Origin of the sequence: Pseudomonas sp. MWU13-2100, from assembly GCF_023242365.1 — a bacterium.
Lineage (GTDB): Bacteria > Pseudomonadota > Gammaproteobacteria > Pseudomonadales > Pseudomonadaceae > Aquipseudomonas.
Genome location: NZ_JALLIX010000024.1, coordinates 56,465 through 100,381, shown reverse-complemented (window position 1 = coordinate 100,381; position 43,917 = coordinate 56,465). Strand labels below are relative to the sequence as shown.

The window sequence follows — 43,917 nt, the reverse complement described above, 5'->3', positions numbered from 1 at the left end:
CGGCCTCAAGGGCCGCTTCGCGGTGCTCCCACAGTACAGAACAATGCCGGGCTCTCGAAAGGAAGGTTACAGACGCAACAAGGTTTTCCAGGCGCGGCTCTGGAACACCGTCAGCGCCTGTTGCACCCGTGCTTCCAGCACCTCATCGCTGATGTCGGTCTCGGCCAGTTGCGCCAGCTTGTTCATTTCACCGAACAGGCGATCCAGCTCCGGCAACTCCAGCACGCCACGGGCCAGATGCAGCCAGGCCTGGATGCGCTCGATACGCGGCAGTTGTTCGGCCAGGTCTTCCGGTTGCTGCTGGTAGCGTCCCAGTTGCAACGAGGTGGCTTCCTCGGCCAGCAGCCGTGGCAACCAGTTCTGCAACTGCGCCGCACCCTGGCGATTGCCGCGCGTCGTGCGCCCGACCGTCCAGCTACGGGCCAGTAACCAGCGCGAGGTGTTCAGCGAGAACAGGCCCCAGCGCACATCTTGCAGTTCTTCAAGGAACTGCTCCGGTGCCGCTTTACGCACGTCCTCATCTTCCAGGCCGGCGCTGACCAGCGGACGCCAGTCTTCCAGCAACGCATCCAGGGCACTGCGCAGTTCGCTGGTGGATTGCCGTGGCGCGGCCTGGCCGAGGCTGCCGAGCAGGGCGCGCAACTCGATCAACTGCGCCACCCAGTCCTGCAACAAGCGCCAGTGGCCGTTGAAACGGTATTGCTCGGCCAGCCGTTGGCTGCTGGCGAGCAAATGCCAGCCCAAGGCGGCGAACGCATCGTCCAGCGGCATCTCGGCGCTCAATTGCGGGGCCGGCAGGCTCAGCGAATAGCTGTTGGCATCGAACAGGCGATAACCACGCTCGGCCTTGCTGATATCGCAAGGCATCAGCGCCAGCTTCTCGGCTAGTTCGGCGGCCAGTTCCAGCAGTGCCGCCGGTTCACCCTCGCGCAACTCGAGCTCCAGCTCGCAGATTTCTTCCTTTTGCTTACCGGCGATGACAAAACCCAGGTCCAGCGCGGCTTCGATCACCACCTTGGCCTTGCCACGACCCCAGGCGATTTCGGCGCGTTCGCGGACGAAATCGGTGGTGAAGATCGGCTTCAGGGTTTTCTTGTCCAGATCGGCCAGCGCTTCGGGCCAGCATTCGCCGTCGAGTTTCTTCACGTCGAGCTTGGCCTTGGCCAGGTGCCAGTCGTACTCGTTCCGTTCCGACAGGCCGGCCACGCTCTGACCGCGGGTCTTGAGGGTCTGGATCACCTCTTCGCCGTCACGGCGCAGGCGCAGGGCGACCTTGGCCTTGGCCAGGTCGCGCTCGGGGGTGTCGAAATACTGATTGGTCAGCTCGCGACGTTCCCAGCCACTTTTGTTGCGTTTTTTCAGCAGCGGGTGCTCGCGCAGGGCGGCGAGGGTTTCGCGGCTGACGCGGAGTTTGATTTCGGTTTCTTTCTGCATGGCCGGAAAATCCAGGATCGGGAGCGCAGCCGGGGAGAAGGGGGCTGCCTAGGCCGTGCAGTGTACAGGACAAGCGGGCGGCACGCGTCGCGGCGGTTTATTCCAGTTGCCGGATGGCTCTATGATGGGCTTCGTCCGGATGCCGATCAATTTCAAGATCCACGCGATCCGTGTAGGCGCCGGCTTGCCGGCGATAGCGGTTTTTCAGGCGACAACGATGTCGGCTATCAGATCGCATCGCCAGCAAGCCGGCTCCTACAGGGGTGTGTGAACCTGGAACGTGCATCAGGGACCGCCCTGTGAGTAAGGAGCAAGCGTCATGCCGTTGCCGTCGATGAAAGATCAATTCGCTGCGCTGATTGCCGCGCCGTCGGTCAGCTGTACCCAACCGAGCCTGGATCAGTCCAACCGGCCGGTGATCGACCTGCTGGCGACCTGGCTCGGCGACCTGGGCTTCAGTTGCGATATCCAGCAGGTCAGCCCCGGCAAATTCAACCTGCTCGCCAGCTTCGGCAGCGGCCCCGGCGGCCTGGTGCTGGCCGGGCACAGTGACACCGTGCCGTTCGATGGCGCGCTGTGGCAGACCGATCCGCTGAAACTGACCGAAGTCGACGGCCGCTGGGTCGGCCTGGGCAGTTGTGACATGAAGGGCTTTTTTGCCCTGGCGATCGAAGCCGTGCTGCCCTTGCTCGATCAGCCGTTCAAGCAGCCGTTGCTGATCCTCGCCACCTGCGACGAAGAAAGCTCCATGTCCGGCGCCCGGGCCCTGGCCGCCGCCGGCCGGCCGCTGGGGCGTGCCGCGATCATCGGCGAACCCACGGGGCTGAAGCCGATCCGTCTGCACAAGGGCGTGATGATGGAACGCATCGAGATTCTCGGCCGCAGTGGCCACTCCTCGGACCCGAGCCTGGGGCGTAGCGCCCTGGAGGCCATGCACGATGCCATCGGCGAGCTCAAGGGCCTGCGCTGGCAATGGCAGCGCGAATACAACAACCCGCAATTCAGCGTACCGCAGCCGACCCTGAACTTTGGCTGCATCCACGGTGGCGACAATCCCAACCGGATCTGCGGCCAGTGCTCCCTGGAGTTCGACCTGCGGCCCTTGCCGGGCATGGACCCGAGCACGCTGCGCGCGGCGATCCGCGCCAAGCTCGAACCCCTGGCGCAGCGGCACCAGGTCAAGATCGACTATGCACCGCTGTTTCCCGAAGTGCCGCCGTTCGAACAGGCCGCTGACGCGGAGCTGGTACAAGTCGCCGAAAAAATCACCGGCCAGCGCGCCGAGGCAGTGGCATTTGGCACCGAAGCGCCTTATCTTCAGCGCCTTGGCTGCGAAACCCTGGTCCTGGGCCCCGGTGACATCGCTTGTGCACATCAGCCGGGGGAATACCTCGAAATGTCACGTTTGCAGCCTACCGTGCATCTACTGCGTGAATTGATTCAACATTACTGCTTGAGCCCGGCCGCAACCTTGCGTTAAATGCGCGGCTGACTGACTTTTTACGAGATACCAAGGAGAGCACGCGTGTCGCCAAGCCTGTTCCGACGATAACCAACAGCCCGTTGTGCGTTTTGACGTTGCACCTATTTTTTATTGGCTGTTTTTTATACAGGTTCAGGTTTATGCCCGATTACGTGAATTGGCTTCGCCATGCGTCTCCCTATATCAATGCCCACCGCGACTGCACCTTCGTGGTCATGCTCCCCGGCGACGGTGTCGAGCACCCCAACTTCGGCAATATCGTCCACGACCTGGTGCTGCTCCACAGCCTGGGTGTGCGGCTGGTGCTGGTGCACGGCTCGCGTCCGCAGATCGAAAGCCGCCTGGCGGCCCGTGGCCTGACCCCGCATTACCACCACGGCATGCGGATTACCGATGCCGCCACCCTGGAATGCGTGATCGATGCCGTGGGCCAACTGCGGATTGCCATCGAAGCGCGTTTGTCCATGGACCTGGCGGCCTCGCCGATGCAGGGCTCGCGGCTGCGGGTCGCCAGCGGCAACTTGGTGACGGCACGGCCGATCGGCGTACTGGAAGGTGTTGATTATCACCACACCGGCGAAGTCCGCCGGGTCGACCGCAAGGGCATCAACCGTCTGCTGGACGAGCGCTCCATCGTCTTGCTGTCACCGCTGGGCTATTCGCCCACCGGGGAAATCTTCAACCTGGCCTGCGAAGATGTGGCGACCCGTGCCGCCATCGACCTGGAAGCGGAGAAACTCCTGCTGTTCGGCGCCGATCACGGCTTGATCGATGAAAATGGCAAGCTGGTCCGCGAGCTGCGTCCACAGCAGGTGCCGGCGCATCTGTTGCGTCTGGGTAACGATTACCAGGGTGAATTGCTGGATGCGGCGGCGCAGGCCTGTCGCGGCGGCGTGGCGCGCAGCCATATCGTCAGTTATGCCGAGGACGGCGCGCTGTTGACCGAGCTGTTTACCCGTGACGGCGGCGGTACGCTGGTGGCCCAGGAGCAGTTCGAACTGGTGCGCGAGGCGGCGATTGAAGATGTCGGTGGTCTGCTCGACCTGATCAGCCCGTTGGAAGAGCAGGGCATCCTGGTGCGGCGTTCACGGGAAGTGCTGGAACGTGAGATCGAGCAGTTCAGCGTGGTGGAGCGCGAAGGCATGATCATCGCCTGTGCGGCGCTGTATCGGATCGCCGATTCAGAGGCGGGAGAGTTGGCGTGCCTGGCGGTGAACCCGGAGTATCGCCATGGTGGTCGCGGCGATGAACTGTTGGAACGGATCGAGGCGCGGGCGCGGGCGCAGGGTTTGAAAACCTTGTTCGTGTTGACGACCCGTACCGCGCACTGGTTCCGCGAGCGTGGCTTTGAGCCGAGCAGCGTGGAGCGGCTGCCGAGCGCGCGGGCTTCGCTGTACAACTACCAGCGTAATTCGAAGATCTTCGAAAAAGCCCTTTAACCTTTGAGAGCGGATCTTGCCTGAGAGGCTTTTGTTAGCCTTGAGGGCCTCTTCGCGGGCAAGCTCCGCTCCCACAAGGCCTGCGTCGTACGCGTCTTCTGCGCACGACACCGATCTTGTGGGAGCGGAGCTTGCCCGCGAAAGCGTCAGTGGCAGCTCCGCATCAGTTACTGATCGCCAGAATACTCGCCTGGTACGACCCGACAAACACGTCGAAATCCCCCACCTCGTTCTGTTCCAGCTCAGCCTGTTGCACCAGGGACTTGCGGGCTGCTTCCTCGAAGCCGGCCTGCTCTTCCTTGCTCAACGGCTGACCACGGAAGAACTCGGCATGGGCCAGGCTCTGGCGCATCGAGAACTGCGCAAAGCTTTCCTTGTGCAGAGTCATGCTCGCCAATACTTGGGCCGATGGCGTCAGGGACGGGTCCTTGATCTTGGCGAACTGCTCGTCCAGAGCCTTGCTGTGGCTGTCGCTACCGTGGCTGCGGTCCAGCAACGCCGCCAGCGGCGCGATCTTTTCCAGCAACTCGGCGGCCCATTCCTTCATGTCCACCGCCTGGCCGCGCCGCTGCAGTTGCAGGCCCGGACGCCGACCTTCCTTGACCACGGTGAGGAAGTTCGCGGTGGCATTGCCGCACTCGTTGTTTTCGAACAACGGGCTGTCGCTCAGCGCGCAGTACAGCAGGAACGCATCAAGAAAGCGCGCCTCGGTCAAATCGATGCCGGTCGGCAGGAACGGGTTGATGTCCAGGCAACGCGCTTCGACATACTGCACGCCACGGGCCATCAGCGCCTGGATCGGCCGCTCGCCGGTGTAGGTCACGCGCTTGGGGCGAATGGTGGAGTAATACTCGTTTTCGATTTGCAGGATGTTGGTGTTGAGTTGCACCCACTCGCCATCCTTGTGCGTGCCAATCTCCACATAAGGCGCATAAGGCGTGGCCACCGCCTTGCGCAGGCTGTCGGTGTAGCTGTTCAGATCGTTGTAGCACGGTGTCAGGCCGGCCTGGGCGCTGCTCTGGTAGCCCAGGTCGCTCATGCGCAGGCTGGTGGCGTAGGGCAGGTACAGCGTATCGGCGTCGAACTGCTCCAACTGATGGGAGCGACCGCGCAGGAAGCCGGCGTCCAGGGCCGGCGAGGCCCCGAACAGGTACATCAGCAGCCAACTGTAGCGGCGGAAATTACGGATCAGCGCGATATAGGCCAGCGACTGGTAGTCGCGGTCCGTGCCGACGAAGCCTTCGGCCTGCTTGAGCACCGGCCAGAGTTTTTCCGGCAGTGAGAAGTTGTAGTGGATCCCGGCGATGCATTGCATGGTCTTGCCGTAGCGCAAGGCCAGGCCTTGACGGTACACATACTTGAGCTTGCCGATATTCGAGGTGCCGTAATAGGCGATCGGAATATCTTCTTCGGCCGGCAGCGGGCAGGGCATCGACGGGCTCCACAAGTACTCGTTGCCGAGCTTGCTGTAGGCGAAGCGATGGATCTTGTCCAGGCTGGCGAGGGTGTCCGCCGGGTCGGCCAGGGCCGGAGTGATGAACTCCAGCAGCGACTCGGAATAGTCGGTGGTGATTTGTTCGTTGGTCAGTGCGGAGCCCAGCTCTTCGGGGTGCGGTGTCTGCGCCAGGCGAGCTTCGCCCGTGACGCGCAGGCATTCACGCTCGATGCCGTGCAGGCACTGTTCGAGCAGAGAGAGGTGGTCGCGCTCGCCGAGCAGAGCCAGGCGGCGGTTGAGAAGTTCGCTCAAGTTGGATTCCTTCACGCGTCGGTCGCCCCAATATGGGGGTGGGCAAGACGGTCTACAAGGGTGAAGTTGAGAACTGGCGTGGTCGCCTGGTAAATATCAGAAAACGCCGACACTTCTTCCCTGGGTCGGAGGCGCTGGCAGGGAAAACCCCGACACCGCTTTCACAGTGTCGAAATTAACCCAAATCGAGCGGGGGCGGCTAGAGAACAGCGAACGTGCCTTGTGCTTTCGCGACAAGTTTGTCGCCTTGGCGCACTTCGGCTTCGACCACCAGGGTGCGGCGGCCGGGGTGGATGACCGTGGCGACGCACAGCACTTCGCCCTCGGCCACCGCCCGCATGTAGTTGATCTTGCACTCGATGGTCACGCTGCGCTGGTCAAAGCCATGGGAGCTGGAACAGGCCAGTCCCATGGTGATGTCCACCAGGCTGAAGATCGCCCCGCCGTGCATCACGTTGCCGCGATTGCGCAGGTGCGGCTCCAGCGTCAGGGCCACTTCGGCAACACCGTTTTCCAGGCGTTGCGGGCGGCAGCCGAGCATCTCGCTGAAAGCGCTCTGGGTGAGGCCCTCAGGCATGTCCATCAGCGTTTCTTCAACTGTTTGGCGTTGGCGAACAGCGAGGCCATGGCGTTGTTGCTCGGCGCGGCCGGGGTGCTCTCCTTGCGCGGCGCGCTGTTCTGCGACGGCCGTGGTGCCGAGCCCGGGCGCGAGCCACGGGCACCGTCGACCTTCTCGCCGGGGGTGTCGCTCATGCGCATCGACAGGCCGACGCGTTTGCGCGGGATGTCGACTTCCATGACCTTGACCTTCACCACATCGCCGGCTTTCACCGCCTCACGCGGGTCCTTGATGAACTTCTCGGACAGCGCCGAGATATGCACCAGGCCGTCCTGGTGCACGCCGATATCGACGAAGGCACCGAAGTTGGTGACGTTGGTCACCACGCCTTCGAGGATCATCCCGGGCTCCAGGTCCTTGAGGTCTTCGACGCCGTCCTGGAACGAGGCGGTCTTGAACTCGGGACGCGGGTCGCGGCCGGGCTTCTCCAGTTCCTGGAGAATGTCGGTGACGGTGGGCAGGCCGAAGGTTTCATCGGTGAACTTCTTCGGGTCCAGGCGCTTGAGGAAGCTGGCGTCGCCGATCAGCGAGCGGATGTCGCGGTCGGTTTCGGCGGCGATGCGCTGCACCAGCGGATAGGCTTCCGGGTGTACGGCGGAGGAGTCCAGCGGATTGTCGCCGTTCATCACCCGCAGAAAACCGGCGGCCTGCTCGAAGGTCTTCTCGCCGAGGCGGGCGACTTTCTTCAGCGCGGCGCGGGTCTTGAACGCGCCGTTTTCATCGCGATGGTTGACGATATTCTGCGCCAGGGTCGGGTTGAGTCCGGAAATCCGTGCCAGCAACGCCACCGAGGCGGTGTTCACATCGACGCCGACGGCGTTCACGCAGTCCTCCACCACCGCATCCAGGCCGCGGGCCAGCTTGAGCTGGGACACGTCGTGCTGGTACTGGCCGACGCCGATGGATTTCGGGTCGATCTTCACCAGCTCGGCCAGCGGGTCCTGCAGGCGACGGGCAATGGACACGGCGCCGCGGATCGACACATCCAGGTCCGGGAACTCCTTGGAGGCCAGTTCCGAGGCCGAATACACCGAGGCGCCGGCTTCGGAAACCATGACCTTGGTCATTTTCATGGCCGGGTATTTCTTGATCAGTTCGGCGGCCAGCTTGTCGGTTTCACGACTGGCGGTGCCGTTGCCGATGGCGATCAGGTCCACCGAGTGCTTGGCGCACAGGGCGGCGAGCACGGCGAGGGTCTGGTCCCACTTGTTGTGCGGCACGTGCGGGTAGACGGTGGCGTGGTCGAGCAGCTTGCCGGTGGCATCCACCACCGCGACCTTGCAGCCGGTACGCAGGCCCGGGTCCAGGCCCAGGGTGGCGCGCGGGCCGGCCGGAGCGGCCAGCAGCAGGTCGTGCAGGTTGTGGGCAAACACGTTGATCGCCTCGGTTTCCGCACCGTCGCGCAGTTCGCCCAGCAGGTCGGTTTCCAGGTGGGTGTAGAGCTTGACCTTCCAGGTCCAGCGCACCACTTCACCCAGCCATTTGTCGGCGGGACGGTTCTGGTTCTGGATGCCGAACTGTTGGCCGATCATACCTTCGCACGGGTGCATGCTGCCCGGCTGCTCGTCGCCGACTTTCAGCGCGGAGCTGAGGATACCCTCGTTGCGGCCACGGAAAATCGCCAGGGCGCGGTGCGACGGCATGCTTTTCAGTGGCTCGTCGTGTTCGAAGTAATCGCGGAACTTGGCGCCTTCCTCTTCCTTGCCAGCGATCACCCGGGCACTCAGGGTGGCTTCCTGCTTGAGGTAGTTGCGCAGCTTGTCGAGCAGGCCGGCGTCTTCGGCGAAGCGCTCCATCAGGATGTACTTGGCGCCTTCCAGGGCGGCCTTCACGTCTGCCACACCTTTTTCGGCGTTGACGAAGCGTGCGGCTTCGCTTTCCGGGTTCAGCGACGGGTCGTTGAACAGACCGTCCGCCAACTCGCCGAGGCCGGCTTCCAGGGCGATCTGGCCCTTGGTGCGGCGCTTCTGCTTGTACGGCAGGTAAAGGTCTTCGAGACGGGTCTTGGTGTCAGCCAGCTTGATATCGCGGGCCAGCTCCGGGGTCAGCTTGCCTTGCTCCTCGATGCTGGCGAGGATGCTGATGCGCCGTTCGTCGAGTTCTCGCAGGTAGCGCAGACGCTCTTCCAGGTGACGCAGCTGGATGTCATCCAGGCTGCCGGTCACTTCCTTGCGGTAGCGCGCGATGAAGGGCACGGTGGAGCCCTCATCCAGTAGAGCGACGGCCGCTTCGACCTGTTGTGGGCGGACGCCGAGTTCTTCGGCGATGCGGCTGTTGATGCTGTCCATAAAACCACCTGACAAAGTGTGAAAGCAGATGCGTCGAGGCTCTCAAGCCATCGGGACGAATCTGGTTTGGGATCAAAAGGCAGCCTTGAGACCCATGAAATCAGCACATTGCTGTGTGCCTTGGAAAATAAAGAGCGGCACGACACAGCAATGATCAGACGTTGCCTGAGACAAGAGGCGGCGCATTATAACCAGCGTTCCGGGCTTGCGGGGATTGTGCACCGGCGCTGAGCCTTTAGAGCGTTTACTGGTAGTTGAGGAAAAATCTGCTAACAATGCACCGGATACGGATAAGGGCCGCTGGGCCCATAATGCGTGCCGAGATCAAAGGAGCATCCAATGAGCAGCACTGCAAACCCTGCTGAAGGCGAAAAAATTCTCATCGTTGATGACGATCCCGGGCTGAGCAGCCTGCTGGAACGTTTTTTCACCAGCAAGGGCTATCGCGCCCGCGCAGTGGCGAACACCGAACAGATGGACCGTCTGCTGTCGCGTGAAGTCTTCAACCTGGTGGTCCTCGACCTGATGCTGCCCGGCGAAGACGGCCTGACCGCGTGCCGTCGCCTGCGCGCGGCGAACAACCAGGTGCCGATCATCATGCTCACCGCCAAGGGCGACGAACTGAGCCGGATCAAGGGCCTGGAACTGGGCGCCGACGACTACCTGGCCAAGCCCTTCAACCCCGATGAGCTGATGGCCCGGGTCAAGGCCGTGTTGCGTCGCCAGTCGGCACCGGTGCCGGGCGCACCGGGCAGCGAAGACGAAAGCGTGACCTTCGGTGACTACGAACTGTCCCTCGCCACCCGCGAACTCAAGCGCGGCGAAGAGGTGCACATGCTCACCACCGGTGAATTCGCCGTGCTCAAGGCACTGGTCATGCATGCCCGCGAGCCGCTGACCCGCGACAAACTGATGAACTTGGCCCGTGGTCGTGAATGGGATGCCCTGGAGCGTTCCATCGATGTGCAGATTTCCCGCCTGCGCCGCATGATCGAACCCGACCCGTCCAAGCCGCGCTATATCCAGACGGTCTGGGGCGTGGGTTACGTGTTCGTGCCGGACGGCGCCGCGACCAAGTGACGATGCCCGGTGCCTGTTGACGGGCGCCTGTTGATCGGTAGGAACGATTCGCCCGGGTGCGCGCAAGCCCCCGGGCGAGTCGCAATCCGCAATATGCGAGCCCGCCCGCTCGCCTCTGCAAAGTGTCCAGCGGCTGCCCATGAAAACCCCTCTCTGGTTCCCCCAAAGTTTCTTCGCCCGTACCCTCTGGCTGGTGCTGATCGTCGTGCTGTTCTCCAAGGCGTTGACCCTGGTCTACCTGCTGATGAACGAAGACGTGCTGGTGGACCGTCAGTACAGTCATGGCGTGGCCCTGACCCTGCGTGCCTATTGGGCGGCGGACGAGAACGATCGCGACAAGATCGCCGATGCAGCCGGCTTGATCCGGGTGGTCAGTGGCGGGGTGCCGGAAGGTGAACAGCACTGGCCCTACAGCGAGATCTATCAGCGCCAGATGCAGGCCGAACTGGGGGCCGACACCGAGGTGCGGTTGCGCATGCACTCGCCGCCGGCCCTCTGGGTGCGGGCGCCGAGCCTGGGCGCCGGCTGGCTGAAAGTGCCGCTGTACCCGCATCCGCTGCGCGGGCAGAAAATCTGGAGCGTGCTGGGCTGGTTCCTGGCCATCGGGTTGCTCTCCACCGCGTCGGCCTGGATCTTCGTCAGCCAGCTCAACCAGCCGTTGAAGCGCCTGGTGGATGCGGCGCGGCAACTCGGTCAGGGGCGCAGCGTACGGCTGCCGATCAGTGATACCCCCAGCGAAATGACCGAGGTGTACCGGGCCTTCAACCAGATGGCCGAGGACGTCGAACAGGCGGGGCGAGAACGGGAGTTGATGCTGGCCGGGGTGTCCCATGACTTGCGCACGCCGTTGACGCGGCTGCGCCTGTCATTGGAGCTGATGGGCAGCCACGACGACCTCAGCGACGAAATGGTCCGCGATATCGAGGACATGGACGCCATCCTCGACCAGTTCCTCGCCTTTATCCGCGACGGGCGTGACGAGTCGGTGGAGGAGGTCGACCTGAGCGAACTGGTGCGCGAAGTGGTGGCGCCCTACAACCAGAACGAAGAGCGGGTGCGCACGCGACTGCAACCGATCCAGCCGTTCCCGTTGCGCCGGGTGTCGATGAAACGATTGTTGAACAACTTGATTGGCAACGCCCTGCACCATGCCGGCGAAGGTGTGGAAGTGGCGGCCTATGTCTCGGGCGACAGCAGTGCGCCTTATGTGGTGCTGAGTGTCATGGACCGGGGCGCGGGGATCGATCCGGCGGAACTGGAAGGCATCTTCAATCCCTTCACCCGCGGCGACAAGGCCCGGGGCGGCAAGGGCACGGGCCTGGGACTGGCGATCGTCAGGCGGATCGCCTCGATGCATGGCGGCAACGTCGAACTGCGCAACCGTACTGGTGGCGGCCTGGAAGCGCGGGTTCGGTTGCCGCTGGGGCTGATGCTGCCCCGCGACGCGGTCTAGGGCTTAACCCTTGCCCTTGGTCCGGGTCATGTTCGGTCCACCATTTTTCTCGATATGCTCGATGATGATCCCCGCCACATCCTTGCCGGTGGTCACCTCGATGCCCTCAAGGCCAGGCGAGGAGTTCACCTCCATCACCAGCGGGCCGTGATTGGAGCGCAGGATATCCACCCCGGCGACACTCAGGCCCATGACCTTGGCCGCGCGAATCGCGGTCATGCGTTCTTCCGGGGTGATCTTGATCAGGCTGGCGCTGCCGCCGCGATGCAGGTTGGAGCGGAACTCCCCAGGCTTGGCCTGGCGCTTCATCGACGCAATCACCTTGTCACCCACCACGAAGCAGCGGATATCGGCGCCACCGGCTTCCTTGATGTACTCCTGGACCATGATGTCCTGCTTCAGGCCCATGAACGCCTCGATCACCGATTCCGCCGCCGTCGCCGTTTCGCACAGCACTACGCCGATGCCCTGGGTGCCTTCGAGCACCTTGATCACCAGCGGTGCGCCGTTGACCATGGCGATCAGGTCGGGAATATCGTCCGGCGAGTGGGCAAAGCCGGTCACCGGCAAGCCGATGCCGCGCCGCGAGAGCAACTGCAGCGAGCGCAGCTTGTCGCGTGAACGGGCGATGGCCACCGATTCGTTGAGGGGAAACACCCCCATCATTTCGAACTGGCGCAGCACCGCGCAGCCATAAAAAGTGACTGAGGCGCCGATCCGCGGGATCACCGCATCGAAACCTTCCAGGGGCTTGCCGCGATAGTGGATCTGCGGCTTGTGGCTGGCGATGTTCATATAGGCGCGCAACGTGTCGACCACCACCATCTCATGGCCGCGGGCAACGCCGGCCTCTACCAGGCGACGAGTGGAATACAGACGCGGGTTACGCGACAGCACAGCGATCTTCATGCAACACCTGTGGCAGAGGTAGTAGTGACCGGGAAAACCGGCTTGTCTTGAACGTATTTGTGCCCCGGGTTGACCACCAGTTGGCCATCGATCAGGGCTTTGGAACCGAGCAACAGGCGATAACGCATGGCCTTGCGGCAGGCGAGGGTGAACTGCACCTGCCAGACCCGGTCGCCCAGGGCCAGGGTGGTGGCGATCACGTAACGCACCTGGGCGTGGCCGTTGGAGCTCTTGATGGTCTTCATCGTCAGCAGCGGCGCTTCGCAGCGGCGGTGACGCAGTTGCACCACGCTGCCCAGATGGGCGGTGAAACGCACCCACTTCTCGCCGTCGCGCTCGAAGGGCTCGATTTCGGTGGCGTGCAGGCTCGAGGTGCTGGCGCCGGTGTCGATTTTCGCCCGCAGGCCGGCGACTCCCAGATCCGGAAGCGCCACCCACTCGCGCAGACCCACAACAGTCAAATGGTCAAATGTCTTCAAAATGCTCAACCGGTGGAGAAAGGCGCTCTGGCTGCCCGGCAGCCGTAATCGCGGTATTCACGCAGAATATCGGGTAAATGGCGATAGTTATCTCTGCGACCTGTTTCAGCTCGTGAAATTACCCCCTGGATCACCTGGCATTCTAGACTGGCCAGGACCATTCAGCTTCGACAGCAACGGTAGTACAGTTCGACAATATTTCAGTTTGAGGACGAACAGTGGCGCAGAAAGCGGAAGAGGACGACAAGGTTCGCTTGGACAAGTGGTTGTGGGCGGCGCGCTTCTATAAAACCCGTGCCCTGGCCAAGGCGGCGATTGAAAGTGGCAAGGTGCATTGTCGTGGCGAGCGCTGCAAGCCGGGCAAGGAGCCGCGGGTGGGCGACGAGATCCAGATTCGCAACGGTTTCGACGAGCGGACCGTGGTGGTGCAGGCGTTGTCGCTGGTCCGCCGGGGCGCTCCCGAAGCGCAAACGCTCTATGCTGAAACCGAACAGAGCCTGGCCAAACGCGAAGCCGCCGCGGCACAACGCAAGGCCGGGGCACTGGGCTTGACCACCGATGGCAAGCCGAGCAAGAAGCAGCGACGTGATCTGTTCAAGTTCCGGGGTAGCGGCGCCGACTAGGGCGCAACGCGAGGTGTGGCGAATGCGGTCCTGTAGGAGCCGGCTTGCTGGCGATGGCGATGCCGGATTCACCGTCACCCCCACTGGCCTGGCACGGTTTAAAGGACCTCATATCCTTGACTGCCCGCCATTCGCCCCCATGTTGCTTGGTACAAATCCCGTTTGTTCATAAAATGCTCACTTCCCTGGGCAGAACACCCTTATTCCCACTTCCAGAATCGATACCTATGTCAGATCTACCGGACACCGACTACACCCAGCGCTTCATCTTCGATGACAGCGACACTCGCGGCGAACTGGTGTCGCTGGAGCGCAGCTACGCCGAAGTGCTGGCCAAGCACCCCTACCCGGAGCCAATCGCGCAACTGCTGGGCGAGCTGATGGCCGCCGCGTCGTTGCTGGTCGGTACCCTGAAGTTCGACGGCCTGCTGATTCTCCAGGCGCGTTCCGACGGCCCGGTGCCGCTGCTGATGATCGAATGCTCCAGCGAGCGCGAGATCCGTGGCCTGGCCCGCTACGACGCGGAGCTGATCCCGGCTGACGCGACTCTGGCCGACCTGATGCCCAACGGCGTGCTCGCCCTGACCGTCGATCCGACCCAGGGCCAGCGTTACCAGGGCATCGTCGACCTGGACGGCGAAACCCTGTCGGAGTGTTTCACCAACTACTTCATCATGTCCCAGCAGGTCGGCACGCGCTTCTGGCTCCACGCCGACGGCCGTCGTGCCCGTGGCATGCTCCTGCAACAACTGCCCGCCGACCGCCTGCGCGAGCAGGACGAGCGCGACGCCAGTTGGCAGCACCTGACCGCCATGGCCAGCACCCTGACCGCCGATGAACTGCTGAGCCTGGACAACGAAACCGTCCTGCACCGCCTCTACCACGAAGAGGCCGTGCGCCTGTTCGACCTCCAGCCGCTGCGCTTCCATTGCAGTTGTTCGCGGGAGCGTTCGGGCAATGCACTGGTCAGCCTGGGACTGGAAGATGCCCAGCAACTGGTGGTCGAACATGGGGGGCGGATCGAGGTCGATTGCCAGTTCTGCAACCAGCGTTACCTGTTCGACGCCGCCGATGTTTTGCAACTGTTCGCCGGTGCCGGCGTCGACACCCCGTCAGATACTCGTCACTAAAACGTTTCAGTGCAGGTAAATCTCCTGTCAAACGACAGAAAATGGGCGTTCTGACAGGAGGACCCTACTTTTTTTGGGCTTTTCTGGCATAATCCGGCCCACTTTTTTCGCGGTAGTAGTGCGCGACTTTCTACTACAAAACGTTTGGAGCACTCGGCCAGTGGCCGACGGGGAATCTCATGACGCAAGCAAACAATGCCGTGTACACCGATCTGAGTGTTGACGATCTGGTAAAAGAAGCCCTGGCTCGTGGTGAGGGCGAACTCGCCGACACCGGCGCGCTGGTGGTGCGCACCGGTCACCGTACCGGTCGTTCGCCGGTCGACCGTTTTATCGTCGAAGAGCCGTCGACCCAGGCCGAGATTGCCTGGGGCCCGATCAACCGCAAGTTCCCGGCCGACAAGTTCGACGCCCTGTGGAACCGTGTCGAAGCCTTTATCGGCGAGCGCGATCGTTTTGTTTCCCATGTGCATGTCGGTTCCGACCCGGCGCACTACCTGCCGGTCAAGATGACCACCGGTACCGCCTGGCACAACCTGTTCGGCCGTTGCCTGTTCATCAACCCGGAAGCCGGCCAGTACAACGCCGGTGGCAAGGACGAATGGCAGATCCTCAACGTGCCGGAGTTCGAGTGCGTGCCAGAGCGTGACGGCACCAACTCCGACGGCACCGTGATCCTCAACTTCGCGGCCAAGAAAGTCCTGATCGCCGGCATGCGTTACGCTGGTGAAATGAAAAAAGCCCTGTTCTCGGTGCAGAACTTCCTGCTGCCGGCCGTCGACGTGCTGCCGATGCACTGCGCGGCGAACATGGGCGAAGAGGGCGATGTGACCCTGTTCTTCGGTCTGTCGGGCACCGGCAAGACCACCCTGTCGGCTGACGAAAGCCGTTACCTGATCGGTGACGACGAACACGGCTGGGGCGTGGGCGTGGTGTTCAACATCGAAGGCGGTTGCTATGCCAAGTGCATCGACCTGTCCGAGAAGAACGAGCCGGTGATCTGGAAAGCCATCCAGCACGGCGCCGTGCTGGAAAACGTCGTGTTGGACCCGGTGACCAAGAAGGCTGACTACGCCGACGACAGCCTGACCCAGAACAGCCGTGCGGCCTATCCGCGTGAACTGATCGAAAAGCGCGCACCGAAAAACCTCGGTGGCGAGCCGAACGCGGTGATCTTCCTGACTTGCGACCTGACCGGCGTACTGCCACCGGTGTCGATCCTCAGCGAAGAACAGGCCGCTTACCACTTCCTGTCCGGCTACACCGCACTGGTGGGCTCGACCGAAATGGGTTCGGGTGCCGGCATCAAGTCGACCTTCTCCACCTGCTTCGGCGCACCGTTCTTCCCGCGTCCGGCTGGCGAATACGCTGAACTGCTGATCAAGCGCATCCGTGGTTTCGGTTCGAAGGTCTACCTGGTCAACACCGGCTGGACCGGCGGTGGCTATGGCGTTGGCAAGCGTTTCAACATCCCGACCACTCGTGGCGTGATTGCGGCGATCCAGAGCGGTGCGTTGATTGGCGCGAAAACCGAGCACCTGGACACCATCAACCTGGACGTGCCATTGGCCGTGCCGGGCGTCGAGACCGGCCTGTTGAACCCACGTAACACCTGGGCCGACAAGGCTGCCTACGATGCAGCGGCGAAAGCGCTGGCGGGTCTGTTCATCGAGAACTTCAAGAAGTTCGACGTGAGCGACGCGATCAAGGCGGCTGGGCCGAAGCTGTAATCGAGTCTGGTTATCCGCCTCAAGAAAACCGCCCTTCGGGGCGGTTTTTTAGTAAGCGAACACCAAACACACCTTGTGAAACTGACCGGCGCCTCTCCTGATACAAACTCCCCCGCAACACTACCCCCCGTTCCATCGGCAGTCTTCAGTCAACACGAAGATCTCCGCGACCACGGCCCAGAAATTTCGAGCATCGTGGTCAATAGATTGGGGAGCAACTGAGGCGATCAATCAGCCATTGTCCAGCTGGCCCCGGCAGTGAGTCTGTCGCGTGAACTGCGCAGATATCTATTTTAACTCCCTCCTGCGGCGAACCTTCCACATCGAGCGTAGCCAGAGCGCCAGTAGCTAAGTCCTGTTCGACCAGGTGCCAAGGCATACTGCCCCATCCAACACCATCCTTGAGGAACGCGTACTTCGTCGATAGATCAGCCAGACGCCAGGTCGAAGGCGACAGCACTCCAAAGTCCTTCCCCGCCAGCAGTTCTGATCGATCCGTCAGCACCAGTTGAACGTGCTTGGCCAATTCCCGCCGAGAAATTTTCCCCCTCAGTCTGGATAGCGGATGATCAACTGATGCCACCACCACCAAAGAGAATTCGCCAATTCGTTCGATTGATAGGGTGGGAAATGAAACTGGCAGTGACGCCAGAATGCCAAGGCTGCACCGACCATCGAGTATCGGCTGATAGCCCGCACCAAGGCCTTCGACGGAAATCTTCAGGCGAGTATGCGGGAAGCGCTCGGCGAATTCTTTGACTACGGCAGTAACGGCGGACGTCGGAAAGAATACGTCGACTACCACGGATAATTCAGGTTCCAACCCTGACGTCATGAGCTTGGCTCGGGCCTTCAGAGTGTCGACGGCCGAAATGATGTTACGCGCATCCGTCAGCAGCAGAGCACCTTGGGGTGTCAATTTGGGGAAACGACCTGAACGGTCAAAAAGCGTTACCCCAATCTGATCTTCCAAGCCGCTCACCCAGCCGCTCACTGCCGATTGCACTCTGTTGAGTTTCCTCGCGGCCGCAGAAAAACTGCCTTCATCTACGGCAGCGACAAATGTTCTTAGCTGATCAAGCGATACACCGTCGAGCATCTCGCCCCCATCAATCTCAATTAACGATACATAGCATCTCAATATACCGTCTTTTCAGATCCTCAAGAACAGCTCATCTTTCACCTGCCCATTAAACCGTAAGCTAGGTGACTGAAATGCAAATCCTCCATCTTGACGCCAGCATCCTAGGCGCCGCATCTGTCAGCCGTACCCTGTCTTCGAAGATCGTCGCGCGACTCACTACGCTCCACCCGGGCAGCAAGGTGATTTACCGAGATCTCGGCCAAGATCCTGCACTACACCTTTCCATGGATCATCTGTCAGCCTGGCAGGGCACTGTGGCCAAAGACACCATGTTGGTAAACGACCTTTTCAAGGGAAATGCCTATCTGCAAGAACTCCTTGATTCGCAGATCGTGGTAATCGGCACGCCTATGTACAACCTGACTATCCCGAGCACACTCAAGGCTTGGATTGACCGGGTCGCGATAGCAGGCAAATCCTTCCAATACACCGCCACTGGCCCAGAAGGCCTCTTGAAAGGAAAGCAGGCTTACATCGCCTCGTCACGGGGCGGTGTGTATTCGCCTGGTAGTCCAGCGGCAGCTCTAGAACATCAAGAGAGTTACTTGATCGGGCTATTGGGATTCCTGGGCGTCATCGATACACGAGTCGTGCGCGCGGAAGGCTTGGCTGTAAGTCCCGAGGACAAGGATGAGGCGATAAATAGGGCTCTTCAAGAAATCGCCACGATTGGCGCCTGATCAAATCTACTTTCATTTTTCTTCAGGAGTTAAAAAATGAAATACGCCATTATTGGTTCCGGTAACGTCGGAACCGCCATTGCTCGCCAATTTGCCCGTGTCGCGATTCCAGTATCTATTGCGAACACAAGAGGGCCGGAAACGATTCTTCCCCTCACAGCAGAGTTGGGAGAGGTGGTCACAGCCACCTCTTTGGAAGAGGCGCTCTCTGCCGACGTTCTATTCCTGGCACTTCCATTCATCGCAGTGGAGGCTCTAGCTCGTAGTCGATCTGACTGGGCTGGCAAGATCATCATCGATCAGACCAACGCCTATGGTGTAGCACCGGAAACACTTGCGGGACGGCTCTCTTCTGACATTGTTGCCCAAGTGCTGCCAGGCGCTTCGGTCGTCAAAGCTTTCAACCAACTTCCGGCTGGCGTACTGGCCCGAGATCCCTCTCAGGAAGGCGGACGGCGTGTCGTATTCGTCTCTAGCAACGACGAAAAAGCTGCCTCCACCGTCAAAGCCTTAGCAGAGCGACTCGGGTTCTCGCCAATCCTTGTCGGCCGAATCGATGAAGGTGGCCGCCTTCTTCACATCCCTGGCCCACTGGTGCTCCACAACTTGATCGAGCATCCACTCAAATAAGGCGATGAGCATGAAGACTGACGAGCCGATGTTTGTTCGTGAGGTAGCTCGTGTTGCTAACCCTGGCACCTCAGCTGGACGTATGGCCGGGCATCGGGCTCGCCGACTGATAGATGGCGATCCAGCCTTTTCCGATCCCTTCGTAGTGATGGCCGAAGACTGGATGCCCCGTGGAGCATTTCCTCGTCATCCACACCGAGGCATGGAGACAGTGACCTTTGTGATTGATGGGGCTGTCGAGCATCGCGACAGCGCCGGGAATAGGGGCATGATCAACGCGGACGGTGCTCAATGGATGACAGCGGGCCGAGGGGTATACCACGAAGAAAATGCGCTTCCGGGAACGATGGCCCATACGTTGCAACTATGGGTGAATTTGCCAGCGGCACTGAAGATGTCCGAGCCGCGTTATCAGGATCTAGCGGGCAGCACGATGCCCGTCAGGCGAGAGCCGGGGGTCGAGGTTCGGGTCTTTTCGGGTCAATCCGGGAGTGTAATCTCGTCCACTCTCAACCATGTTCCAATCATAATGCTGGATGTGCGGATTGAGCGCGGAGCGTCATTTCGGCAGATGCTCCCAGCCACAGACAACGCTTTCATGTACGTCTTGGCAGGCATACCGAAAATTGGGGAGGCTGGGAGGCTCGTCCCGGCCAGCCAACTGGCATGGCTGACCCGCTCTGAGAAAAGTGGGCAGTCAGAGGTCACGCTCAGCGCCGAGAATACGGATTCCCGGTTGCTGTTCTTCTCAGGCCGTCCATTACGCGAACCTATCGCTCTTGGAGGCCCGTTCGTGATGAATACAGAGGAAGAGATTCAACAGGCGTTTGTCGACTTTCAGGCTGGGCGGTTTTGAGTAACAAAGCACTGAGTGTTGGCGCTGATTGAAAACTGACCCGCAACATAATGCATCTGCTGAACCAACTGCAACAGATCGCAGCCTTCACGCACCAACAGGTACGCGGCATTGGTGACGTGGGTGAAGTCTTTGTCGCAGGTTGTGACGAGGCTCACGCACGTCATGGTTTCCAGCAGGTCGCTGGCGGCCTGAAGGCGTTGGTAGGCGCTGGTTTGCAGATCGTCGAGGCTGGCGTTGGTGTCGATGAGCATGACGGGGATTGTGGTGAAATTGGTGCTGAGAGGGATATAGCGATTTTGAGTATTCATAGGTATGCGCTCTGATGAGTTCCATTGATCCGCCCTCATCGTGACCGAGCGACGGGTGGCGGACTGTGCGCAGGTTGGTCAACCGGCAGAGCGCACCGGCACACCCGAAGGTGTCCTGCACACAGCCGCCATGAAGCGTGCCGACACGAAACGCGCCTGCAACATCCACTGTGGCGCTAGTGCGCACTCTGACAGGTGACCAAACCCGGTCGCTGAATTGGCATCGATAGATACGGCTCGGCAGGAGCGTCGGATTTACCCCTCCGCGCTATAGGTCTTCATCGCCGTGCAATAGCGCACCTGCATCCCTTTGCTTTTCTCATCCTGGTCGCGGTCCCAGCGCTTGCCCCATTCGCCGCACTGCTCCTTGAAAAACACCTCCGCCGACTTGCGACATTCGCGGTGTTCGGTGCTGTTGGCGAGGAAGTTGCCGCAGACACTGGCGTTGTCGATAACGTTGTTGAAAATCCGCCATTTCGCCTGATAGCGGTTGCGACCGTCCCATTCGCGAATGTTGACCGTGGCGATTTCGTACTGGCGTGTCTGCTTGGCTTCGGGCGCATTCAAGTTGGCCTGGTAACCGGCCAGGTAGCTGGCCGACACCAGACCCTGGACCTTCGGCACGGTTGCCGAGACTGTGGCGGGCGCTGCCGTTGCCGCAGGAGCCTGAGTCTGCACCACGACCACCACTTGCGGTGCAGGCGCCGGAACGAGTTTGGCGGTGGGCTCCGGATGCGCTTGCACCGGCTCTACTGGCTCCGTAGGCGCTTCGGGCGGTTCGGATGTTTCAGTCGACAGTGGCTCAGCCGCTGGTAGTGGCGCAATAGGGATCGGGTGGCTGCTGTTGCGGTTGACCGTCATGTAGCCGAGCATGCCCACCAGTATCAGCAGCAACGCCCACATGCTGTAGGACTTTGGCTGTACGGGGCGCGGCACTTTCTGTTTGGCCGGATGCGATCCCAGCACCACGTCAAAATGTTCGGGGTGCAGACGTTTGAAACGGATGACGCCATCGTCATCTTCTTGCTCGGGTTGGTGCATGTCGCCGCTGCCTTCCTTGGTGAGTCAGCGGGTTATCGGCGCTTTCTCGTGGGCTTTGAGGAGAGTCGCAGATTAAATCGTTCATCGGCCGTTGGCGAGTAACGACGCCTCCGCAAAAAATGAAATTTCCCTTTTAAAAAGCAGACGCATCAGACAAAAAATCGGTATGTTTCCCAGCAATTTCGAGGGTGCCATCCGGTGCTCGAATTTTTCACTTAAAGGGAGTTAAGTATGTATTTGCTTCGCGTGGCCTCGGTCTTGTCGTTGTGTGCCGTCGCCTGGTCGGTCCAGGCCGGGCAATTGCCCATCGAAGTCCTCAGTGCCGTGGTCAAGGACCAGAAGATCGCCGACGCCGAAGTGCTGTTGCAGCGCAACGGCGAGCAGAACGTGGTCGGCAAGACCAACGCCCAGGGCCAAGTGGTCCTCGAGGCCAACTTCGCCGACGATGCCAGCAACCTGCTGATCATCAAGAAGGCCGGCTATTCCAATCTGGTGGTCAAGTGTCCCTGCAAGGACATGACCTACGCCGTCAGTCCGGTGATGCAGAGCCTGGACGGCCTGCGCGTGGTGCTGACCTGGGGCAAGACCCCGGCAGACCTTGACTCGCACATGATTTTCCCCGGCAACAACATCTACTTCGAACAACAGAAGGGCACCGACGCCGAGCTGGATGTGGATGACACCGACAGCTATGGTCCGGAAACCATCACCCTGCAGAAGAAGCACTACGGCGAAAGCTATGTGTATGCGGTGCATGATTACACCAACGCTGGCAATCCGAGCTCTCGGCAGTTGTCCAACAGCCAGGCCACGGTGTTTGTGTACATGGGGCAGTCGCTGGTCCGTACCTATTACGTTCCCGCCAATCGCAGCGGCAACCTGTGGACCGTATTCCGCATGACCGGCAACGGTGATTTCCAGGACATCAACACCTTCAGTGGCGTGACCGTGGGTGCCAAGGATGTGCTGAATGAAGTCTCGCCGTTGCTCGACGACAAGGTCGCGGTCGCCGCAGTAGCGGTCAGCTCGACGGCGCAGATCGATGCGAAGGCTCTGAATGTGAAAGGCGAGGCGGCTTACAAGGCCGGTAACCTGGAACAGGCAATTGCCTTCTTCCGTCAGGCCATCGATCTGAACAACGGCTTTGGTCAGGCCTACAGCAACCTCGGTCTGGCGTATCAGAAGGCCGGCAATACCGCTGAAGCCATCTGGGCCAACCGCAAGGCTGTGGCCCTGGCCGCTGGCAGCTCGGCCAACACCGTGCGCGCCAGTTCCTACTACAACATTGCGCGTATCTACGAAGACGCCGGGCAGTTCTCCGACGCCCAGCGCCACTATGAGTTGGCCAAGGAACAGAAAGCCAACCCGGTGTATGACACGGCGATCGAGCGGGTTAAAAATCGCTGAGTCGCAAACTGATCCAACCCTGCAACGCGCCCTGTCTGGCGCGTTGTTCGTTTCCGGAGGTCGTTACAGGGACGTTGTGTGAGTCGGCAAGCCCCTGTGCATAACGTTTCCGGCGAAGTTGATGTAATCGACATCTCCACAGGGGCGTATCTGTGGATTTGTATCCGGGTATTGGCCGCCATCGCGCAACCGCGGCCTGCTTTGCGCTAGTCTGGCGCGCCGTAGCAGTTTGTAATGCTTGCCTCGGACCTTTTCTCGCCCGACCGCCTAGGGTTTGTTTATCCACAGCGGTCAACGGAGTGACAGCTTATGCACGACACCCTCCAGCGGGTTTTTGGTTATCCACAGTTTCGCGGCGGCCAGGAGGCAGCGATCAGCGCGGTATTGGCCGGGCGTTCGGCGGCGGCGATCTTTCCCACCGGCTCCGGCAAGTCCTTGTGTTATCAACTGCCTGCGCTGCTCCTGCCGCACCTGACTCTGGTGGTGTCGCCACTGTTGGCGCTGATGCAGGACCAGCTTGCGTTTTTGCAACGCCACGGCATTGCGGCGGCGAGCATCGACTCGGCGCAGAGTCGCGATGAGGCCAATGCGGTGATGGCCCGGGCCCGTTCCGGCGAGCTGAAGATCCTGATGATTTCCGTGGAGCGTCTGAAGAACGAACGCTTCCGCAATTTTCTCCAGCAGGTGCAGATTTCCCTGCTGGTGGTGGATGAGGCGCACTGTATTTCCGAGTGGGGTCACAATTTCCGCCCGGACTACCTGAAGTTGCCGGACTATCAGCGCCAGTTCCGCATTCCCCAGGCCTTGCTGCTGACCGCCACCGCGACGCCGAAGGTGATTGCCGATATGCAGGCCAAGTTCGCCATTGCGCCGGACGATGTGGTCACCACCGGTTTCTATCGGCCGAACCTGAACCTGCTGGTGGAATCGGTCGGCGGCCAGGACAAGCATCGTCGGCTGGTGGAGTGGTTGGGCGGGCGCCTCGGGCAGCCGAGTATTGTCTACGTCACCTTGCAGAAGACCGCCGAGCAGATCGCCCAGCACCTGAGCCGCAACGAAATCCCGGCCACGGCCTATCACGCCGGTTTGCCCCATGAGCAGCGGGAGGCAATCCAGAAGCAGTTCATGGCCGGGCAGTTGAACTGCATCGTCGCCACCATCGCGTTCGGTATGGGTATCGACAAGGCCGATATCCGCAATGTGGTGCATTTCGACCTGCCCAAGTCCATCGAGAATTACAGCCAGGAAATCGGCCGCGCCGGGCGCGATGGCCTGCCTTCCGATTGTCTGGTGCTGGCCAACCGCGACAGCCTCAATGTGCTGGAGAACTTCGTCTATGGCGATACGCCGGAGCTGGAGGGGATTCGCCGGGTGCTGGACGAGTTGAAGGGGGCGATTCCGGACGGCCAGTGGGAGTTCTTGCTCGGGCCTTTGGCGGACCAGAGCAATATCCGCCAGTTGCCGCTCAAGACCTTGCTGGTCCAGTTGGAGTTACGTGGCTTGATTGCGCCGCGCTATGCGTATTTTGCCGAATACCGGTTCAAGTTCCTGGTGGAGCCCGAGGTGTTGCTGGCGAAGTTCGAGGGCGAGCGGCGCGACTTCGTCTCGGCGATTATCCAGACCTCCAGTCTCGCGCGGACCTGGGCCACGGTGAATTTCGACGCCTTGTATCAACAGCATCAGGCTGAGCGTGGCCGGGTAGTGAAGGCCTTGGACTTCTTTCAGGAGCGGCGCTGGATCGAGTTGGAAAGCAAGCAGATGACCGAGGTCTACAGCCTGTTGGTCAGTGACTTCGATCCCCATGCCCTGAGCCTGGAGCTGTACGCTTATTTTGCCCAGCATGAGGTCAGCGAGATTGCCCGGATTCACGCGATGCTGGCGTTGTTTGCGACCGAGCAATGCCTGGGTTATCGGCTGGCCCGCTATTTCGGCGACGAGCAGGCGCCTGAGCGTTGCGGGCATTGTTCGGTGTGTCACGGGCAGGTGGCGTGCCTGCCGGAGCCACCGGCATTGCCTGCCCTTGATCAGCGCGACTTCCCGGGGCTTTGCAGTGGATTTATCCACAGGCACCAGGAGCATAATGGGCATTCACCGAGCGCGGAGTGTCTGACGCGATTCCTGTGCGGTATCAGCGTGCCGTTGTTCACGAAGTTGAAAGCGAGGGCGCTGCCGGGGTTTTCGGCATTGGAGGCCTATCCCTACGCCGATGTGCGGGAGTGGGTCGCGGCTTGGTCCCTTGAGGGGCAGGCACAAATCGCCTGAGCGTCGTTCGAAAGCGCCCGGAGCACGGTCCGCTGTAGGAGCCGGCTTGCTGGCGATGGCGATGTTACATTCACTGCCATCATCGCGAGTCGACCTGCTCGAAAGGCCCCGGGCTATTGCGATACCTGTGCAGCCGGTCGGTCGCTGAGCACCGCATACTCGTCACCTTCCAGCGTAAAGCCCGCGACTTCGCGCATGCCCAGGCGTTCATGGGCCCGCAACGAGGCGCTGTTGTCCCGGCGTATGAAGAGAATCGCCTCGCGCCCCGGGCAATGCTGCTGAAGTTGCGCGTAGAGCCGAGGCAGAAGGCCCTGGCCCCTTTCCGTGCTGGCGATACAGGCAGGGCCGTACACGTAGGCATCGGGTGTGCCCGGCCATGCTTTCAGCATGGCCTTGATCGACGGTGGGGCGGGGTGCATGTCCTTGGCGGCGCTGAACAGCACGCCAACCACCCGGTCATCGCGGGAGGCGACTACCACGGGTGAGCCGCCAAGGGCCATTTGCCTGACCTTGTCGAGAGGGAACTCCCCGGTCAACGATCCGCCCTGGGAAGGGGCATTGGCCTGGAGCAGTTGGGCTATACCCTCGATGTCCGCGGCGGTAGCAAGGTTGATCCTGTACATGAGTAGTCTCCTGGAAGGAGGCGAACCTACTGCATGGATGGTGCCCGGACTTTCATATTACGCTCGGACTCTGAGCATTGCAGGCATGGCCATATTGCCCTCAGTTTCCGGGCGGCGTGGCCGACAGGTTCTGACCCACCGCCAGCCCGGCGCGAATCGCCGCCAGTGCGGCCTGGTAGTAGGCCTTGCCTTCCGGCGACTCGGCAAAGTTGCTGAACTCTTCCAGCTCCGGGTCGGACAGGCCGCGATAGACATAGAGCAAGGTGTTATCCAGGTCGTTGCCGATCTGTTCCATCAAGCGCTCGCGCTGGCCGTTCAACATACTTTGTGCCGCGCCGGCGCCCAGCAGGCCGGGGATCATCGAGCTCAGGCTGTCGGCTGCCACGCCGGCGATGGCCAGGCTGACTTCCGCCCCGGCCTCGCGCGCCGGCAGTGCCCGGCCCAGGTGGTTGATCAGCAGGCGGCGGGTGGCGCTGGCTTCGATATGCGGCAGGCCCTTGGCGTTCTTGGCCAATTGGTCGCGGCGGGTGGCGAGCAATTCGGCGGAGACGATCTTGCGCCCCAGCGGCGACTGGAAGAACGCCAGGGCCGGCTTCGGGTTGTCGAGGTTCTGGCGCAACTGGGCCTCCGCCCGCTGGTCCATGGCCTGGGGCGCGAAACGCTGGTTGCTGTTGTTCACCAGCGCGTCATAGACCGCCGGTGGCAGGCTGTTGCGGTACTTTTGCTGGGCGGCGCTCAGGGCATCGTTGAAATGCGCGCGTTGTTCCGGCCAACCGGCGACCCGATACAGCTGGTCGTGGTTGTCTGCCCAGGCGGGCAAGGTGCAGAACATCAACAGTGAAAAAAGCAAACGGCGCATAGGGACTCCTGTCTACAGCCGGCTATTGTCCCGGCGAGCGCGGTACTTGTCGAGAATTCCTGTAAGTCGTTCGGGGGGCTCTGTCGGATTTCCGGGCATCTGGATACTATGCGCGGCATGCACATTCCCTCTGATCATCCGCTGCTGTTACGTATCGTCGACGACCTGGCCGAGCGCGGCTGGTCGCAGCAGAACATCTTCCTGCCACAAGCGCTGACCGTCGCCCTGGCCACCGAGTGCCGCCAGCGCGCCGCCGAGGGCGAGCTGGCCCCGGCCGGGGTGGGGCGCGGGCCGGCCCAGGAAGTCCGCGAGGCGATTCGTGGCGATCATATCCAGTGGCTGGAGCCGGGCCAGACCGGGCCCTGCGATGAATACATGGGCTTGATGGAGAGCCTGCGTGAAGCTCTCAATCGTGGGTTGTTCCTGGGGCTCGAGGACTTCGAAAGCCATTTCGCGCTGTACCCGCCCGGGGCCTTTTACAAAAAACATGTGGACCGTTTTCGTGACGACGACCGACGGACGGTCTCGGCGGTGATCTACCTGAACGATGCCTGGTTGCCGGAGCACGGCGGCCAGCTGCGCATGTATCTGAAGGACGACGTGGAACATGACGTGGTTCCGACCGGCGGTTGCCTGGTGCTGTTCCTCTCGGGTGAGGTGCCCCATGAAGTCTTGCCGGCAACGCGTGAGCGCCTGTCACTGACCGGCTGGTTTCGTCGACGCGGCAGCGATCCGTTCCCGTGATGCAGAAGATCCTGGTCAGTCGCTGCCTGCTGGGGCATCTGGTTCGTTATGACGGCGGGGCCAGCGGGCCTTATGCGCAGCTGTCACAGTGGCAGGCCGAGGGGCGGGTGGTGCCATTGTGCCCGGAAGTGGCTGGCGGCTTGCCGACACCTCGGGCGGCGGCGGAAATTCCCGGCGGGCAGGGCGCGCAGGTTCTGGAAGGGCTGGCCCGGGTGATTACCAGCGACGGCGAAGATGTCAGCGAGGCCTTTCTCTCCGGCGCGCAGCAGGCGCTGGAGCTGGTGCGGCGGCATGACATCCGGATCGCGGTGCTCAAGGCCAACAGCCCGTCCTGTGGCAACCTGCAGACCTACGACGGCACCTTCAGCGGGGTGAAGGTGCGCGGCGAAGGGGTCACTGCGGCGCTGTTGAAGCAGGCTGGCGTGCAGGTGTTCAGTGAGTTGGAACTGTCTGAAGCACTCATCGCCCTGCAGTGCCTGGATAGACCGGCCCTGTAGGCGCAGAGCTTGCTCGCGAAGCTTCTAGCGATCTCAAGGCCCTCTTCGCGGCGGCGCGGCGATCCGGCAAGCCCTGCTCCTACAGGTTCCGCTTTGCTCCCAGGACCTGATTTGCGCATTCAATGCTCTGCCAGCTCACGGCTTCGGCGGCTGGGTTGCATCCATCCCGAACCACTTCTGCGAAAGCGCCGCCAGGCGTCCGTCCCCCCTCAGGCGCTGCAATGCCTTGTCGAGGCTGGCCTGGAACGCCGGATTGCCTTTCTGGAACGGAATCGCCAGGGTCACTGTCGGCGCCTCGGACGCATCCTGCGTGACCGGTAGCGAGTTATCGCGCATGGCAAACGGAATCTGCGTGGGCTGTGCCTCCTGGTGCACCAGCCATTGTGCGCTGGTGTAGCCATAAGGTTCGCTGAAGTCGTAACGTTTTCGCAGTTCCGCAGTCATAGCCATATGGTTGATGGCGACGTCGTATTTGCCTGTCTCGACGCCTTGCAGCAGATCGGCGGCGTCAGTGGGGACGAACGAGGCTTGCACGTCCAGTTCCCGGGCCAGTTGTTCGCCCAGTTCGACTTCGAAGCCGGTCAGGCGACCGTCTTCGGTAAAGCCGAAGGGGCGCATGTCGCCTTCCAGGGCAATGCGCAATTCGCCCCGGTCGTTGACGTCATCAATCAGTTCAGCCTGGACGAAAGGGCTGGCAAGGGGCAGTAAAAGTAATAGGCCAGGCAAAAAGCGCATGGTCGCTCCCGAGTTGGAATACAAATATGTACCGCGCCGTTCAGGCACGTTTTGCTATGTTGTTGAGGTCCTTGGACCACAAATCGCCACAAAGTTGTCATAACCGTACTGAAATGACGGAAAACTGGAGAAGTTAATGAAAACCTTAGTGTCTCGTGTTGCGTTGGCTACTGTTTTGCTGGGTTCTTCGATGTTGGCGGTTGCGGCTGATCTTCCGCGTATTGCGGCGCCCAAGGACGCCAAGGTCTTTATCGTTTCGCCGAAAAACGGCGCCACGGTCGACAAGACCTTCACGGTCAAGTTCGGCATGAAGGGCCTGGTGCTCAAGCCGGCCGGTGACGAAACGCCAGGCTCAGGTCACCATCACCTGCTGGTCGACCAGAAGGCCCTGCCGGACCCGGCCCTGCCGATCCCGGCGACCGACACCGTGATCCACTACGGCAAGGCCCAGACCGAAACCCAGCTGACCCTGACCCCGGGCAAGCACACCTTGCAACTGGTGGCGGGCGACAAGGGGCACATGCAGTTCAATCCGACCGTCGCCTCGAAAGTCATCACCGTCAACGTGAAGTAAATCCGCGACAGAAAAAAAGGGAGGCCCTTGCAGGCCTCCCTTTTTTCGTCCAGCGCCAGAGGCTTAGAACAACACGCGGGACCGGATGGTGCCGTTGATGTGTTGCAGTTTCTCTTGCGCCAGGTCCGAGTACTCGGCGTCGACGTCGATGACCACGTAACCGACTTTCTCGTTGGTCTGCAGGAACTGGCCGGAGATGTTAATGCCGTTTTCCGCGAAGACCTTGTTGATTTCGCTCATCACACCTGGGATGTTCTGGTGGATGTGCAGCAGACGGTGCTTGCCAGGGTGAGCCGGCAGGGCTACTTCAGGGAAGTTGACCGAGGACACCGAAGTACCGTTGTCGCTGTACTTGACCAGCTTCTCCGCCACTTCCAGGCCGATGTTGGCCTGGGCTTCGGCGGTCGAACCACCGATGTGCGGGGTCAGGATCACGTTGTCCAGGCCACGCAGCGGGCTTTCGAACTCTTCGTCGTTGGAGCGTGGCTCCACCGGGAAGACGTCAATGGCCGCGCCGATCAGGTGCTTGTCCTTGATCGCGTTCGCCAGGGCGTCCAGCTCGACCACGGTGCCGCGTGCGGCGTTGATCAGGATCCCGCCTTTCTTGATCGCACGGATTTCCTTCTCGCCGATCATCCACTGGGTTTCAGCGGTTTCCGGAACGTGCAGGGTGACGATATCGGACATGCCCAGCAGTTCGGTCAGGCTCGAGACCTGGGTGGCGTTGCCCAGCGGCAGCTTGGTCAGGGTGTCGTAGAAGAACACCTGCATGCCCAGGCCTTCGGCGAGGACTGACAATTGCGTACCGATCGAGCCGTAACCGACAATCCCCAGCTTCTTGCCACGGATTTCAAAGGAGTTGGCCGCGCTCTTGATCCAGCCACCGCGATGGCAGGAAGCGTTCTTCTCGGGAATGCCGCGCAGCAACAGGATCGCTTCGGCCAGCACCAGCTCGGCAACGGAACGGGTGTTGGAGTACGGCGCGTTGAACACGGCGATGCCGCGCTCGCGAGCCGCGTTGAGGTCGACCTGGTTGGTGCCGATGCAGAAACAACCGACCGCGACGAGCTTCTTCGCGTGCTCGAAGATTTCCTCGGTCAGTTGGGTGCGCGAGCGAATGCCGATGAAGTGTGCATCGGCGATCTTTTCCTTCAACTGGGCTTCTGGCAAGGAGCCAGTGAGGTACTCGATATTGACATACCCGGCGGCCTTGAGGACGTCGACGGCGGATTGGTGGACGCCTTCGAGGAGAAGGAACTTGATCTTGCTCTTATCGAGAGAAGTCTTGCTCATCTGCGTAAACCTGTGTCCCGGAGAAAAATGGCAGGGAAATGGACAGCTTGAGCTGACCGCGCGGCGTGATCGCCGGCACCGCAGATCGGCCTGATAGCACGCTTCTGCGGGGGGCGTATGCTAGCATATGCGACCCGCAAACACTCATTCTGCGACGTGAAGCGTCCTCAGGATGACCATGAATTGTTCGAGAGTTCTGTCGATGACCCATCCTGCCCTGATTGATGAGCTGAAGACCCTGGTTGAGCCTGGTAAGGTCCTGACCGATGCTGACTCCCTGAATGCTTACGGGAAGGATTGGACCAAGCATTTCGCCCCCGCGCCGACGGCCATCGTGTTCCCGAAGACCACCGAGCAGGTCCAGGCCATCGTGCGCTGGGCCAACCAGCACCAGGTCGCGCTGGTGCCATCGGGCGGGCGTACCGGGCTGTCCGCCGCGGCGGTGGCGGCCAACGGTGAAGTGGTGGTGTCCTTCGACTATATGAACCAGGTGCTGGACATCAACCTGACCGACCGTACCGCCGTCTGCCAGCCGGGCGTGGTCACCGAGCACTTGCAGAATGTGGCCGAGGAAAAGGGCCTGTACTACCCGGTGGACTTCGCCTCGGCCGGTTCCAGCCAGATTGGCGGCAATATCGGCACCAATGCCGGCGGGATCAAGGTGATTCGCTACGGCATGACCCGCAACTGGGTGGCCGGCATGAAGGTGGTGACCGGCAAGGGGGATGTGCTGGAACTGAACAAGGACCTGATCAAGAACGCCACCGGCTACGACCTGCGCCAGCTGTTCATTGGCGCCGAGGGCACCCTGGGGTTTGTGGTCGAGGCCACCATGCGCCTGGATCGCGCGCCGAAGAACCTGACCTGCATGGTCCTCGGCACCCCGGATTTCGACTCGATCATGCCGGTGCTGCATGCGTTCCAGGGCAAGCTGGACCTGACCGCTTTCGAATTCTTCTCCGACAAGGCCCTGGCCAAGGTCCTCGCTCGTGGCGACGTGCCAGCACCGTTCGAAACCGACTGCCCGTTCTACGCACTGCTGGAGTTCGAGGCGACCACTGAAGAAGTGGCCAACCATGCCCTGGAAACCTTCGAGCACTGTGTCGAGCAGGGCTGGGTGCTGGACGGCGTCATGAGCCAGAGCGAAACCCAGTTGCAGAACCTCTGGAAGCTGCGCGAGTACATCTCCGAGACCATTTCCCACTGGACGCCGTACAAAAACGACATTTCGGTCACCGTGTCGAAAGTGCCGGCGTTCCTCAAGGAAATCGATGCCATCGTCGGCGAATACTACCCGGACTTCGAAATTGTCTGGTTCGGTCACATCGGCGACGGCAACCTGCACCTGAACATCCTCAAGCCGGAAAACCTGAGCAAGGACGAATTCTTTGCCAAGTGCGCTACCGTCAACAAGTGGGTGTTCGAAACCGTCGAGAAGTACAACGGTTCGATCTCCGCCGAACACGGCGTGGGCATGACCAAGCGTGACTACCTGACCTACAGCCGTTCCCCGGTTGAAATTGAATACATGAAGGCGATCAAGGCGGTATTCGATCCGAACGGGATCATGAACCCGGGCAAGATCTTCGCGGTTTGAGCCTGAAGTCACTGATAACAAAGACCAGGAGTCGGTAATGAGCTATCAGCACCAGTATGTCGACGGTACCCGCATTCACTTTCCTCTCGGCAAGGTGGTGTGCATCGGCCGTAATTACGCCGAACACGCCAAGGAACTGGACAATCCGGTGCCGACCGAGCCGCTGTTGTTTATCAAGCCGGGCAGTTGCGTGGTGCCGATCGAGGGCGGTTTCAGTATTCCCGCGGACCGTGGTTCGGTGCATTACGAGGCCGAGATTGCGGTGTTGATCGGCAAGCCGTTGTCCAACAAGCCGAGTGTCGAAGAGGTGCTGGATGCCATTTCCGGATTTGCTCCGGCGTTGGACCTGACCCTGCGCGACAAGCAGTCCGAGCTCAAGAGCAAGGGCTTGCCCTGGGAAGTCGCCAAGTCGTTCGACGGTGCCTGCGTGCTGTCGCCGTTCGTGGTCGGCAGCAGTTTTCCGGACCTGACCAAGATCGGTATCCGCCTGACCATCAACGGCCAGGTTCGCCAGGACGGGATCAGCAGCGACATGCTCAATCCGATCGTGCCGATGATCCAGTACATGGCCGCGTGTTTCTCGTTGCAGGCCGGCGATGTGATCCTGACCGGTACGCCGGTGGGCGTCGGCCCGCTGAATGCCGGGGATGAACTGGTACTGGAATTGCCGGGCGCCAGCAGCTTCAGCAGCAGTGTCCGTTAATCACGGCGACTTTCTTCTGCAGGAACGACGCGGTCTTCTTCTGTGGGGGCTGGCTTGCCAGCGAAAGGCCGGCAAGCCTGGCGTTGCTCTCACCGACGCCATCGCCGGCAAGCCGGCTCCCACAGTAGGGTGTCAAGCCCGGCCACTGTAGGCGGCCGGGCCTGCATCAGGCCTTGAGGGTCTTCACGCCTTCGCTGGTGCCCAGCAGCAGCAGGTCCGCCGGGCGCGCCGCGAACAGGCCGTTGGTGACCACGCCGACAATCGCATTGATCTGGCTTTCCAGCTCCACCGGGTTGGTGATCCGCAGATTGTGCACATCCAGGATGATGTTGCCGTTATCGGTCAACACGCCTTCGCGGTAAACCGGATCGCCCCCCAGTTTCACCAACTGGCGCGCCACATGGCTGCGAGCCATCGGGATCACTTCGACCGGCAGCGGGAAAGCGCCGAGCACCGGAACCAGCTTGCTGCCGTCGGCGATGCAGATAAAGGTCTTGGCCACGGCCGCGACGATCTTCTCGCGGGTCAGGGCCGCGCCGCCGCCCTTGATCAGGTTCAGGTGTGCGTCGCTTTCGTCGGCGCCGTCGATGTAGAACTCCAGGTCGCTGACGGTGTTCAGTTCATAGACCGGAATCCCGTGGCCCTTGAGGCGCGCGGCGGTGGCTTCGGAGCTGGCGACCGCGCCGTCGAAGGCACCCTTGTGTTGTGCCAGGGCGTCGATAAAGCAGTTGGCGGTGGAGCCGGTGCCCACGCCGATGACGCTTTTGTCGTCGAGCTTGGGAAGGATGAAGTCGACAGCGGCTTGGGCCACGGCCTGTTTGAGTTGATCCTGGGTCATGCGGGCTCCGAAAGCGGGCAGGGGATGTGCGAAAGGCCGGCATTATAAGCGCCGGGGCGGGGAAGGTCATTGTCCGTTTGGCCGCAGGCCCGGGCAATAAACCTCAGCAACCCTGTGGTCGTTGCCGCAAGCGCTGGGTTAGACTCCTCGGTCCCTGTCCACACCCGCCAGCGATGCCTTCCGATGCTTGAACAGTACGTCAAGAAGATCCTCACCTCGCGCGTCTACGACGTTGCCGTGGAAACCCCGTTGCAGACCGCTCGCCAGCTCTCCGAGCGGCTGGGCAACCAGGTCTGGCTCAAGCGCGAAGACCTGCAGCCGGTGTTTTCCTTCAAGATTCGCGGTGCCTACAACAAGCTGACCCAGCTCAGCGACGTCGAGCGCGCCCGTGGCGTGGTCACGGCTTCGGCGGGCAACCATGCCCAGGGCCTGGCCCTGGCGGCCAAGGTGCTGGGGGTCAAGGCCACTATCGTGATGCCCAAGACCACACCGGAAATCAAGATCGAAGGCGTTCGCTCCCGAGGCGGCAAAGTGGTGTTGCATGGCGATTCCTTCGCCGAAGCCCTGGCCCATTCGCTGCGGCTGGTCGAGGAAAAAGGCTACGTCTACATCCACCCCTACGATGATCCGCACACCATTGCCGGGCAGGGCACCGTGGCAATGGAGATTCTGCGCCAGCATCCGGGGCCATTGGATGCGATCTTCGTTCCGGTCGGTGGCGGCGGCTTGATTTCCGGGATCGCGGCCTATGTGAAGTACCTGCGGCCGGAGATCAAGGTGATCGGCGTCGAGCCGGATGACTCCAACTGCCTGCAACAGGCCATGGCCGCCGGCGAGCGCGTGATATTGCCTTCCGTGGGGCTGTTCGCCGACGGCGTGGCCGTGGCGCAGATCGGCCAGCACACCTTCGATATCTGCAAGGACTACGTCGACGAGGTGATCACCGTCAGTACCGACGAGATCTGCGCCGCGATCAAGGATATCTACGACGATACCCGCTCGATCACCGAGCCGGCCGGCGCCCTGGGCGTGGCGGGGATCAAGAAGTACGTCGAGTCGCGCAAGATCACCGGGCAGACCCTGGTGGCCATCGACTCCGGCGCCAACGTCAACTTCGACCGCCTGCGTCATGTCGCCGAGCGTGCCGAGCTGGGCGAAGGGCGCGAAGCCATTATCGCGGTGACCATTCCGGAGCAGCCAGGCAGTTTCAAGGCGTTCTGCGAGGCCATCGGCAAGCGCCAGATCACCGAATTCAATTACCGTTATCACACCGGCCGCGAAGCGCATATTTTCGTCGGTGTGCAGACCCATCCAGATAGCGACCCGCGTAGTGTCCTGATCGATAGCCTGACCGCCCAGGGCTTCCCGGTGCTCGACCTGACCGACAATGAACTGGCCAAGCTGCATATCCGTCATATGGTCGGTGGCCATGCGGCCCATGTCAGCGACGAGATAGTGCTGCGCTTCGAGTTCCCGGAGCGTCCAGGGGCGTTGTTCAATTTCCTCAACAAGCTGGGCGGGCGCTGGAATATCTCGATGTTCCATTACCGCAACCATGGCGCCGCTGATGGCCGGGTGGTCGCGGGCCTGCAGGTGCCGGAGGACGAACGGCATCTGGTGCCGGCGGCCCTGGCGGAAATCGGCTACCCGTATTGGGATGAAAGCGATAACCCGGCGTATCGGTTGTTCCTCGGCTGAAGTGCGACGGATGGCTGCTAAGCTGGTGGACAGGCCCGGTTCCCGGGGGCGCTACAAAACCCTGTAAGAGCTGGCTTGCCAGCGATGAGGCCCGCAAGGGCGATGCAAGTCTCTGGGGTTCCATCGCCGGCAAGCCAGCGCCTACAAGGATTGTATTCGGCTCTGTTGCTTGATCGTTGCTCGAAAGTTGATCGTAAAACCAAGGAAACGATGAAATGGAAACGCTCACTGCCTTGAAACTGCTACACGCTGTGGCACCGGTGCTTTTGCTTGGTAGCGCGCTGGCGGTGACGATCAGGCTTTGGCGTGGACGCCGTGCTGGCGATGTGACCATCCAGAATCACACCTTGCAGCGCCCCTGGTTCTTCGTCTGGGCCCTGATGGCGCTATGCTTGGCCGTGCTGCCGGTCAGTGGCTGGTGGTTGGTACACCTGGTCGGTTGGCCGTTGGGCCAGACCTGGCTGCTGGGTTCGAGTGTGCTCTACACCCTGGGTACCTTGAGCTGGGTGTGGCTGGTGGTCCGTCTCAATCGCCTGCGCCGTGGGATAACGGCGCGGCATCCGGGGTTCACGCTGGCCCTGGCCATTTTCACGGCTGTCTGTTTTGTCGCCATTGCGGGCCTGATGGGCGCGAAACCGGTTTAAACCGTCAGGCCGGGGAGCTGCCATGAAGGTACTTCTGGTGGGGGGCACGGGTTTTGTCGGCCGCCATTTGCTGGCGGCGTTGAGTGCCACGGGTCACGAAGTGATCGCCACCAGCCGTGGGCAGCACATTCGCTCGTTGCCGGGTGTCGAATGGCAGGTGCTCGACCTGGATCGGTTGGCCGTGGATGCCAAGCATTTCATCCTGCCCCACGATATCGACCTGTTGATCAACGCCGCGGGGGTGTTGAGTGTCGATGAGCAGGCGCTGCGTCTGACCCAGGACCTGGGCACTCGAGCGCTGTTCGACCTCGCCGCGCGCCAGGGGGTGCGGGTGCTGCAGATCTCCGCGCTGGGTGCCGGCGAGCAGCCGGATGTGCCATTTCTGGCGAGCAAGGCGGCGGCGGACGATTACCTGATGGCGCTCGGCGTGCCGGCCGTGGTCCTGCGCCCCTCGTTGCTGGTAGGCCCTGGAGGGGCCAGCAGTGCCTGGCTGGCGCGCCTGTCGCCGTGGCCGCTGATCCCCCTGCTGGACCTGCAAGCCCGCCTGCAGCCGCTGCATATCGATGATCTGTCCGCTGCGGTGCTGGCTTTGTTGCGGCATTGGCCGGCGCATTCCCAGGTGTTGCCGCTGGTGGGGCCGCAAGTGCTGACCCTGGCCCAGGTGCTCGATCAGTTGCGTGCGGCCCAGGGGTGGGGCCCTGCGCGTTACGTGACGGCGCCGGGGAGCGTGTCGCGGGCCGGTGCCTGGCTGGGCGAGCGTCTGGGCTGGCGGGCCTTGAATCGCCAGAGCCTGCGCATGGCGCGACGCGACAATGTCGCCGACCCCGAGGTGCTGGCCGCGGTGTGTGGTTACCGGGTCGCGCCATTGTCAGCTCGCCTGCTGGACTGGCCGAACGCCGGCCAGAGTGCCCAATGGGCGCTGCGACCGTTGCTGTTGGCGGTGATGTTGTTGATCTGGCTGGGCACGGCGGCGGTTTGCCTGGGGCCCGGCTATGACTGGAGCCTGCGGATCATGGCCGAGTCCGGTGTGAGCGGGACGCCTGCGATGTTCGCGGTCTACGCCGGGTCGCTGTGCGACGGGCTGCTGGGTCTGGGGATGCTGTTCCGGCGCTCGCGCAAGTGGGCGTTCCGCGCGCAATTGCTGTTGATGGGGGTCTACACCCTGTTTATCAGCCTGGTGCTGCCGCACTACTGGTTTGACCCTTATGCCGCCGTCGCCAAGAATCTGGTGTTGATGGTGGCGACCCTATGGCTGCTTTGGACCGAACCGCGTCGATGAGTGCTTACCTGCTGCTGAAAACCCTGCATATCCTGTCTTCCACCATTCTCTTCGGTCTGGGTGCTGGTTCCGCCTATTACGCCTGGCGCGCCTGGCGCACGGGTAGCGTCGAGGTAATCGCGGTGACCTTCAAGCACCTGGTGTTCGCCGATTGGGCCTTTACCGCCACCACGGCGGTGTTCCAGCCCTTGAGCGGGCTGGGGCTGATGCGCCTGGCGGGCTGGCCGATCCAGCAAAGCTGGCTGATGTGGAGCTTGGGTCTGTTCGTATTAGCGGGGATCTGCTGGCTGCCGGTGGTCTGGCTGCAGATCCGGGTACACAGGATGGCCGAGCAGGCCTTGCGCGATGGCACGGCGATGCCGATGCGGGCCGAGACCTATATGCGCTGGTGGTTTGTCCTGGGTTGGCCGGCGTTTCTGTCTTTCATGGCGATTTTCTACCTGATGGTCGCCAAGCCGGCCTGATCCGGCACCGAGCCGCCTTCTTCGCGGGCAAGCTCCGCTCCCACATTTGGGCCTGAGTCGTACGTGCCTTCGGTGTACGGCACAAGCCTGTAGTAGCGTCTGATCCGGCACCGAGCCGCCTTCTTCGCGGGCAAGCTCCGCTCCCACATCGGGTCCTGAGTCGTACGCACTTTCTGTGCCCGTCACAAATCCAATGTGGGAGCGGAGCTTGCCCGCGAAGAGGCCATCAGCCACGCAGACTGATCACCGGCCACCCACGCTTCTCGGCTTCCGCCCGCAGATTCGGGTCGGGATCCACCGCCACCGGATTGGTCACCTGCTCCAGCAGCGGCAGGTCATTCATCGAGTCGCTGTAGAAATAGCTGTCCTCCAGGCCATGCCCGGTTTCTTCCAGCCAACGATTCAAACGCGTCACCTTGCCCTCGCGAAAGCACGGAATATCGGTACTGCGCCCGCTGTAGCGGCCGTCGATCATCTCGCACTCGGTGGCGATCAGCGTCTCGACCCCCAGCCGCGCGGCAATCGGTCCCGTGACAAAGCGGTTGGTGGCGGTGATGATCACCAGCTTGTCGCCCGCGTCGCGGTGCTGGGCCAGCAGTTCGAGGCCCTTGGGCAGCACGATGGGCTCGATGCAGTCGCGCATATAATCACGATGCCACTCGTCCAATTGGGCCATCTCGCTGCGACCGAGAATCTCCAGGCAGAAATTCAGGTATTCGGCGTTGTCCAGGCGGCCCGCCAGGTAATCCTGGTAGAACTCATCGTTGCGGGTTTTATAGGCCACCGGATCAAGAATGCCCCGTTCGCAGAGGTAATCGCCCCAGGCGTGGTCGCTGTCGCCGCCCAAAAGTGTGTTGTCCAAGTCGAATAAAGCCAGACGCATTGCGGTTACTCGCTGATAAGCCTGTAAAAAGGCCTCCAGAATACGGTCTTTTCACAAGAGTGCACATAAGCTAGGCAGGCTCGTTGCCGCTTTCACAACCTTTGTGGAACAATGCGATGACATGCGTTTGCGAGGTGGTTGCCGTGATCGACCCCGATGGTTTCCGTCCTAATGTCGGGATAATTCTGACGAATGATGCTGGGCAGGTCCTCTGGGCGCGCCGCATCAATCAAGATGCATGGCAGTTTCCGCAAGGCGGGATCAATCCAGACGAAACGCCCGAAGACGCTTTGTACCGTGAATTGAACGAAGAAGTCGGCCTGGAACGTGAAGATGTGCAAATTCTCGCCTGTACCCGGGGCTGGTTGCGCTATCGTTTGCCGCAACGCTTGGTACGTACCCACAGCCAACCGCTGTGCATCGGCCAGAAGCAGAAATGGTTTCTCCTGCGCTTGCTCTCCAACGAGCAGCGGGTGCGGATGGATTTGACCGGTAAACCGGAGTTCGATGGCTGGCGCTGGGTCAGCTATTGGTATCCGTTGGGCCAGGTGGTGACATTCAAGCGCGAGGTCTACCGTCGCGCGCTCAAAGAGCTTGCCCCGCGCCTGTTGGCGCGCGACTGACACGGAGTTCGACCCCGAGCCATGCTCAATACGCTGCGCAAGATCGTCCAGGAAGTTAACGCCGCCAAGGATCTCAAGGCGGCGTTGGGCATTATTGTATTGCGCGTCAAAGAGGCCATGGGCAGCCAGGTCTGCTCGGTCTATTTGCTGGACCCCGAATCCAACCGCTTTGTCCTGATGGCCACCGAGGGCTTGAACAAGCGCTCGATCGGCAAGGTCAGCATGGCGCCGAATGAAGGCCTGGTTGGCCTGGTGGGTACGCGCGAAGAACCACTGAACCTGGAAAACGCCGCCGATCACCCGCGGTATCGCTACTTTGCCGAAACCGGCGAGGAGCGCTACGCCTCCTTCCTCGGTGCGCCGATCATCCACCATCGCCGCGTCGTCGGCGTGTTGGTGATCCAGCAGAAAGAGCGGCGCCAGTTCGACGAAGGCGAAGAAGCTTTCCTGGTGACCATGAGCGCCCAGCTCGCCGGTGTTATCGCCCATGCCGAGGCCACCGGTTCGATCCGCGGGCTGGGGCGTGAAGGCAAGGGTATCCAGGAGGCCAAGTTCATCGGTGTGCCGGGTTCGCCGGGCGCCGCGGTGGGCACGGCGGTGGTCATGCTGCCGCCAGCGGACCTGGATGTGGTGCCAGACAAGGCGATCATCGATATCGACGCCGAGTTGGCCCTGTTCAAGACCGCCATCGAAGGCGTGCGCGCCGACATGCGCACGCTCTCGGCAAAACTCGCGACCCAGCTGCGTCCGGAAGAGCGCGCGTTGTTCGACGTCTACCTGATGATGCTCGACGATGCCTCCCTGGGCAGCGAAATCACCAACGTGATCAAGACCGGCCAATGGGCCCAGGGCGCCTTGCGCCAGGTGGTCACCGATCACGTCAACCGTTTTGAACTGATGGACGACGCCTACCTGCGCGAACGCGCGTCGGACGTCAAGGACCTCGGGCGCCGGCTGCTGGCCTACCTGCAATCCGAACGTCAGCAGGCCATGGTCTACCCGGACAACACCATCATGGTCAGCGAAGAGCTGACCGCGGCCATGCTCGGCGAGGTGCCGGAAGGCAAGCTCAAGGGCCTGGTCTCGGTACTGGGGTCGGGTAACTCCCACGTGGCGATCCTGGCGCGGGCCATGGGCATTCCGACGGTCATGGGCCTGGTGGACCTGCCATATTCGAAGGTCGACGGCATCGAAATGATCGTCGACGGCGCGCGTGGCGAGGTGTTTACCAACCCCAGCGAAGTCCTGCGCAAGCAATACGCCGGTGTGGTGGAAGAAGAGCGCCAGTTGTCCGAGGGCCTGGACGCCTTGCGCGAACTGCCCTGCGTGACCCCTGATGGTCATCGCATGCCGCTGTGGGTCAACACCGGCCTGCTGGCGGATGTGGCCCGGGCGCAGCAGCGCGGGGCCGAGGGTGTCGGCCTGTACCGCACCGAAGTCCCGTTCATGATCAACCAACGCTTTCCGAGCGAAAAGGAACAGCTGGCGATCTATCGCGAGCAGTTGTCGGCGTTCCATCCGCAACCGGTGACCATGCGCAGCCTGGACATCGGCGGCGACAAGTCGCTGCCGTATTTCCCGATTGAAGAAGACAACCCGTTCCTTGGCTGGCGCGGCATCCGCGTGACCCTCGACCACCCGGAAATCTTCCTGGTGCAGGCGCGGGCGATGCTCAAGGCCAGCGAAGGTCTGAACAACCTGCGGATCCTGCTGCCGATGATTTCGGGCATCCATGAGATGGAAGAGGCGCTGCACTTGATCCACCGGGCCTGGGGCGAAGTGCGCGACGAAGGCACCGACGTGCCGATGCCGCCGGTGGGCGTGATGATCGAGATTCCGGCGGCGGTGTACCAGACCCGTGAGCTGGCGCGGCAGGTGGACTTCCTCTCAGTGGGTTCCAACGACCTGACCCAGTACCTGCTGGCGGTGGACCGTAACAACCCGCGGGTCGCGGACCTTTACGACTACCTGCACCCGGCGGTGCTGCAAGCCCTGCAGAACGTGGTGCGCGACGCCCATGCCGAAGGCAAGCCGGTGAGTATCTGCGGCGAGATGGCCGGTGATCCGATGGCGGCGGTGCTGTTGATGGCAATGGGCTTTGACAGCTTGTCGATGAACGCCACCAACCTGCCGAAAGTGAAATGGATGCTGCGCCAGATCAATCTGAGCAAGGCCCGGGAACTGCTGGCCCAGGTGATGACCATCGACAACCCGCAGGTGATTCGCAGTACCTTGCAGTTGGCGCTGAAGAATCTCGGCTTGTCGCGGATGGTGGTGCCGACCGTCACACATTGAGGGGGGAGGCGCTAGACCTTTAGCTCCACCTCTCCCAGATGCCCGCCATAAGGTCCGAAGCTGCGCTCCACAAGATGGCGCGTGCCGTCGGCGTGGCTGATCAGTACCGTGCTGGCCCTTGTGCCATAGCTCGGGCTGGCGATAAACACGCTGGACAACAGGCTCTCGGTCGCCAGGCCGACCCCGGTGTCCGGCAACTCGGCAAAGGGGGGGATCGTCGGATCGCCGAGCATTGCCAGCAAAGCCTCCGGCCGGGGATCGGCCAGCGTCCAGGACAATGCTGCGCGGGCCTTGAGCAGTTTCGGCCAGGGCGTATCGAGCCCGGCATTGGACAATCCGTATACACCCTCCGCCAGTTGGCGTGGCTGACTCTCATGGGAATTGAAGTGCCACAACGCGTCTGCTGTGCCTAGCAGCAGGTTGAAACCGGCGTACTCCAGCGAATTTTCGCGAATTTCGGCTAAGTAGTGGTCAATCAACAGGTCCTCGGTGAGAAAGCGTGCCACCAGCTCCCCGCGTGAACGCCGCGCCACCGGCTGGTGCGGATTGCGGATATTGGTCAAGGCAGCAAAGCGCCCCCGAGGGCCGATCCCGAGCCAGGTACCACCGGCCTCGAGATCCCGTCCCGCATAAACCTGCGGCGCTTCGGGCCATTGCGCCAGCGGCAGGCTCGGCCGGGCATAGAATTCGTCGCGGTTGGCCGCGACGATCAGCGGCTGGGCATGGCCCGGGCGCCAGGCAAAGACAATCAGGCACATCAGCTGGTCCTCGATGTTTTTGCCCACTCTACGCAGGGTATCCATCGCCATCCAGTAGAGCCGTGTGCCTCCTTCCGTTACCATGCCGGACTTGTTTCGCGGGGGCGCGCATGGAATTTCTGCTCTATCTGGTCTTGGGGGCCTGTGCCGGTGTGCTGGCCGGGCTGTTCGGCGTGGGCGGCGGGATCATTATCGTCCCGGTGCTGGTGTTCAGTTTCACCCTGCAAGGGTTCGATCCGCTGATTCTCACGCACCTGGCGGTGGGCACCTCCCTGGCGACGATCATTTTCACCTCGTTCAACACCATTCGTGGGCATCACAAGCGCGGTGCGGTGCTTTGGCCGGTATTTGTCTGGATGGCCGTGGGCATCCTGCTGGGCTCGGGCCTCGGCGCGTTGACCGCCAAGGCCATTGCCGGCCCGCACCTGCAGAAGATCATCGGCGTGTTCGCCCTGGTGGTGGCGGCGCAGATGGCGCTGAACCTCAAGCCCAAGGCCAGCCGCAACGTGCCGGGCAAGTTCGGTCTCGGCCTGGTGGGGGCGGTGATCGGCTGGGCCTCGGCGATTTTCGGCATCGGCGGCGGCTCGCTGACCGTACCGTTTCTGACCTGGCGCAGCGTGCCGATGCCACAGGCGGTGGCGACGTCCTCGGCCTGCGGCTTGCCGATTGCCCTGGCCAGCACCTTGAGTTTCATGCTCCTGGGTTGGCACGAGCCGTTGTTGCCGGCCCACAGCCTGGGCTTTATCTATTTGCCGGCCTTGCTCGGCATTGCCCTGACCAGTATGTTTTTTGCTCGTTTCGGTGTGCAGATGGCGCACCAGTTGTCGCCGCTGTTGCTCAAGCGGCTGTTTGCCGGCCTGTTGTTCGTGGTCGGTATGAAGTTCCTGATCTGAGCCACAGGTTCGGTTCAGTCGTGCAGGCGCAATATTGGCTTAATGGCACGGTCGCAAGATGACCCGCCGGCTCGGGCGATTGCTGTTCGCCGGGCTCTGAACTTTTACTCTATCGAGGAGTTGCAATGCTGCCTTACCCGCAGATTGACCCGGTGGCCCTGGCCATCGGCCCGCTGAAAATCCACTGGTACGGCCTGATGTACCTGGTCGGCATTGGCGGTGCGTGGCTGCTGGCTTCCCGGCGCCTGAACCGTTTCGACCCGACCTGGACCAAGGAAAAACTCTCCGACCTGATCTTCTGGCTGGCCATGGGCGTGATCGTCGGCGGGCGCCTGGGCTATGTGCTGTTCTACGACCTGAGCGCCTACCTGGCCAACCCGACGCTGATTTTCGAAGTCTGGAAGGGCGGTATGGCGTTCCATGGTGGCTTCATCGGGGTGATGGTGGCGGCCTGGTGGTTTGGCCGGCGCAACGGCAAGTCGTTCTTCCAACTGATGGACTTTGTCGCGCCGATGGTGCCGATCGGCCTGGGTGCCGGGCGCATCGGCAACTTCATCAACGCCGAACTGTGGGGCAAGCCGACCGATTTGCCGTGGGCGATGATCTTCCCGCCGTTCAGCGACCCGGCCCAGTTGCCGCGTCACCCGTCGCAGCTGTACCAGTTCGCCCTGGAAGGCGTGGCCCTGTTCGTGATCCTCTGGTTGTTCTCGCGCAAGCCGCGGCCGACCATGGCGGTCTCGGGCATGTTCGCCTTGTTCTACGGGATCTTCCGTTTTGTCGTCGAGTTCGTCCGGGTGCCGGATGCGCAGCTCGGCTATCTGGCGTTCGGCTGGGTGACCATGGGGCAGATTCTCAGTCTGCCGATGATCATCGGCGGCCTGGGTTTATTGTGGTTCGCCTATCACCGCGCCGCGACCCCTCCGGCCGCGAAAGGCGCCACGCTTTAAATTCGGATCGGGGCCCGCGGGCCCCGTATTCAAGGATGCAGGTAACTCATGAAGCAATATCTCGAACTGGTCGCCCACGTCATCAACAACGGCACCAAACAGGCCAACCGTACCGGCGTGAACACCATCAGTTTCCCCGGGGCGATGTTGCGTTATGACCTCAAGGAAGGTTTTCCGGCGATCACCACCCGCAAGATGGCCTTCAAGTCCGCTGTCGGCGAGATG

At 61.7% G+C, this 43,917-nt stretch carries 42 protein-coding genes (1 of these 42 running past the window's edge); 26 read left to right on the top strand and 16 right to left on the bottom strand.

The annotated features are described in order from the left end of the window. Positions 1-66: 66 nt before the first annotated feature. Positions 67-1,434: an inorganic triphosphatase gene (locus tag M5B99_RS17840; RefSeq protein ID WP_248805269.1), complete on the bottom strand. Its 1,368-nt coding sequence runs from the start codon at positions 1,432-1,434 to the stop codon at positions 67-69. Between the two features lie 319 nt (positions 1,435-1,753). Here M5B99_RS17840 and argE point away from each other — a divergent pair, with 319 nt between their 5' ends. Then, a complete protein-coding gene (gene argE / locus M5B99_RS17835) occupies positions 1,754-2,914 on the top strand; it encodes an acetylornithine deacetylase (protein WP_248805268.1) in 1,161 nt (386 codons plus the stop codon). A gap of 143 nt (positions 2,915-3,057) precedes the next feature. Further along, a complete protein-coding gene (argA, locus tag M5B99_RS17830; protein ID WP_248805267.1) occupies positions 3,058-4,356 on the top strand; it encodes an amino-acid N-acetyltransferase in 1,299 nt (432 codons plus the stop codon). 163 nt (positions 4,357-4,519) lie between these two features. Here the strand turns inward: argA and gshA are convergent, their stop codons facing one another. The 3 genes from gshA to M5B99_RS17815 all read right to left on the bottom strand — a co-directional run bounded on the left by gshA (position 4,520) and on the right by M5B99_RS17815 (position 9,010). Continuing rightward, positions 4,520-6,103 (bottom strand): glutamate--cysteine ligase, encoded by a 1,584-nt coding sequence (gene gshA / locus M5B99_RS17825; protein ID WP_248805266.1) that lies wholly within the window; start codon positions 6,101-6,103, stop codon positions 4,520-4,522. 199 nt (positions 6,104-6,302) lie between these two features. Further along, on the bottom strand, positions 6,303-6,686 hold the full coding sequence (locus M5B99_RS17820; RefSeq protein ID WP_248805265.1) for a PaaI family thioesterase: 384 nt from the start codon (positions 6,684-6,686) through the stop codon (positions 6,303-6,305). After that, positions 6,686-9,010, bottom strand: a complete 2,325-nt coding sequence (locus M5B99_RS17815; protein ID WP_248805264.1) for a Tex family protein — start codon at positions 9,008-9,010, stop codon at positions 6,686-6,688. The genes M5B99_RS17820 and M5B99_RS17815 overlap by 1 nt, the downstream gene beginning before the upstream one ends. Positions 9,011-9,349: 339 nt before the next feature. Between M5B99_RS17815 and ompR the strand changes: the two genes are divergently transcribed. Both ompR and M5B99_RS17805 read left to right on the top strand, forming a co-directional pair. Next, positions 9,350-10,090, top strand: coding sequence for a two-component system response regulator OmpR (ompR, locus tag M5B99_RS17810; RefSeq protein WP_100942051.1), 741 nt, complete (start codon positions 9,350-9,352; stop codon positions 10,088-10,090). Between the two features lie 139 nt (positions 10,091-10,229). Then, positions 10,230-11,543 (top strand): ATP-binding protein, encoded by a 1,314-nt coding sequence (locus tag M5B99_RS17805; protein ID WP_248805263.1) that lies wholly within the window; start codon positions 10,230-10,232, stop codon positions 11,541-11,543. A 3-nt stretch (positions 11,544-11,546) separates the two neighbouring features. Here M5B99_RS17805 and rimK read toward each other — a convergent pair whose 3' ends face one another. Both rimK and M5B99_RS17795 read right to left on the bottom strand, forming a co-directional pair. Beyond that, positions 11,547-12,452: a 30S ribosomal protein S6--L-glutamate ligase gene (gene rimK / locus M5B99_RS17800; protein WP_100942049.1), complete on the bottom strand. Its 906-nt coding sequence runs from the start codon at positions 12,450-12,452 to the stop codon at positions 11,547-11,549. Further along, a complete protein-coding gene (locus tag M5B99_RS17795) occupies positions 12,449-12,931 on the bottom strand; it encodes an ATP-dependent zinc protease (RefSeq protein WP_121141562.1) in 483 nt (160 codons plus the stop codon). The genes rimK and M5B99_RS17795 overlap by 4 nt, the downstream gene beginning before the upstream one ends. Positions 12,932-13,149: 218 nt before the next feature. Between M5B99_RS17795 and M5B99_RS17790 the strand changes: the two genes are divergently transcribed. From M5B99_RS17790 to M5B99_RS17780, 3 genes are all read left to right on the top strand, one after another. Further along, on the top strand, positions 13,150-13,554 hold the full coding sequence (locus M5B99_RS17790; protein WP_248805262.1) for an RNA-binding S4 domain-containing protein: 405 nt from the start codon (positions 13,150-13,152) through the stop codon (positions 13,552-13,554). 227 nt (positions 13,555-13,781) lie between these two features. After that, a complete protein-coding gene (hslO, locus tag M5B99_RS17785; protein WP_248805261.1) occupies positions 13,782-14,684 on the top strand; it encodes an Hsp33 family molecular chaperone HslO in 903 nt (300 codons plus the stop codon). A 179-nt stretch (positions 14,685-14,863) separates the two neighbouring features. Then, positions 14,864-16,414: a phosphoenolpyruvate carboxykinase gene (locus tag M5B99_RS17780; protein WP_248805260.1), complete on the top strand. Its 1,551-nt coding sequence runs from the start codon at positions 14,864-14,866 to the stop codon at positions 16,412-16,414. 199 nt (positions 16,415-16,613) lie between these two features. On the opposite strand, the gene M5B99_RS17775 is transcribed toward M5B99_RS17780, so the two are convergent. Beyond that, entirely contained in the window at positions 16,614-17,555 is a 942-nt protein-coding gene (locus tag M5B99_RS17775; RefSeq protein WP_248805259.1) for a LysR family transcriptional regulator, read from the bottom strand. 74 nt (positions 17,556-17,629) lie between these two features. Between M5B99_RS17775 and M5B99_RS17770 the strand changes: the two genes are divergently transcribed. From M5B99_RS17770 to M5B99_RS17760, 3 genes are read left to right on the top strand one after another with little or no spacing between them, the layout of a single operon-like run. Then, entirely contained in the window at positions 17,630-18,238 is a 609-nt protein-coding gene (locus M5B99_RS17770; RefSeq protein WP_248805258.1) for an FMN-dependent NADH-azoreductase, read from the top strand. A 36-nt stretch (positions 18,239-18,274) separates the two neighbouring features. Continuing rightward, positions 18,275-18,868, top strand: coding sequence for an NADPH-dependent F420 reductase (locus tag M5B99_RS17765; protein ID WP_248805257.1), 594 nt, complete (start codon positions 18,275-18,277; stop codon positions 18,866-18,868). Between the two features lie 10 nt (positions 18,869-18,878). Then, positions 18,879-19,724 carry a pirin family protein gene (locus M5B99_RS17760; RefSeq protein ID WP_248805256.1) on the top strand — a complete coding sequence of 282 codons (846 nt, stop codon included), beginning with the start codon at positions 18,879-18,881 and terminating at the stop codon, positions 19,722-19,724. Here the strand turns inward: M5B99_RS17760 and M5B99_RS17755 are convergent. Together M5B99_RS17755 and M5B99_RS17750 are read right to left on the bottom strand one after the other, a co-directional pair. Further along, the gene (locus tag M5B99_RS17755; protein WP_248805255.1) at positions 19,706-20,035 is read right to left on the bottom strand and encodes a hypothetical protein; all 330 of its coding nucleotides are present in this window, start codon (positions 20,033-20,035) and stop codon (positions 19,706-19,708) included. The two genes, M5B99_RS17760 and M5B99_RS17755, sit on opposite strands and share 19 nt — an antisense overlap. Positions 20,036-20,290: 255 nt before the next feature. Next, positions 20,291-21,076 carry a hypothetical protein gene (locus M5B99_RS17750; protein ID WP_248805254.1) on the bottom strand — a complete coding sequence of 262 codons (786 nt, stop codon included), beginning with the start codon at positions 21,074-21,076 and terminating at the stop codon, positions 20,291-20,293. Between the two features lie 231 nt (positions 21,077-21,307). Here M5B99_RS17750 and M5B99_RS17745 point away from each other — a divergent pair, with 231 nt between their 5' ends. Both M5B99_RS17745 and M5B99_RS17740 read left to right on the top strand, forming a co-directional pair. After that, positions 21,308-22,483: a tetratricopeptide repeat protein gene (locus M5B99_RS17745; RefSeq protein WP_248805253.1), complete on the top strand. Its 1,176-nt coding sequence runs from the start codon at positions 21,308-21,310 to the stop codon at positions 22,481-22,483. A 309-nt stretch (positions 22,484-22,792) separates the two neighbouring features. Continuing rightward, positions 22,793-24,745, top strand: coding sequence for an ATP-dependent DNA helicase RecQ (locus M5B99_RS17740; RefSeq protein ID WP_248805252.1), 1,953 nt, complete (start codon positions 22,793-22,795; stop codon positions 24,743-24,745). A gap of 113 nt (positions 24,746-24,858) precedes the next feature. On the opposite strand, the gene M5B99_RS17735 is transcribed toward M5B99_RS17740, so the two are convergent. Then, positions 24,859-25,368 (bottom strand): GNAT family N-acetyltransferase, encoded by a 510-nt coding sequence (locus M5B99_RS17735; protein WP_248805251.1) that lies wholly within the window; start codon positions 25,366-25,368, stop codon positions 24,859-24,861. 100 nt (positions 25,369-25,468) lie between these two features. Next, on the bottom strand, positions 25,469-26,227 hold the full coding sequence (locus tag M5B99_RS17730) for a DUF2059 domain-containing protein (RefSeq protein ID WP_248805250.1): 759 nt from the start codon (positions 26,225-26,227) through the stop codon (positions 25,469-25,471). 108 nt (positions 26,228-26,335) lie between these two features. Here M5B99_RS17730 and M5B99_RS17725 point away from each other — a divergent pair, with 108 nt between their 5' ends. Further along, positions 26,336-26,971, top strand: coding sequence for a 2OG-Fe(II) oxygenase (locus M5B99_RS17725; RefSeq protein ID WP_248795060.1), 636 nt, complete (start codon positions 26,336-26,338; stop codon positions 26,969-26,971). Continuing rightward, entirely contained in the window at positions 26,971-27,468 is a 498-nt protein-coding gene (locus M5B99_RS17720; protein ID WP_248805272.1) for a DUF523 domain-containing protein, read from the top strand. Before M5B99_RS17725 ends, M5B99_RS17720 begins: the two co-directional genes overlap by 1 nt. A 135-nt stretch (positions 27,469-27,603) precedes the next feature. On the opposite strand, the gene M5B99_RS17715 is transcribed toward M5B99_RS17720, so the two are convergent. Continuing rightward, positions 27,604-28,203, bottom strand: coding sequence for a transporter substrate-binding domain-containing protein (locus M5B99_RS17715; protein WP_248805249.1), 600 nt, complete (start codon positions 28,201-28,203; stop codon positions 27,604-27,606). A 136-nt stretch (positions 28,204-28,339) separates the two neighbouring features. Here M5B99_RS17715 and M5B99_RS17710 point away from each other — a divergent pair, with 136 nt between their 5' ends. After that, the gene (locus M5B99_RS17710; RefSeq protein WP_248805248.1) at positions 28,340-28,777 is read left to right on the top strand and encodes a DUF4399 domain-containing protein; all 438 of its coding nucleotides are present in this window, start codon (positions 28,340-28,342) and stop codon (positions 28,775-28,777) included. Between the two features lie 63 nt (positions 28,778-28,840). On the opposite strand, the gene serA is transcribed toward M5B99_RS17710, so the two are convergent. Further along, a complete protein-coding gene (serA, locus tag M5B99_RS17705) occupies positions 28,841-30,070 on the bottom strand; it encodes a phosphoglycerate dehydrogenase (RefSeq protein ID WP_248805247.1) in 1,230 nt (409 codons plus the stop codon). 202 nt (positions 30,071-30,272) lie between these two features. Here serA and M5B99_RS17700 point away from each other — a divergent pair, with 202 nt between their 5' ends. Continuing rightward, positions 30,273-31,667 (top strand): FAD-binding oxidoreductase, encoded by a 1,395-nt coding sequence (locus M5B99_RS17700; RefSeq protein ID WP_248805246.1) that lies wholly within the window; start codon positions 30,273-30,275, stop codon positions 31,665-31,667. 37 nt (positions 31,668-31,704) lie between these two features. Beyond that, entirely contained in the window at positions 31,705-32,370 is a 666-nt protein-coding gene (locus M5B99_RS17695) for a fumarylacetoacetate hydrolase family protein (protein WP_248805245.1), read from the top strand. Between the two features lie 166 nt (positions 32,371-32,536). Here M5B99_RS17695 and rpiA read toward each other — a convergent pair whose 3' ends face one another. Then, positions 32,537-33,208 carry a ribose-5-phosphate isomerase RpiA gene (gene rpiA, locus M5B99_RS17690; RefSeq protein WP_248795064.1) on the bottom strand — a complete coding sequence of 224 codons (672 nt, stop codon included), beginning with the start codon at positions 33,206-33,208 and terminating at the stop codon, positions 32,537-32,539. 183 nt (positions 33,209-33,391) lie between these two features. On the opposite strand from rpiA, the gene ilvA reads away from it, so the two are divergent. From ilvA to M5B99_RS17670, 4 genes are all read left to right on the top strand, one after another. Then, complete coding sequence (ilvA, locus tag M5B99_RS17685; RefSeq protein ID WP_248805244.1) at positions 33,392-34,906, top strand: threonine ammonia-lyase, biosynthetic; 1,515 nt, start codon at positions 33,392-33,394, stop codon at positions 34,904-34,906. Between the two features lie 215 nt (positions 34,907-35,121). Next, the gene (locus M5B99_RS17680) at positions 35,122-35,550 is read left to right on the top strand and encodes a DUF2269 family protein (protein ID WP_248805243.1); all 429 of its coding nucleotides are present in this window, start codon (positions 35,122-35,124) and stop codon (positions 35,548-35,550) included. Between the two features lie 22 nt (positions 35,551-35,572). Then, on the top strand, positions 35,573-36,829 hold the full coding sequence (locus M5B99_RS17675; RefSeq protein ID WP_248805242.1) for an SDR family oxidoreductase: 1,257 nt from the start codon (positions 35,573-35,575) through the stop codon (positions 36,827-36,829). After that, positions 36,826-37,293, top strand: a complete 468-nt coding sequence (locus M5B99_RS17670; protein ID WP_248805241.1) for a DUF2269 family protein — start codon at positions 36,826-36,828, stop codon at positions 37,291-37,293. Before M5B99_RS17675 ends, M5B99_RS17670 begins: the two co-directional genes overlap by 4 nt. A gap of 226 nt (positions 37,294-37,519) precedes the next feature. Here M5B99_RS17670 and M5B99_RS17665 read toward each other — a convergent pair whose 3' ends face one another. Continuing rightward, positions 37,520-38,176 (bottom strand): HAD family hydrolase, encoded by a 657-nt coding sequence (locus M5B99_RS17665; protein WP_248805240.1) that lies wholly within the window; start codon positions 38,174-38,176, stop codon positions 37,520-37,522. Positions 38,177-38,319: 143 nt separating this feature from the next. Between M5B99_RS17665 and M5B99_RS17660 the strand changes: the two genes are divergently transcribed. Further along, a complete protein-coding gene (locus M5B99_RS17660; RefSeq protein WP_040071746.1) occupies positions 38,320-38,799 on the top strand; it encodes an RNA pyrophosphohydrolase in 480 nt (159 codons plus the stop codon). A 21-nt stretch (positions 38,800-38,820) separates the two neighbouring features. Further along, positions 38,821-41,094: a phosphoenolpyruvate--protein phosphotransferase gene (gene ptsP / locus M5B99_RS17655; protein ID WP_248805239.1), complete on the top strand. Its 2,274-nt coding sequence runs from the start codon at positions 38,821-38,823 to the stop codon at positions 41,092-41,094. A gap of 11 nt (positions 41,095-41,105) precedes the next feature. Here ptsP and M5B99_RS17650 read toward each other — a convergent pair whose 3' ends face one another. Beyond that, entirely contained in the window at positions 41,106-41,852 is a 747-nt protein-coding gene (locus tag M5B99_RS17650; RefSeq protein ID WP_248805271.1) for an NRDE family protein, read from the bottom strand. A gap of 110 nt (positions 41,853-41,962) precedes the next feature. On the opposite strand from M5B99_RS17650, the gene M5B99_RS17645 reads away from it, so the two are divergent. The 3 genes from M5B99_RS17645 to M5B99_RS17635 form a co-directional block, all read left to right on the top strand. After that, on the top strand, positions 41,963-42,745 hold the full coding sequence (locus M5B99_RS17645; RefSeq protein WP_248805238.1) for a sulfite exporter TauE/SafE family protein: 783 nt from the start codon (positions 41,963-41,965) through the stop codon (positions 42,743-42,745). Positions 42,746-42,870: 125 nt separating this feature from the next. Beyond that, positions 42,871-43,692, top strand: a complete 822-nt coding sequence (gene lgt / locus M5B99_RS17640; protein WP_248805237.1) for a prolipoprotein diacylglyceryl transferase — start codon at positions 42,871-42,873, stop codon at positions 43,690-43,692. A gap of 48 nt (positions 43,693-43,740) precedes the next feature. Then, on the top strand, positions 43,741-43,917 hold the 5' portion of the coding sequence (locus M5B99_RS17635) for a thymidylate synthase (RefSeq protein WP_248805236.1). Its footprint extends 795 nt past the window's final position; 177 of the gene's 972 nt are visible here — the first part of the coding sequence; its start codon is at positions 43,741-43,743; its stop codon lies off the right edge, out of view.

What these genes read in the sequence shown, in the direction of transcription:
- rpiA (WP_248795064.1), bottom strand. Translation starts at nt 33,208, where the DNA reads ATGACCCAGGATCAACTCAAACAGGCCGTGGCCCAAGCCGCTGTCGAC.
- M5B99_RS17740 (WP_248805252.1), top strand. Translation starts at nt 22,793, where the DNA reads ATGCACGACACCCTCCAGCGGGTTTTTGGTTATCCACAGTTTCGCGGC.
- M5B99_RS17700 (WP_248805246.1), top strand. Translation starts at nt 30,273, where the DNA reads ATGACCCATCCTGCCCTGATTGATGAGCTGAAGACCCTGGTTGAGCCT.
- M5B99_RS17745 (WP_248805253.1), top strand. Translation starts at nt 21,308, where the DNA reads ATGTATTTGCTTCGCGTGGCCTCGGTCTTGTCGTTGTGTGCCGTCGCC.
- M5B99_RS17815 (WP_248805264.1), bottom strand. Translation starts at nt 9,010, where the DNA reads ATGGACAGCATCAACAGCCGCATCGCCGAAGAACTCGGCGTCCGCCCA.
- ptsP (WP_248805239.1), top strand. Translation starts at nt 38,821, where the DNA reads ATGCTCAATACGCTGCGCAAGATCGTCCAGGAAGTTAACGCCGCCAAG.
- hslO (WP_248805261.1), top strand. Translation starts at nt 13,782, where the DNA reads ATGTCAGATCTACCGGACACCGACTACACCCAGCGCTTCATCTTCGAT.
- M5B99_RS17820 (WP_248805265.1), bottom strand. Translation starts at nt 6,686, where the DNA reads ATGGACATGCCTGAGGGCCTCACCCAGAGCGCTTTCAGCGAGATGCTC.
- M5B99_RS17725 (WP_248795060.1), top strand. Translation starts at nt 26,336, where the DNA reads ATGCGCGGCATGCACATTCCCTCTGATCATCCGCTGCTGTTACGTATC.
- lgt (WP_248805237.1), top strand. Translation starts at nt 42,871, where the DNA reads ATGCTGCCTTACCCGCAGATTGACCCGGTGGCCCTGGCCATCGGCCCG.
- rimK (WP_100942049.1), bottom strand. Translation starts at nt 12,452, where the DNA reads ATGAAGATCGCTGTGCTGTCGCGTAACCCGCGTCTGTATTCCACTCGT.
- M5B99_RS17645 (WP_248805238.1), top strand. Translation starts at nt 41,963, where the DNA reads ATGGAATTTCTGCTCTATCTGGTCTTGGGGGCCTGTGCCGGTGTGCTG.
- M5B99_RS17715 (WP_248805249.1), bottom strand. Translation starts at nt 28,203, where the DNA reads ATGCGCTTTTTGCCTGGCCTATTACTTTTACTGCCCCTTGCCAGCCCT.
- serA (WP_248805247.1), bottom strand. Translation starts at nt 30,070, where the DNA reads ATGAGCAAGACTTCTCTCGATAAGAGCAAGATCAAGTTCCTTCTCCTC.
- M5B99_RS17675 (WP_248805242.1), top strand. Translation starts at nt 35,573, where the DNA reads ATGAAGGTACTTCTGGTGGGGGGCACGGGTTTTGTCGGCCGCCATTTG.
- M5B99_RS17680 (WP_248805243.1), top strand. Translation starts at nt 35,122, where the DNA reads ATGGAAACGCTCACTGCCTTGAAACTGCTACACGCTGTGGCACCGGTG.
- ilvA (WP_248805244.1), top strand. Translation starts at nt 33,392, where the DNA reads ATGCTTGAACAGTACGTCAAGAAGATCCTCACCTCGCGCGTCTACGAC.
- argA (WP_248805267.1), top strand. Translation starts at nt 3,058, where the DNA reads ATGCCCGATTACGTGAATTGGCTTCGCCATGCGTCTCCCTATATCAAT.
- M5B99_RS17695 (WP_248805245.1), top strand. Translation starts at nt 31,705, where the DNA reads ATGAGCTATCAGCACCAGTATGTCGACGGTACCCGCATTCACTTTCCT.
- M5B99_RS17665 (WP_248805240.1), bottom strand. Translation starts at nt 38,176, where the DNA reads ATGCGTCTGGCTTTATTCGACTTGGACAACACACTTTTGGGCGGCGAC.
- M5B99_RS17755 (WP_248805255.1), bottom strand. Translation starts at nt 20,035, where the DNA reads ATGAATACTCAAAATCGCTATATCCCTCTCAGCACCAATTTCACCACA.
- M5B99_RS17650 (WP_248805271.1), bottom strand. Translation starts at nt 41,852, where the DNA reads ATGTGCCTGATTGTCTTTGCCTGGCGCCCGGGCCATGCCCAGCCGCTG.
- M5B99_RS17670 (WP_248805241.1), top strand. Translation starts at nt 36,826, where the DNA reads ATGAGTGCTTACCTGCTGCTGAAAACCCTGCATATCCTGTCTTCCACC.
- M5B99_RS17770 (WP_248805258.1), top strand. Translation starts at nt 17,630, where the DNA reads ATGCAAATCCTCCATCTTGACGCCAGCATCCTAGGCGCCGCATCTGTC.
- ompR (WP_100942051.1), top strand. Translation starts at nt 9,350, where the DNA reads ATGAGCAGCACTGCAAACCCTGCTGAAGGCGAAAAAATTCTCATCGTT.
- M5B99_RS17760 (WP_248805256.1), top strand. Translation starts at nt 18,879, where the DNA reads ATGAAGACTGACGAGCCGATGTTTGTTCGTGAGGTAGCTCGTGTTGCT.
- M5B99_RS17840 (WP_248805269.1), bottom strand. Translation starts at nt 1,434, where the DNA reads ATGCAGAAAGAAACCGAAATCAAACTCCGCGTCAGCCGCGAAACCCTC.
- argE (WP_248805268.1), top strand. Translation starts at nt 1,754, where the DNA reads ATGCCGTTGCCGTCGATGAAAGATCAATTCGCTGCGCTGATTGCCGCG.
- M5B99_RS17780 (WP_248805260.1), top strand. Translation starts at nt 14,864, where the DNA reads ATGACGCAAGCAAACAATGCCGTGTACACCGATCTGAGTGTTGACGAT.
- M5B99_RS17735 (WP_248805251.1), bottom strand. Translation starts at nt 25,368, where the DNA reads ATGTACAGGATCAACCTTGCTACCGCCGCGGACATCGAGGGTATAGCC.
- M5B99_RS17720 (WP_248805272.1), top strand. Translation starts at nt 26,971, where the DNA reads ATGCAGAAGATCCTGGTCAGTCGCTGCCTGCTGGGGCATCTGGTTCGT.
- M5B99_RS17710 (WP_248805248.1), top strand. Translation starts at nt 28,340, where the DNA reads ATGAAAACCTTAGTGTCTCGTGTTGCGTTGGCTACTGTTTTGCTGGGT.
- M5B99_RS17805 (WP_248805263.1), top strand. Translation starts at nt 10,230, where the DNA reads ATGAAAACCCCTCTCTGGTTCCCCCAAAGTTTCTTCGCCCGTACCCTC.
- M5B99_RS17765 (WP_248805257.1), top strand. Translation starts at nt 18,275, where the DNA reads ATGAAATACGCCATTATTGGTTCCGGTAACGTCGGAACCGCCATTGCT.
- M5B99_RS17730 (WP_248805250.1), bottom strand. Translation starts at nt 26,227, where the DNA reads ATGCGCCGTTTGCTTTTTTCACTGTTGATGTTCTGCACCTTGCCCGCC.
- M5B99_RS17750 (WP_248805254.1), bottom strand. Translation starts at nt 21,076, where the DNA reads ATGCACCAACCCGAGCAAGAAGATGACGATGGCGTCATCCGTTTCAAA.